At 62.4% G+C, this 56662-nt stretch carries 49 protein-coding genes and 1 tRNA gene (1 of these 50 cut by a window edge); 30 read left to right on the top strand and 20 right to left on the bottom strand.

What is annotated here, in order from left to right; all coding sequences use genetic code 11:
* The 6 genes in view from ABD847_RS12470 to rsxA are tightly spaced (at most 13 nt apart) and all read right to left on the bottom strand, a layout consistent with a single transcriptional unit that may run on beyond the window.
* Positions 1 to 150, bottom strand: partial view of an electron transport complex subunit E gene (locus ABD847_RS12470; RefSeq protein WP_345013484.1) — the beginning only. The gene continues 543 nt to the left of window position 1, outside the view; 150 of the gene's 693 nt are visible here — the first part of the coding sequence; it begins with the start codon at positions 148 to 150; its stop codon lies off the left edge, out of view.
* A gap of 2 nt (positions 151 to 152) precedes the next feature.
* A complete protein-coding gene (gene rsxG / locus ABD847_RS12465; RefSeq protein ID WP_345013482.1) occupies positions 153 to 773 on the bottom strand; it encodes an electron transport complex subunit RsxG in 621 nt (206 codons plus the stop codon).
* Positions 770 to 1750: an RnfABCDGE type electron transport complex subunit D gene (locus tag ABD847_RS12460; RefSeq protein WP_345013480.1), complete on the bottom strand. Its 981-nt coding sequence runs from the start codon at positions 1748 to 1750 to the stop codon at positions 770 to 772. The genes rsxG and ABD847_RS12460 overlap by 4 nt, the downstream gene beginning before the upstream one ends.
* Positions 1747 to 3201, bottom strand: a complete 1455-nt coding sequence (rsxC, locus tag ABD847_RS12455) for an electron transport complex subunit RsxC (protein ID WP_345013478.1) — start codon at positions 3199 to 3201, stop codon at positions 1747 to 1749. Before rsxC ends, ABD847_RS12460 begins: the two co-directional genes overlap by 4 nt.
* Positions 3194 to 3730, bottom strand: a complete 537-nt coding sequence (locus ABD847_RS12450) for an RnfABCDGE type electron transport complex subunit B (RefSeq protein ID WP_345013476.1) — start codon at positions 3728 to 3730, stop codon at positions 3194 to 3196. Before ABD847_RS12450 ends, rsxC begins: the two co-directional genes overlap by 8 nt.
* 13 nt (positions 3731 to 3743) lie before the next feature.
* Positions 3744 to 4319 (bottom strand): electron transport complex subunit RsxA, encoded by a 576-nt coding sequence (rsxA, locus tag ABD847_RS12445; protein WP_345013474.1) that lies wholly within the window; start codon positions 4317 to 4319, stop codon positions 3744 to 3746.
* A 314-nt stretch (positions 4320 to 4633) separates the two neighbouring features.
* On the opposite strand from rsxA, the gene nifL reads away from it, so the two are divergent.
* Entirely contained in the window at positions 4634 to 6136 is a 1503-nt protein-coding gene (gene nifL, locus ABD847_RS12440) for a nitrogen fixation negative regulator NifL (protein WP_345013472.1), read from the top strand.
* Positions 6133 to 7716 carry a nif-specific transcriptional activator NifA gene (gene nifA, locus ABD847_RS12435; RefSeq protein ID WP_345013470.1) on the top strand — a complete coding sequence of 528 codons (1584 nt, stop codon included), beginning with the start codon at positions 6133 to 6135 and terminating at the stop codon, positions 7714 to 7716. The genes nifL and nifA overlap by 4 nt, the downstream gene beginning before the upstream one ends.
* Before the next feature lie 74 nt (positions 7717 to 7790).
* Here nifA and mscK read toward each other — a convergent pair whose 3' ends face one another.
* Both mscK and pykF read right to left on the bottom strand, forming a co-directional pair.
* Complete coding sequence (gene mscK / locus ABD847_RS12430) at positions 7791 to 11156, bottom strand: mechanosensitive channel MscK (RefSeq protein WP_345013468.1); 3366 nt, start codon at positions 11154 to 11156, stop codon at positions 7791 to 7793.
* A 173-nt stretch (positions 11157 to 11329) separates the two neighbouring features.
* The gene (gene pykF / locus ABD847_RS12425; protein ID WP_345013466.1) at positions 11330 to 12742 is read right to left on the bottom strand and encodes a pyruvate kinase PykF; all 1413 of its coding nucleotides are present in this window, start codon (positions 12740 to 12742) and stop codon (positions 11330 to 11332) included.
* Between the two features lie 479 nt (positions 12743 to 13221).
* Here pykF and nifB point away from each other — a divergent pair, with 479 nt between their 5' ends.
* The 3 genes from nifB to ABD847_RS12410 are packed head-to-tail and all read left to right on the top strand — an operon-like array spanning position 13222 to position 16273.
* Positions 13222 to 14643, top strand: coding sequence for a nitrogenase cofactor biosynthesis protein NifB (gene nifB, locus ABD847_RS12420; protein ID WP_345013464.1), 1422 nt, complete (start codon positions 13222 to 13224; stop codon positions 14641 to 14643).
* Positions 14643 to 15158, top strand: a complete 516-nt coding sequence (locus tag ABD847_RS12415; protein ID WP_345013462.1) for a nitrogen fixation protein NifQ — start codon at positions 14643 to 14645, stop codon at positions 15156 to 15158. Before nifB ends, ABD847_RS12415 begins: the two co-directional genes overlap by 1 nt.
* A 47-nt stretch (positions 15159 to 15205) precedes the next feature.
* The gene (locus tag ABD847_RS12410; protein ID WP_345013460.1) at positions 15206 to 16273 is read left to right on the top strand and encodes a GGDEF domain-containing protein; all 1068 of its coding nucleotides are present in this window, start codon (positions 15206 to 15208) and stop codon (positions 16271 to 16273) included.
* 14 nt (positions 16274 to 16287) lie between these two features.
* On the opposite strand, the gene ABD847_RS12405 is transcribed toward ABD847_RS12410, so the two are convergent.
* From ABD847_RS12405 to ABD847_RS12395, 3 genes are all read right to left on the bottom strand, one after another.
* The gene (locus ABD847_RS12405; RefSeq protein ID WP_345013458.1) at positions 16288 to 16767 is read right to left on the bottom strand and encodes a hypothetical protein; all 480 of its coding nucleotides are present in this window, start codon (positions 16765 to 16767) and stop codon (positions 16288 to 16290) included.
* A 442-nt stretch (positions 16768 to 17209) separates the two neighbouring features.
* Positions 17210 to 17286, bottom strand: a tRNA-Pro gene (locus tag ABD847_RS12400).
* Between the two features lie 241 nt (positions 17287 to 17527).
* Positions 17528 to 17680: a hypothetical protein gene (locus ABD847_RS12395; protein ID WP_345013456.1), complete on the bottom strand. Its 153-nt coding sequence runs from the start codon at positions 17678 to 17680 to the stop codon at positions 17528 to 17530.
* Between the two features lie 240 nt (positions 17681 to 17920).
* On the opposite strand from ABD847_RS12395, the gene ABD847_RS12390 reads away from it, so the two are divergent.
* A complete protein-coding gene (locus tag ABD847_RS12390; RefSeq protein WP_345013454.1) occupies positions 17921 to 18802 on the top strand; it encodes a 6-carboxytetrahydropterin synthase in 882 nt (293 codons plus the stop codon).
* A 105-nt stretch (positions 18803 to 18907) separates the two neighbouring features.
* Here the strand turns inward: ABD847_RS12390 and ABD847_RS12385 are convergent, their stop codons facing one another.
* Entirely contained in the window at positions 18908 to 20914 is a 2007-nt protein-coding gene (locus ABD847_RS12385) for a methyl-accepting chemotaxis protein (protein ID WP_345013452.1), read from the bottom strand.
* 223 nt (positions 20915 to 21137) lie between these two features.
* Between ABD847_RS12385 and ABD847_RS12380 the strand changes: the two genes are divergently transcribed.
* From ABD847_RS12380 to ABD847_RS12345, 8 genes are all read left to right on the top strand, one after another.
* Positions 21138 to 21497, top strand: coding sequence for an HIT domain-containing protein (locus ABD847_RS12380; RefSeq protein ID WP_345013451.1), 360 nt, complete (start codon positions 21138 to 21140; stop codon positions 21495 to 21497).
* Positions 21497 to 22051: a penicillin-binding protein activator LpoB gene (locus tag ABD847_RS12375; RefSeq protein WP_345013510.1), complete on the top strand. Its 555-nt coding sequence runs from the start codon at positions 21497 to 21499 to the stop codon at positions 22049 to 22051. Before ABD847_RS12380 ends, ABD847_RS12375 begins: the two co-directional genes overlap by 1 nt.
* A gap of 23 nt (positions 22052 to 22074) precedes the next feature.
* Complete coding sequence (locus ABD847_RS12370; protein WP_345013450.1) at positions 22075 to 22893, top strand: phosphotransferase; 819 nt, start codon at positions 22075 to 22077, stop codon at positions 22891 to 22893.
* A complete protein-coding gene (locus ABD847_RS12365) occupies positions 22893 to 23729 on the top strand; it encodes a DUF6279 family lipoprotein (protein WP_345013449.1) in 837 nt (278 codons plus the stop codon). Before ABD847_RS12370 ends, ABD847_RS12365 begins: the two co-directional genes overlap by 1 nt.
* A 99-nt stretch (positions 23730 to 23828) precedes the next feature.
* Positions 23829 to 24368, top strand: coding sequence for an alpha/beta hydrolase YcfP (gene ycfP / locus ABD847_RS12360; RefSeq protein WP_345013448.1), 540 nt, complete (start codon positions 23829 to 23831; stop codon positions 24366 to 24368).
* 66 nt (positions 24369 to 24434) lie between these two features.
* Entirely contained in the window at positions 24435 to 25751 is a 1317-nt protein-coding gene (locus ABD847_RS12355; protein ID WP_345013447.1) for an NAD(P)/FAD-dependent oxidoreductase, read from the top strand.
* A 233-nt stretch (positions 25752 to 25984) separates the two neighbouring features.
* Positions 25985 to 27568 (top strand): GNAT family N-acetyltransferase, encoded by a 1584-nt coding sequence (locus tag ABD847_RS12350; protein ID WP_345013445.1) that lies wholly within the window; start codon positions 25985 to 25987, stop codon positions 27566 to 27568.
* Positions 27569 to 27729: 161 nt separating this feature from the next.
* Positions 27730 to 29088 carry a (Fe-S)-binding protein gene (locus ABD847_RS12345; RefSeq protein ID WP_345013443.1) on the top strand — a complete coding sequence of 453 codons (1359 nt, stop codon included), beginning with the start codon at positions 27730 to 27732 and terminating at the stop codon, positions 29086 to 29088.
* Here ABD847_RS12345 and ABD847_RS12340 read toward each other — a convergent pair.
* Genes ABD847_RS12340 through ABD847_RS12330 form a run of 3 tightly spaced genes read right to left on the bottom strand, consistent with a single transcriptional unit; the run spans position 29085 to position 33589 of the window.
* Positions 29085 to 29564, bottom strand: coding sequence for a DUF2919 family protein (locus ABD847_RS12340; RefSeq protein WP_345013441.1), 480 nt, complete (start codon positions 29562 to 29564; stop codon positions 29085 to 29087). The two genes, ABD847_RS12345 and ABD847_RS12340, sit on opposite strands and share 4 nt — an antisense overlap.
* Complete coding sequence (gene mfd, locus ABD847_RS12335; protein ID WP_345013439.1) at positions 29561 to 33010, bottom strand: transcription-repair coupling factor; 3450 nt, start codon at positions 33008 to 33010, stop codon at positions 29561 to 29563. The genes ABD847_RS12340 and mfd overlap by 4 nt, the downstream gene beginning before the upstream one ends.
* A 12-nt stretch (positions 33011 to 33022) precedes the next feature.
* The gene (locus ABD847_RS12330) at positions 33023 to 33589 is read right to left on the bottom strand and encodes a PilZ domain-containing protein (protein WP_345013508.1); all 567 of its coding nucleotides are present in this window, start codon (positions 33587 to 33589) and stop codon (positions 33023 to 33025) included.
* Positions 33590 to 33666: 77 nt separating this feature from the next.
* On the opposite strand from ABD847_RS12330, the gene ABD847_RS12325 reads away from it, so the two are divergent.
* From ABD847_RS12325 to lolE, 3 genes are read left to right on the top strand one after another with little or no spacing between them, the layout of a single operon-like run.
* Positions 33667 to 34902, top strand: coding sequence for a lipoprotein-releasing ABC transporter permease subunit (locus tag ABD847_RS12325; RefSeq protein WP_345013437.1), 1236 nt, complete (start codon positions 33667 to 33669; stop codon positions 34900 to 34902).
* Positions 34895 to 35581, top strand: a complete 687-nt coding sequence (gene lolD / locus ABD847_RS12320) for a lipoprotein-releasing ABC transporter ATP-binding protein LolD (protein WP_345013435.1) — start codon at positions 34895 to 34897, stop codon at positions 35579 to 35581. The genes ABD847_RS12325 and lolD overlap by 8 nt, the downstream gene beginning before the upstream one ends.
* Positions 35581 to 36822 carry a lipoprotein-releasing ABC transporter permease subunit LolE gene (gene lolE / locus ABD847_RS12315; protein WP_345013433.1) on the top strand — a complete coding sequence of 414 codons (1242 nt, stop codon included), beginning with the start codon at positions 35581 to 35583 and terminating at the stop codon, positions 36820 to 36822. Before lolD ends, lolE begins: the two co-directional genes overlap by 1 nt.
* A gap of 78 nt (positions 36823 to 36900) precedes the next feature.
* Here the strand turns inward: lolE and ABD847_RS12310 are convergent, their stop codons facing one another.
* Entirely contained in the window at positions 36901 to 37422 is a 522-nt protein-coding gene (locus tag ABD847_RS12310) for a DUF2062 domain-containing protein (RefSeq protein WP_345013431.1), read from the bottom strand.
* Positions 37423 to 37435: 13 nt separating this feature from the next.
* Here ABD847_RS12310 and ABD847_RS12305 point away from each other — a divergent pair, with 13 nt between their 5' ends.
* From ABD847_RS12305 to fbp, 6 genes are all read left to right on the top strand, one after another.
* On the top strand, positions 37436 to 39685 hold the full coding sequence (locus ABD847_RS12305) for a DNA internalization-related competence protein ComEC/Rec2 (protein ID WP_345013429.1): 2250 nt from the start codon (positions 37436 to 37438) through the stop codon (positions 39683 to 39685).
* Positions 39686 to 39718: 33 nt separating this feature from the next.
* Positions 39719 to 41497, top strand: a complete 1779-nt coding sequence (gene msbA, locus ABD847_RS12300) for a lipid A ABC transporter ATP-binding protein/permease MsbA (protein WP_345013427.1) — start codon at positions 39719 to 39721, stop codon at positions 41495 to 41497.
* Entirely contained in the window at positions 41494 to 42471 is a 978-nt protein-coding gene (lpxK, locus tag ABD847_RS12295) for a tetraacyldisaccharide 4'-kinase (protein WP_345013425.1), read from the top strand. Before msbA ends, lpxK begins: the two co-directional genes overlap by 4 nt.
* Positions 42455 to 42643 (top strand): Trm112 family protein, encoded by a 189-nt coding sequence (locus tag ABD847_RS12290; RefSeq protein ID WP_345013423.1) that lies wholly within the window; start codon positions 42455 to 42457, stop codon positions 42641 to 42643. The genes lpxK and ABD847_RS12290 overlap by 17 nt, the downstream gene beginning before the upstream one ends.
* The gene (gene kdsB / locus ABD847_RS12285; protein WP_345013422.1) at positions 42640 to 43395 is read left to right on the top strand and encodes a 3-deoxy-manno-octulosonate cytidylyltransferase; all 756 of its coding nucleotides are present in this window, start codon (positions 42640 to 42642) and stop codon (positions 43393 to 43395) included. The genes ABD847_RS12290 and kdsB overlap by 4 nt, the downstream gene beginning before the upstream one ends.
* A gap of 163 nt (positions 43396 to 43558) precedes the next feature.
* Entirely contained in the window at positions 43559 to 44572 is a 1014-nt protein-coding gene (gene fbp / locus ABD847_RS12280; protein WP_345013506.1) for a class 1 fructose-bisphosphatase, read from the top strand.
* Positions 44573 to 44673: 101 nt separating this feature from the next.
* Here the strand turns inward: fbp and ABD847_RS12275 are convergent, their stop codons facing one another.
* On the bottom strand, positions 44674 to 45174 hold the full coding sequence (locus ABD847_RS12275; protein WP_345013420.1) for a YfbU family protein: 501 nt from the start codon (positions 45172 to 45174) through the stop codon (positions 44674 to 44676).
* A gap of 236 nt (positions 45175 to 45410) precedes the next feature.
* On the opposite strand from ABD847_RS12275, the gene ABD847_RS12270 reads away from it, so the two are divergent.
* From ABD847_RS12270 to ABD847_RS12255, 4 genes are read left to right on the top strand one after another with little or no spacing between them, the layout of a single operon-like run.
* Positions 45411 to 45944 (top strand): hypothetical protein, encoded by a 534-nt coding sequence (locus ABD847_RS12270; RefSeq protein WP_345013418.1) that lies wholly within the window; start codon positions 45411 to 45413, stop codon positions 45942 to 45944.
* A 20-nt stretch (positions 45945 to 45964) separates the two neighbouring features.
* Entirely contained in the window at positions 45965 to 46942 is a 978-nt protein-coding gene (locus ABD847_RS12265; protein ID WP_345013416.1) for a glycosyltransferase family 2 protein, read from the top strand.
* A complete protein-coding gene (locus tag ABD847_RS12260; protein ID WP_345013414.1) occupies positions 46939 to 47310 on the top strand; it encodes a GtrA family protein in 372 nt (123 codons plus the stop codon). Before ABD847_RS12265 ends, ABD847_RS12260 begins: the two co-directional genes overlap by 4 nt.
* A 60-nt stretch (positions 47311 to 47370) precedes the next feature.
* Complete coding sequence (locus ABD847_RS12255) at positions 47371 to 48528, top strand: hypothetical protein (RefSeq protein WP_425568463.1); 1158 nt, start codon at positions 47371 to 47373, stop codon at positions 48526 to 48528.
* A gap of 23 nt (positions 48529 to 48551) precedes the next feature.
* On the opposite strand, the gene ABD847_RS12250 is transcribed toward ABD847_RS12255, so the two are convergent.
* Both ABD847_RS12250 and xseA read right to left on the bottom strand, forming a co-directional pair.
* Positions 48552 to 49523, bottom strand: coding sequence for an ABC transporter substrate-binding protein (locus ABD847_RS12250; protein ID WP_345013409.1), 972 nt, complete (start codon positions 49521 to 49523; stop codon positions 48552 to 48554).
* A gap of 75 nt (positions 49524 to 49598) precedes the next feature.
* A complete protein-coding gene (xseA, locus tag ABD847_RS12245; protein ID WP_345013407.1) occupies positions 49599 to 50939 on the bottom strand; it encodes an exodeoxyribonuclease VII large subunit in 1341 nt (446 codons plus the stop codon).
* Positions 50940 to 51105: 166 nt separating this feature from the next.
* Between xseA and guaB the strand changes: the two genes are divergently transcribed.
* On the top strand, positions 51106 to 52569 hold the full coding sequence (guaB, locus tag ABD847_RS12240) for an IMP dehydrogenase (RefSeq protein WP_425568462.1): 1464 nt from the start codon (positions 51106 to 51108) through the stop codon (positions 52567 to 52569).
* A gap of 94 nt (positions 52570 to 52663) precedes the next feature.
* Positions 52664 to 54244, top strand: a complete 1581-nt coding sequence (guaA, locus tag ABD847_RS12235; protein ID WP_345013405.1) for a glutamine-hydrolyzing GMP synthase — start codon at positions 52664 to 52666, stop codon at positions 54242 to 54244.
* Between the two features lie 86 nt (positions 54245 to 54330).
* Here guaA and ABD847_RS12230 read toward each other — a convergent pair whose 3' ends face one another.
* A complete protein-coding gene (locus tag ABD847_RS12230) occupies positions 54331 to 55449 on the bottom strand; it encodes a Fic family protein (RefSeq protein WP_345013403.1) in 1119 nt (372 codons plus the stop codon).
* Positions 55450 to 55867: 418 nt separating this feature from the next.
* On the opposite strand from ABD847_RS12230, the gene ABD847_RS12225 reads away from it, so the two are divergent.
* On the top strand, positions 55868 to 56323 hold the full coding sequence (locus ABD847_RS12225; protein ID WP_345013401.1) for a hypothetical protein: 456 nt from the start codon (positions 55868 to 55870) through the stop codon (positions 56321 to 56323).
* Positions 56324 to 56662 lie beyond the last annotated feature (339 nt).

Genomic DNA, 56662 nt, shown 5'->3' with positions numbered 1-56662 from the left:
CATCAGCACCAGTGCCGTGATGAGGCCCATGCCCAGCCCGTTGGTGGCGCTGGTGGTCACCGCCATCAGGGGACACATGGCCAGCATCTGGGTGAAGATGACGTTGTTGCGCCACAGGCCGTCGCGCATCAGATTGAGATAGAAATTCATGGCTACTCCTTGCTGTCCAGCAATTCGGCACTGTGCTTGGCAAACAGCGCCAGGGTTTCATGCACGCCCTTGACCACGGCCCTGGGAGTGATGGTGGCGCCGGTGAAACCGTCGAATTGGCCGCCGTCCTTCTTCACATGCCAGCCTTGCTCATCCGGGTTACCCAGCGAAAGGCCGGCAAAACCCAGGATCCAGTCGCTCTTGTTGGTCTGGATCTTGTCCCCCAGCCCGGGGGTCTCGGTGTGGCTGAGCACCCGCACGCCGGTCAGCACGCCGTGGGCATCGATGCCCAGCAGCAGGCGTATGGTGCCGCCATAACCCTGGGTCTCGGCAAACAGTGCCAAGGCGGTCACCTGACCGGCCTTGCGGGCGCGGAAGCCGCTGAGCGTCTGGCCGTCCAGGGTCAGGTTGAAGGGCTCCTTGCTGGGGGCCGTGTCATACAGCTCGGCGGGGATCACCTGATCCAGCAGCTTCTGGGTGTCCTCCTGGGTGCGCAGACTGATCAGGGGGTCCGTCAGCCGGGCCCCCAGGGCCACCAGCACACACACCAGCAGGGCAAAGCCCCCCAGCAACAGGCCCATGAAGTGGGGTTTTTGCTTCCAATCCAGGGTGGTGGTGCTCATGCCTGCTCCTCCTTGCGAACCTTGTGGCCGTAGATGGTGGGACGGGTGAAGTGGTCAATCAGCGGCGTGGCCCCGTTCATGATGAGCACCGCAAAGGCCACCCCTTCGGGAAAGTTACCGAAGGTCCGGATGATGAACACCAGAAAACCCAGCCCGGCGCCGAACCACAGCTTGCCGCGGTTGCTGGTGGGGCTGGTGACGGGATCCGTGGCGATGAAGAAGGCCCCCAGCAGCAGGCCGCCGCCGGTGAGCTGGCTGATGGGATCCGGCAGCAGTACCGGGTTGATGAGCCACAGCAAGGTGGCAGGCACCAGGGCGCCCAGCAGGGTGGCCGCCGGCACATGCCAGCTGAATACCTGTTGCCAGATGAGCCAGAGGCCGCCCAACACCAGCAGCAAGGCAGAGGTTTCCCCCAGACTGCCCCGGGCGGTGCCCAGCCATTGTCCTACCTGATCCACGCTCAGGTGGCCGCTCTCCTTGAAGCCCCCCAGCAGGGTGGCGCCGGAGTGGCCATCCACCCCGGCGGTATACCAGTGGCCGTCGTAGAAGGCCGCCGGATCCACCCAGTGGGTCATCTGTACCGGAAAGGCGATGAGCAGCACCACCCGGGCCAGCATGGCGGGGTTGAAGGGGTTCTGCCCCAGGCCGCCATAGATCTGCTTGCCGAACAGGATGGCAATGGCGGTACCCAGGGCGCCCAGCCACAGGGGCAGGTGCGGCGGCAGGCTCATGGCCAGCAGTAGGGCGGTGAGCAGGGCGGCGCCGTCGTTGACGCGGCCTTCGGCTTGCGGGTTGAGCTTGCGGCACAGGCCTTCACACAGCACGGCGGTGAGCAGGCAGGTGATGAGCAGCAGCAGGGCGGGCACGCCAAACTGCAACACCCCCAGCAAGGCCGCCGGCAGCAGGGCGAGTATCACCTTGAACATCAGGGTGGGGATGCTGATCCCCTCGTGGGCATGGGGAGCACGTAGTGTCATGAGGCCTCCTGGGTTGAACGACGAGAAGTCCGACGGCCTTCGCCACGACCTTCGCCGCGGGCGGGTTTGGCGGCCTTGGCGGCGGCGCGCTCAGCGGCTTCTTGAGCCAGACGAGCTCGGCGGGCCTCGCCGGCGGCGCGGGTGGCCTCAGCCTTCTGCTTGGCCAGCCGCTCCCGGTTGAGCTGTTGCTTGCCCCAGTCGAAGTAGTCGGTCAGTGGGATGGCCGCCGGGCAAACATAGGCACAGGAGCCGCACAGCAGGCAGTCCGACAGGCCGCATTCGCTGGCCTTATCCAGCTTGTCGTTGCGGATGTCGGCCGCCAGTTGCAAGGGAGTCAGGTGCATGGGGCAGGCGGCCACACAGCGACCGCAGCGCACACAGGCGCTGGCGTGGCGGCGGGGCAGCTCGGACTCGGTGAGCAGCAAGATGCCGGAGGTGCCCTTGGTGACCGGGGCGTGCAGATCCTCCACCGCCCGGCCCATCATGGGGCCGCCAAACACCATGCGGGCCGGCGTGCTCTTGAGGCCGCCGCACTGGTTGATGATCTCGGACAAGGGCATGCCGATGGGTACCAGCACGTTGCCGGGCTGTTCGATGGCCTCGCCGGTCACCGTCAACACCCTGTGGGTGAGGGGGCGGCCGAAGCGCAGGGCGTTGAACACGGCGATGCAGGTGGCCACGTTGTTCACCAGTATGCCCATCTCGGCGGAGAGTTTGCCGCTGGGCACCTCCCGGCCGCACAGGGCCTGGATCAGCTGTTTCTCCGAACCCATGGGGTAGAGGGCCGGCAGGGCGACCACCTCCATGGCCGGCTCGTCGGCACACAGGGCATCCATGTGGCCCAGGGCCTCGGGCTTGTTCTCCTCGATGCCGATAAACACCGCGGTGGCGCCCGTGATGTGCATCAGGTAGCGGATGCCCCCCAGGATCTGCTCGCCCTGCTCCTGCATCAGACGATCGTCACAGGTCAGGTAGGGTTCACACTCGCTGCCGTTGATGATCAGGGTGTCGATGGGGTGCTTGAGGGCCAGACGCAGCTTGTCGGCGGTGGGGAACATGGCGCCCCCCATGCCGACGATGCCGGCGGCCTCGATGAGATCCATCATGGCCATGGGGTCCAGCAGGCTGGCATCCCGATGCAGCGGTGCCACCTGCGCTTGTTCTTCACTGACCTTCAGGTGGATGTGGCTGCCGTCGATGGCGGTGATGGTGCCGGCCAGCGGGGCATGGATGGGCACCGAGAAGCGCCCATTCCCCCGGGCCAGCAGCTGCTCGGCGTTGACCTCGTCACCCACCTTCACCACCGGCAGGGCCGGGGCGCCGGCATGCTGCTTGAGGGCCAGGATCAGCCGCCGTGGCCGCTCCAGGGTGCGAATATGCTGCTGAGCGGTCAGCTGCTTGTGACTGTCGGGATGTATGCCCCCCTGGGGCCGGATCTGGGCCTTAAGCATGGCGGACTCCTTGGGTGCCGGGCTTGGGTGCGGCAAGGGCGAACAGGGGATCGTCGTAGAGGCGGATGCCACTGTGGGGGCAGGCGGACAGGCACTGACCGCAGCCGGTGCAGGCGTCCGGGATCACCCCGTGCAGCTGGCGGGTGGCGCCGACGATGGCATCAAAGGGACACTGCTTGAAGCAGCGGCCGCAGCCGTCGCAGGCACTCTCGTCTATGGTGGCCAGCTGGGGCAGCTTCTGGCTGCTGGCATCCAGGCTCACCCCCAGCAGGGCGGCCAACTGCTTGGCCAGCGCCTGACCACCGGGTGGGCAGCAGGTGGGTGGGGCCTCGCCTCGGGCCATGGCCTCGGCGGCCTGGGCACAGCCCGGGTAGCCGCACTGACCGCACTGGCCGTTGGGCAGCAGGGCGCCTATCTGTTCGGCCAGGGGGTCTCCCTCCACCTTGAGGTACTGGGCGGCCAGTCCCAGGGCATAACCCACCACGGCGGCGAGCAGTGGCAGGGCCAGCAGGGCAATAAACGTCATCATGGTCTCCTCCTTGTCAGGCCAGACCGGCGAAGCCGGCAAAGGCCATGGCCAGGATGCCGGCGGTAATGAAGCTGATGGGGGCCCCTTCAAACAGCCCCGGCAGCTTGCTTTGGGCGATACGCTCCCGCAGCCCGGCGAACAGCACTATCACCAGGGTGAAACCCAGGGCCGAGCTGAGGCCGTAGATCAGGCTCTCCAGAAAGGTCAGCCGCTCCTGCACCGTCAAGAGGGTGACCCCCAGCACGGCGCAGTTGGTGGTGATGAGCGGCAGGAAGATCCCCAGGGTGCGGTGCAGGGCTGGGCTCTGCTTGGCGACGAACAGCTCGGTGAGCTGTACCAGGGAGGCGATGATCATGATGAAGGCCAGCAAGCGCAGGTACTCCAGCCCCAGAGGTTCGAGCAGCAGGTGTTCGGTGAGCCAGCCGACGCAGGCGGACATGGTCAGCACGAAGGTGGTGGCCATGCCCATCCCCAAGGCGGACTCCACCTTGTTGGAGACCCCCATGAAGGGGCACAGTCCCAGGAAGCGGGAGAGGACCACGTTATTGACCAGACTGTTGGCCAGGATCATCAGTAGCAGTTCTTTCATGGCAAAGCCCATTGGGTGGTTAGGTCCCCACGGGCGTTGCGAAAGCCGTGCCATGGTGCGTTGGCGTGCCGTCAAGCCCCACTTTGGTGCGTCTGGCCGCCCTTTTTGGGGGAGATCCGATGTCCGGGTCACTGGCTTTGTCAGAAATGTGCCTTGGGTTGTTCTAAAAGACACACAAAATGAAGGGCAAGTGTCTGACCGTTGGCTTTCGGCTTGGGAATTGCATTTAAGCGGGGCAGCGGAGTGTGTCAGGCCCGCTGGTCTGACAGAGCTCACAAATTGTCGTACAAACCACAGTCTTTCAGGAGCCCGTTATGGAGCTGCAGACCCCCCCCAGCCTGACCGTGTCCAAGCCGGATGCTGCCGTGGCGACCTTGCTGCAAACCCTGCCTGCCGAGCTGTTCTTGGAGGTGGTGGAACAATCCTCCATCGCCATCTCCATCACGGACCCCCACGCCAACATCCTGTATTGCAACCGTGCCCTGTGTGAGCTGACCGGCTACCGCCGCAGCGATCTCACCGGCCGCAATCACAACGTGCTGGCCAGCCAGCAGACCCCCAAGAGCCGCTACCAGGAGATGTGGTCCCAGCTCACCTCGGCCCGCCCCTGGACCGGGCGCCTCATCAATCAGCGCAAGGATGGCAGCGTCTACCTGGCGGAGGTGACCATCACCCCGGTGACTTCCGCCGACGGTGTCATCACCCATTACCTGGGTATGCACAAGGACATCAGTGTGCGCTACGGCCTGGAGCGGCGGGTGCATAACCAGATGGCCATGATAGAGGCGGTGCTCAACGCGGCGCCGTCGGCCATAGTGGTGCTCGACGAACAGCAGCAGGTGATCCTGGATAACCTGGTGTACAAGACATTGCGCACCGATCTTAAGGGCGTGGAACCCTTCGAGGCCCTTGGGCTCGCGGCCGAGCCGGATCATCAGAAGCCCCTGGTGCCCCTCGTCATTCGCGGCCAGACCCGTTGGTACAGCGTGCACAGCCAACTGCTGCATGAGCTGAACGAGGAGGCGGAGCTGTACTTTGTCGAGGGGCGCAAGCGGGCCTGCCGACTGCTCATCATCACGGATCAGACCGAGCGGCGGCAGCAGCAGGAGCAGGGCCGCCTGGCCATGCTGGGGGCTGAGCTGGCCGCCGCCAAGCAGGCGGCGGTGATCCGGGAGGCGCTGGATGCGGCCCTGGTGCAGCTGCAGGCGCCCTTGAACATGCTGCAGGCCGCCCGCCAGCTGGATCCGGTGGCCGACTGCGGCAGTCATACCGTGATGGCCGTTGCTCTGGAGGAGGGAGAGTCCGCCATGCGACGGCTGCAGGCCTGTCAACCGGTGCAGACGGAGGAGCCCCTGGTGCCCCTGAGTGCCCACACTCTGCTGCAGGATCTGCAGGATCTCTGCCTGCCGGGAGTGGGTGGCCATAAGGGGCGGTTGCAGTTTGTCATTCCCGCTGCCGGCGCTTGCCTGCTGGATGGCCAGCGGTTGCGGCTGCTGGCGGCGCTCTCCTTGCTGGTGGAGCGGGGACTGCAACGCACCGAGGCCCTGGCGGACGCCTGGGTGCGGGTGGGGGCCGAGCCGTCGGCCCAGGGCGTGGACTTTTATGTGGAAGACAATGCCCCCGGCATGCCCCAGGGGGCCCATCGTCTGCTGGCCGGCCAGCCCGGCGGTCAGGAAGGCGCCCTGCTGGCGCTCTCCTTGGTGCAGAGTGTCGCCAACGAGCACAGGGGCATGGTGGAGGTCACCAGTGTTAGCGATGGTGCCCACCGGATCACGCTTCATTTACCGTCTTCGCTCAGTGACAGGAGGTTAGCATGAGCAGCTTTTCATCCCGGGTTTCCGTGGTCGAGGGGGCGTTGGGGATGCAGGAGCAACTGGACGCCCTGCATCACATCAGTGTGGTTTTGAGTCGCTCCCTGGATCTGGAGCAGACCCTGAGCGCCATGTTGCAGACCCTGCACGACAAGGTGCACATGCAATATGGCCTGGTGAGCCTGTTTGATCACCATCGCAGCGCCCTGTTCATCCAGGCGATGCACGGCGTGGACGCCGAGGTGATCAAGGACGTCAAGGGGGTGCGCTACCGGGTGGGCGAGGGCATCCTGGGCTCCGTCATGCACCAGGGCCAGTCGTTGGTGATCCCCAGGGTGGCGGACGATCCGCGCTTTTTGGATCGCCTGAACCTGTACGACTACGGCCTGCCGTTTATCTGCGTGCCCATCCCGGGGGTGGAGGGGCAGCCCCTGGGGGTGCTGGCGGCCCAGCCCATGGCCATGTCCGAGCAGGGGCTGCCTGTCTACACCCGCTTCATGGAGATGGTGGCCAACCTCATCGGCCAGTCGGTGCGTCTGGTGGGCCAGGCCCACAAGGAGCAGGAGGCCCTGCGCAGCGAGCGGGACAGCCTGCGCCGCAAGGTGCGCAACCAGTACGGCTTCGACAACATGGTGGGCAAGACCAATGCCATGCGTCAGATCTTCGAGTCCATCCGGCAGGTGTCCAAATGGGACACTACCGTGCTGGTACGCGGGGAGAGCGGTACCGGCAAGGAGCTGATCGCCAACGCCATCCACTATAACTCGCCCCGGGCCAACGGCCCCTTCGTCAAGCTCAACTGTGCCGCCCTGCCGGACTCCTTGCTGGAGAGCGAGCTGTTCGGCCACGAGAAGGGCGCCTTCACCGGGGCGGTGAAGCAGCGCAAGGGCCGCTTCGAGATGGCCGACGGCGGCACCCTGTTCCTGGATGAAATCGGCGAGATCAGCGCCTCGTTCCAGGCCAAGCTGCTGCGTATCCTGCAAGAGGGGGAGATGGAGCGGGTGGGCGGGACCGACACCCTGTCGGTGGATGTGCGCATCGTCGCCGCCACCAACCGCAACCTGGAGGAGGAGGTGCGCCAGGGGCGCTTTCGCGAGGATCTCTACTATCGCCTCAACGTCATGCCCATCAAGCTGCCGCCCTTGCGCGAACGCCTGGAGGACATTCCGGATCTGGCCCGCTTCCTGGTGGAGAAGCTCTCCGCCCGGCAGGGTCGGGAGCTGAAGATCAGCGAAGGGGCGCTGCGCATGCTGCTGGGCCACGACTGGCCGGGCAACGTGCGGGAGCTGGAGAACTGCCTGGAGCGGGCCTCGGTGATCTGCGAGAACGGCCTCATCGACCGCGACGTCATCTTGTTCAACAATCCCGAGCAGCGCGGTGGCCTGGCTCCCAGCCGGCCGGCCCCCAGCTACGCCCCTAACGAGCCGCTCGGCGGCGAGGAGGAGATGGACGAGCGCCAGCGGCTCATCGCCGCCCTGGAAAAATGCGGTTGGGTGCAGGCCAAGGCGGCCCGCCTGCTGGGCATGACGCCGCGGCAGATCGCCTACCGCATCCAGACCATGAACATCAATATGCGCCGCATGTGAGGCGCTCTGTTCTGCCATAAAAAACGGAAGGCCTGGCCTTCCGTTTTGTTATTTGTCACCGGTCACGCGCAGTCCTAGGGCTGCTGACCCGAGGCTGGCGCAGCCGGGGGTAGGGGCTGCGGCTGCCCCTCCACGGCACCACCGGCGGCGGCACCCAGTAGGGTGGGGGAGACGTTCAGCTCTTCGCCGGTGGGCAGGTTCTTGATGAATACGTCCACCTGGTTGAAGGAGATCTCAATGCCGTGCTCCTTGAACAGCTTGTCGATGCGCCGGTTGAGCTCGTCGATGGTAGGGTTGCGATCCCCTAACTCCTGCACATAGAAGCGCAGCTCATGATCCAGGGTGCTGGCCCCAAAGTTGAGGAAGTAAATGATGGGCTCGGGATCCTTCATCACCCGCTCGCTCTCCTGGGCCGCCCGCAGCAACAGCTGGCGCGTCAGATCCAGATCCGAGCCGTAGGCCACACCGACCCGCACTATCACCCGGGTGACGGTATCGGACAGGGACCAGTTGATCAGCCGTTCGGTGACGAACGCCTTGTTGGGGATGATGATCTCCTTGCGGTCAAAGTCGGTAACCGTGGTGGCACGGATACGGATCTTGCTGACGGTGCCGGAGAACTCGCCGAGGGTGATGGTGTCGCCGATCCGCACCGGACGCTCGAACAGTATGATGATGCCGGAGACGAAGTTGGCGAAGATCTCCTGCAAGCCGAAGCCTAAGCCCACCGACAGGGCTGCCACCAGCCATTGCAACTTGCTCCAGTCCATGCCGAGGGCCGACAGACTGCCTAATACACCGATGGCGGTGATGACATAAGAGAGCACCGTTTTCACCGTGTAGGCGGTGCCCTGGGCCAGCTGCAACTTGGCGAGCACCAGCACCTCCAGCAGGCCCGGCAGGTTGCGGGTCATGATGATGGCCACCCCTGCCAGGGTGAGGGCCTTGAGCAGGTCCAGCAGGCTAACCGGCTGCAGCACGGTACTGCCATCCAGGGTCACGCTCTGGTGCCATAGCGGCACCTTGTCCAGGTAGGTGAGGATGGCCACCAGATCGGACCAGAACAGGTAGAGGGCCATGCCGAACAGCACGAACAGGGTGAGGTTCAGCAAGCGGATGGACTGCTGGCTGATGAGCTCCAGCGACATGGGCGGCTCCTCCACCGCCTCGCCGCCATCGGCGTCCTCCTGTTGCTGCTTTTGCTGCTGGCGCCGGCTCAGGGCCCGGCGATAGGCCAGGCGACGAGCCGCCAGGGCCAGGCTGCGCAGCCCGGTCTGATAGACGATGGCCCACAGGGCCAGCAGATAGAAGCTGTTGATCAGGCGGGCGATGAGCTCCAGCGCCGTGTAGTAGTAGCCTGTCACCGTCAGGCCGATCAGGCACAGGGGCACCAGGGCAAACAGCAGACTCCAGCCCACCAGCAGCAGGTTTTGGCCGGTGGCGTTGCGGGTCTTGCCAATGGGCAGCAGCTGGTAGCTGATGATGAACAGCATGATGAGGGTGATGCTGCGGCCCAGCACATCCGTGGCCAGGGTGGAGGGATCCAGCCGGCCTATGCTGGCGATGACGATGAGCGGCAGCAGGGTACGCCACAAGCGGCGCAGGATCTGATGGCGGTTGGCCACCTTGCCGGGATTGCCACCAAAGTGACTGATGGCCACCCCATCGGGTCGGGTGATGCGCAACAGCAGACCGAAGGCCAGGTAGGCCACCGCCATCTGCAGCGCCAGGCGCAGGATGAGCTTGGGTTCGGCCAGCCCGCAATGGGCGGTGAGCAGACCCAGTACCAGGATCAGCAGACCGCCGGGCAGGATGCGCAGCAGGGTCAGCAGCAGGGCCAGGGGGGTGTGCAGGTGGCTGTCCCGCAGCAGGTGCCCCACCTCCTTGTTGAGCTTGCCCAACTTGGTGGTCAGGCGGTTGCGGTGCCATTGCAGCAGGCCGGCCACCAGCAGCAGGGGCAGGCTGAGCAGCCAAAAGGGCAGCCCCTGCTTCCACCAGGTGCTGGGGCTGATCTTGCTCATCAGATCCGTCAGTTGCGCCAAGATGGCGCCAGGCCAACTCTTGACCCAGTTCCAGTCCAACGGCTTGTTGCTGGTGACCCAGAAGATCTGCTGCTGCAGGGTGAACTTGAGTGACTCGTTGATTTGAGTGAGTTGATGTTGGTTTTGCTGCAGGTTGATGGCCAGGCTCAGCTCGTTGCCCAACTGACGGTTAAGCTGTTCCAACATGCTGGTGCGCGCCTCTAGCAACTGAGCCACCACCAAGCGCAAGGTGGGGGCTAGTTCGGGGTCGCTCTGGGCCAACTGTTCATCCAGGTAGCTGTCGGTTTCATACAGGCGGTCTCGTTGCTGGTTGACGTCAAATTGCACCAGGCGCAGATCGGCTATCTGTTCCTCCAGGTTACTGCTGATGTTGGGGTCAATCAGCATCTGCCGCTGCTGGTAGATGATGCGGGAGAGCAGCAGACTGCCTTGCAGTATGGCGATCTGCTCGTTGATGGTCTGCTCGGTCTGGGAGACCCGCTCCAGCCAGCCCTTGACCTTGATATTCTCTTCGGTGAGCCGCTGTATCTCCTCGGTGGAGGCGATGAGCTGGCGGCTGATCTGCAGGTTGAGCTTGCGCTCCTTGCGATACAGGGGATCCTCGGCCACCTTGCTGGCCAGATCCGGCTCCAGCTGATCCAGTGCCTGGGTGCCCAGCGCCAGCCGCTTGTTGTTGATCTGCTGCTGCATCACCTGGGCCTGCACCCCGGCGCGGGCCAGCTGCAGGTTCAGCAGCTCCACCTGCTTGTTCACCAGCTCCAGCATGGCGGTGCGGTTATCTAGCTCCTGCTCACGAAATTTTTGCTGCAGCTCCAGCAGGGCCAGTTCCGTATTGGCGCGTTGGCGGGCCGGGCTGTTGCTCTCCTTGCCCTCACTGGGCCCTCCCACCTGATTTCGCAGCTGCTGATTTCGCTGGTTGATGCGACTGAGTTCCGCCGTGGTACGCTCCGGCAGCCCCTGCAGGGTCACCAGCAGGGCATTGGCGTCATTGAGCTGTTGCTGGGTGGTTTGCATCTGTTGATGCAACTTGTCCAGCTCGCCTTCGAGGTCCGTCAGGTTCATGGCGGCATACTGGTGGGCCAGGCTGTCGGCAGCCGGTTCAGGACCCAGTCGCTTGATCTGGCGCTCCAGCTCTCTGAGCTTGCTGGGCTGGCTGCTCAGGGTGGTTTGCTGTTGCTTGAGCTTGTCTTGCTCCTTGGCGATGGCGTCCAGGTTGGCCAGCACGGCCTTGAGGTCGTCCTGTTCCTTCTGCTGGCTGACGGTGAGGTTGTCCTGCTTGGCCAGGGCGTCCAGCGAGGCTTGTACGCTGCTGGCAGAGGGCAGGCCGGCGGCAGCCAGCAGCCCGGGCAGCAGCAGACACAGACAAAGCAGGGTGCGCAGAAAGCGAGATGGCATCATGGTGGTGTGTATAGTCGGTTGATCAGGGGGGCGTGGCAGCAGTGTATCACGAGCCGGCAGGCAGAGGAGGGGGCTGTTAGCCGCGCTTGGGTCGGAATTTTCGTGGTGGCTTCGGTTTGGCAGAAATAAAAAAACGGCGCCTGATGGCGCCGTTTTTGGAGTCCGAGCCGCGCTTACAGCACGTGTACGGAAGAGGTGTTGGTGGTACCGCTGGGAACCAGGGCGCCGGACACCATCACCACGGTATCACCCTTCTGGGCCAGACCGGATTGCAGGGCCAGTTCCTTACCGCTGCGGTAGAAATCGTCGGTGGAGGCGATTTCTTCAACCAGCATGGGTACCACACCCTTGGACAGCAGCAGTTGCTGGGCAGTCTTGGGGTTGGTGGTCAGGGCCAGGATGAAGGCCTTGGGGAAGTACTTGCGCACGGCCTTGGCGGACTTACCACCCTGGGTGGCAACCACTACCAGCGGAGCAGACAGCTTCTCGGCAGTTTCAACGGCACCCTTGCACACGGCTTCGGTGATGCGCAGCTTGACGCTGTCGTTGGCGGCAGACAGGTTACTGGGCATGACGCCGTCGGTACGGTCACAGATGGTGGCCATGATGGTGACGGCTTCCAGCGGGTACTTACCCTTGGCGGATTCGCCAGACAGCATGACGGCATCGGTACCGTCCAGGATGGCGTTGGCCACGTCACCGGCTTCGGCGCGGGTCGGACGCGGGTTCTTGATCATGGAGTCCAGCATCTGGGTGGCGGTGATAACCACCTTGCGGGCCTTGTTACACTTCTGGATCATCATCTTCTGAGCGAAGATAACTTCTTGTACCGGGATTTCTACACCCAGGTCGCCACGGGCAACCATGATACCGTCAGACACTTCCAGGATTTCGTCGAAGTTGTCCAGGCCTTCCTGGTTTTCGATCTTGGAGATGATTTGGATGTTTTGACCGCCATGGGCGTTCAGGTGCTCACGCATGGTCAGCACGTCTTCCTTCTTACGGATGAAGGAAGCGGCGATGAAGTCAACGCCTTGCTCGCAACCGAACACCAGATCCTTCTTGTCCTTTTCGGACAGGGCCGGCAGTTGGGTCTTGACGTTGGGCAGGTTAACACCCTTGTTCTCACCCAGGGCGCCGTTGTTCAGAACCTTACAGACCACTTCACGCTCGGTCACTTCGATGACTTCCAGACCGATCAGGCCGTCGTCCACCAGCACAGTGTTGCCGATCTTCAGGTCAGCGGCGAAGCCGGGGTAGGTCACAGCCACGCGATCCTTGTTACCTACTACGGTTTGGTCGGTAGTGAAGGTGAAGGTTTGACCGGCTACCAGATCGACGTCGTTACCGCCTTCGAGCTTGATGGTACGGATTTCCGGGCCCTTGGTATCCAGCAGGATGGCGCACTTCTTACCGGTTTCGGCACAGACTTCACGGACGTTCTTGATCCGGGTGCCGTGCTCTTCGTAGTCACCGTGAGAGAAGTTCAGACGCATGACGTTCATGCCAGCGTCCAGCAGCTTAGCCAGCATTTCCTTGGATTCGGTTTTCGGACCGATGGTACAAACGATTTTGGTCTTTTTCATGGACAAAGGTCTCCAAATGAGAAACAAGATTTATGCGAAACTGTAAGCTGGGGCGCATTATACAGAGATTGTTTGAAATTGATCACCGTCGAAACCAGTTTCACGGTTTTATTTTTAAGATTCTTTGAAACATTCCATTACGGGGCATTTACTTTACGTTACCGGTACAAACCCATAACGCCACTGCAACTTTTTACCCGTCTCGCTTCCCTTTTTCTGTATGTCTCTGCCGATGCTTCAGCTATTTTTGTCTCCCATTGCTGTCGAGCGGGCTTTCGCTTGGCGGTGGGGGCGTCTCCCTGGCCGGCCATGTGTGGGGTTTGTCACATTGTTGAGGGGCTTGTCTGACACTTGCGGCCAGCCGGCGGGAGCACTCAAGGCTAATTTCATGAAAATAAAGGAGTAAATCATCTGGCTCTCACTGGTTTGACTCTTGCACCTGCCCAGTCATCGACCCTAAGGGATTAAGGCGGAGTCACATGAAGGCATCGACTGGTATCAATCAAGGCGGCTGCAGCGGCAGCGGCAGCAAGGGGGGCTGCGGATCATCGGCTCGCCCCACTCAGTTCACCCGGGCGCAGGCCGACAAGGTGGCACAGCATCCCTGCTATTCCCCTGGAGCCCATCATAAATATGCCCGCATGCACCTGGCGGTGGCGCCGGCCTGTAACGTGCAATGCAACTATTGCAACCGCAAGTTTGACTGTGCCAACGAGTCCCGCCCCGGTGTGGTGTCCGAGCTGATCTCCCCCCAGGAGGCCATTCGTAAGGCCAAGGCGGTGGCGGCCGCCATCCCGCAGTTATCGGTCATCGGCATCGCCGGCCCTGGCGATCCCTTGGCCAATCTGGGTCGCACCTTCAATACCCTGGAGGGGCTGCGCAGCCAGTTGCCGGATGTGAAGCTGTGTGTCTCCACCAATGGCCTCATGCTGCCCCAGTCGGTGGATCAGTTGGTGGAGCTGGGTGTGGATCATGTCACCGTGACCTTGAATGCCATTGATGCCCGGGTGTCGGAGCAGATCTACGCCTGGGTGGATTATGACGGCGAGCGCTACTACGGCAAAGAAGGGGCCCAGCTGCTCATCGACCAGCAGCTGGAAGGCATCAGCAAGCTCATTGAGCGGGGCGTATTGGTAAAGATCAACTCGGTCTTGATCCCCGGCATCAACGATGTGCACCTGCTGGAAGTCAGCGAGGCGGTGCGGCAGGCCGGTGCCTTCTTGCACAACATAATGCCGCTGATTGCCAAGCCGGAACATGGCACGCACTTTGGCCTGAACGGCCAGCGGGAGCCGCTGGATTACGAACTGACCCAGATCCGTGAGCTGTGTGGTGCCCATATGCCGCAGATGGCCCACTGCCAGCAGTGCCGCGCCGATGCGGTGGGCATGTTGGGTGAGGATCGCAGCCAGGAGTTCAATCTGAACCAGCTGCCGGAGCGCAGCGAGCCGTATCAGACCACCATGCAGCGGCGCACCTTGTTGCAGGCGGCCATCGCCAGTCAGGGGGCCTCTGAGGAAGAAGGCGCCAAGCTGGTGGCCGTCGCCAGCGAGGGGGGCAACCTGGTGGATCTGCACTTTGGTCATGCCAAGCGTTTCCACATCTACAGTGTCAGCTCCGAAGGCGTAGTCCGGGTGGGTGAGCGACTGACGCCCGTGTACTGCCAGGGGCCCGATGAGTGTGACGAAGGCGAAGATCGCTTCGCCCAACTGCTGGGGTTGCTGGAGGACATGGATGCCGTGTTCTGCGCTCGCCTGGGGCTGGAGCCCTGGGAGAAGCTGGAGCAAGCCGGTATTCAGCCGGTGGTGGAGTATGCCTGGCAGCCGGTGCATGAGGCGCTGGCGCAATGGTGGCAACAGCTGCCCAAGCTGGCACAACCTCGGCGCCGCGGGGTGGCCTGATGGACCCGGCCAGGGAGGTGTCGCACTGGCTCCATCATCTGCTGCAGGCCTTCGTGGCGGGGCGGGCGGCCTTGCCGCTGTATATGGGGCTGGATGCCGCCCTGTTTAACCGCCTGTTGGCCAGCGATCCCGCACTGGCCAGCTGGCAGCCGGCGGGGCCTGCCCTCGCCGCCATGCAGCTGCGGGCCGAGTTGCTGGCCATGCGCCAACATGAATGGCAGCAGATCCGGGATCTGCTGCTGGGCCATGCTGCGCCGGGGGCTGCGCCCCTGGCGGAGATCCTGGCCGCCGGGGCCTTGGGTTTTCATCACCTGTGGGAGGATCTGGGGCTGGCATGCAGGCCGGATCTCAAGCGCTTGATGCAAGATTGCTTTCCCAGTCTGGAGCGGCTCAACGTCCAGCAGATGCGCTGGAAGAAGTTCTTCTATCGTCAACTGTGCCAGGCCGGAGGCGAGTATGTTTGCCGCGCCCCCAGCTGTGACGAGTGCCCTGAGCGCGCCGCCTGTTTTGAATAGGGCTCAGCGACTACCATTAGGGTGAACCCTTAGCCCTGGCTGGCTCTATGTCCCACATTCCGCCACCCCTGCCTGATGTCTCCTTGCCGGACCCTGCTGCCGAGGATGAATTGCTGTTTCTGCGGCAGCGATTGCACACCCTAGAGCTGGCCATGGGCATCTTGGAAGAGGGATTTTGGGATTGGGATCTGGCCAGTGGCCGCGTCTGGCGCAGTCCGGGTTTTTACCGCATGTTGGGTTATGCCGCCGAGGCGGTTCCGGATACGCCGGAGGGCTTTTTAAGGCTCATTCACCCCGAGGATAGGGAGCGGGTGGCACGCCTGTTTTCCGAGTTTTTGCAGCGTGGTCAGGGAACCTGCGTGGCGGAGTTTCGCTGCAAACTGGCCGATGGACGCTATCTGTGGGTGGAGGATGAGGCCTTTTGGGTCACCCAGGGGGAGCGTGTTAGCCCCTTGCGGGTCATTGGTAGCCTCAAGGATGTCCACAAGCGCAAGCTGGCCGAGCTGGCGCTAAGGCATAAATCATTCCAGTTGGAGAACCTCAACCTGCAGCTGGAGAACCTGGTGCGTCGGCGAACGCGGGAATTGGAGCGGGCTAATGCCCTGTTACGAACCCAGTTGGCCGAGATCACCCGGTTGTCGACCCATGACAGCCTGACTGAGCTATACAACCGCCGCAAATTCGAGGCGGTGTTGGCCGACGAGCTGGAAAAATCCGGTCAGGGGCTCAAGCCCTTGTGTCTGCTCATCTTCGATATCGATTATTTCAAGCGGATCAATGACCAGTATGGCCATCCGGTGGGGGATCAGGTGCTGGTGGGGCTCGCCCGTTGGGTGACGGCGCGGATGCGGCAAACCGACACCTTCGCCCGCTGGGGGGGCGAGGAGTTTATCCTGCTGCTGCCCCGCACGCGGCGCGAAGAAGCCTGGGGCCTGGCGGAGCGCCTGCGGGAGGGGTTGGCCGCCGAGGCGTTCACCCAGGCGGTTCGCTTGACGGTCAGCATGGGGGTAGCCCAGTTACGGCCGGGGGAGACGGGCGAGAGCTTGATTAGCCGCGCGGATCAGTATCTGTACCAAGCCAAGCTCAGCCGTAATTGCAGTGTCAGTCACCCTTGATGAGCTGGCGTGGATCACGCCGTGACCGTCAGGGCACCACTGATGATGGCGGCACCCTTGCAAAAAGGTAGCAGCCACTCATCCAAATCAAGGGGAAGCCCCTGTTTGTGGCCCTGCCGTTGCGCCTCGAGCAAGAAGACCTCGTAGGCCTCGCAATACTGCTGCCAGATATCCTGGCGAAAATAGTGGGTGTAAAGGGCAACAGCGCAGAGCCCGGCGGCTCGCGTGGCGGCTAACTGGTTGTTGAACTCTTCGCGCTCATTGATGAAGGTCCACTGCACGCCGTCGGGATGATCCCGGGTAGCGAAGAAGGCATCGTCGGCGATCTGCACGGCGGCTAGTGGCTTGGCATCATCGCCGGCGCCGGTACGGCGCAGCTGCTGGGCTAACTCGGCAAAACGTTGGCCAAACAGGGCATTGACCAGTCTGGCATCCTCGGCGCTGGCGCCGTATTTCTCGTAGAGGCTGGCAAGGGCGGGTTTAAACGAAAACATGATCTGTCCCTGAATGCGGATTATGAAATCGGTACCAGAGCTAGTCTAAGGATCCGGTCGGGTAGAGGAAACGATCTCTCTCACAAATATCAAGGGGAGCGGCGGAGGATGAGTCCGAAGCGAAACGAAGCCGTTTCGATTTTCAGACGAAAGTGTCAGTTATGACATCTTGGGTTTTATCCAGCAGACGAGATACCACATATCCCGTAGAATTGATCTGGCTAACGGCGGGTTTTTGCCCAATTTAAGATAGATCTTGTTCTGTCGAATGCTGTGCGTTAGCCAGGGTGGCCATTGGCCACCCTTACTTTTTTATGGGGCGGACGGCGGTCGGGCCTGAATGGTCGATAAGCGATCACAGATGACCCGAGCCATGCCGGTTTCGTCCGGTGCAGAAAACAAAAAAGCCTAGCGAAATCGCTAGGCTTTTCTGAGGGTTATTTGGTCGGCGCGAGAGGATTTGAACCTCCGACCCCTGACACCCCATGACAGTGCGCTACCAGGCTGCGCTACGCGCCGAGAGTTGTTTTCGAGGCCCTTTGTGCCTCTCAACGGGGGCAGAGTTTAGGGATCTGCCCCCAAGGTGTCAACCACTTAACGGCGACATTTGCTCGTTCGCTGAATTAGTGTGCAATCAGCGGTTAAACTGCCATCGCCGGCCCCATTACTCGCTGAGGCTAGCCCCTGGATGGTACAGAATTTGTGCCGCTTGCCCCTATGATGCGACCGGCGGCTACCGCCATTGTCTTGATACGGCGACTCACCGCCATTGATACAAGGGGTTCTGTTTGGTCACTTCATCACCTAGCGGCAACACCTGCCTCAGCGACACCCGATTTGCGTGGGGGCTGGTACCGTCGGTCTTGGCAGCGCGGGATTGGTTGGCCAGCTTAGTGGCCGTGGATCTGGTCATCACCATTCCGGAAGTTGAGGTTTGTCTTGGGCATCCCGCTGCTTGCTGTCGTCACCGGGGCTGCTTCTTGCCGATGCGACCGTCCTTTATGGGAAGATCGGCAGGGAAGATGGTATCTTCGTTGCCGAGCAGGGCATTCTTGATGAGCAGCAGATTCATCAGTTGCCGTTCCTCTTGTTCGGTAGCGGTGCAGGGTATCTAAACCTCTCTGCCTATGACGTAAAGGGTTCAGAAAGAAACATGAAACTATTTGTCCGGGACTTGACCGTGATAGACGCCTCCTACCTGTGCCCGCAACGGGGTCTGGTGGGGGAGAGCTGGCTGGTGGATATCGAGCTAGGCGGCGCGCTCAACGAGATGAGCATGCTGCTGGATTTTTCGCGGGTGAAGAAACAGGTGAAGGCGGTGATCGATGGGGAAGTCGACCATCGTTTGTTGGTGCCTACCGGCCACCCGGCTTGCCAGATCAGCCAAGGCGACGCAGATCGGATCTGGCTGGACTTTGCCAGTGAGCGGGGCAGCCTGCATCTGCATTGTCCGGCACAAGCCTTCTGTCTGTTGCCTGCCCGCCGAGTGGATGAGCAGAGCGTGGGCGCCTATCTGCTGGACCTGCTGACCAAGGTGCTGCCCGGCAACATTGAGGGTCTGGTGCTGACCCTGCGCCCGGAGCAACATGTCAGCCCCTATTACCACTACAGCCACGGCCTGAAGAAACACGATGGCAACTGTCAGCGGATTGCCCATGGCCACAGATCCATGATCGAGATCTGGGTGGATGGCTGCCGGGATGCGGCGCTGGAAGCCCGATGGGCGCAGCGCTGGCAGGACATCTATCTGGGCAGTCAGGAAGATAGGGTGCCGATAGAGACTCTGAACCTGAGCCCTATCGCTTGCCAGCAGATCGGCGGCGAGCACCTCGGCTTTGCCTATGACGCCCCCCAGGGGCACTTCGAGCTGGCCATCCCGGCGGCACATTGCGAGCTGGTGGATACCGATACCACGGTGGAGCTACTGGCCGATTACATTGCCCGTACCCTGCGACCTCAACTATCTGGCAAGGCCTTGCGGGTGGTGGCCTACGAAGGGGTGGGTAAAGGTGCCTACGTGGACTATCCGGCCTAAGTCTCGCAGGACTGCGAGCCGTCTGACTGGCGCCACAGCAAGCCACAGTGGCAAAAATAAAAAAGGGCAGCCATCGGCTGCCCTTTGTGTCTGCGACTTTGTGACTCAGAAGCGGAAACGCTGTACCAGGGATTGTTGCCGCTCTGCCAGCTCATCCAGGGCGGAACTGGTATGAGCCACTTCCTGGATCCCCTCGTAGTTGGAGTCGGAGATCTCCGAGATGCGATTGAGGTTGGCGGCGATCTCCGCGCTGGTGGCCTGCTGCTGCTCGGCGGCCGAGGCGATCTGGCTGGACATGTCACTGATCATGGTGATGATGCCCTGTATCTCCTCCATGGCGCTGTTGGCATGGGAGCTTTGCTGGACGCTGGCTTCCATCTCGTTGCTGCAGTCGTTCATCACCTTGACCGCCTTTTGCACCGCTTGCTGCAGGTTTTCGATCATGGCGTGGATCTCGGCGGTGGAGTCCGCCGTGCGGCGGGCCAGGGTGCGCACCTCATCGGCCACCACGGCAAAGCCGCGCCCATGTTCACCGGCCCGAGCGGCTTCAATGGCCGCGTTCAATGCCAACAGGTTGGTCTGCTCGGCGATGCCGCGGATCACATCCAGAATGTTGCCTATGTTGCCACTCATCTTGTTCACCTGACCGATGACGGTGCCGGTTTCTTCCAGCTTGTTGGCCAGTTGATGGGTGGTGGAGATGTTAGTGGCCATGATGTTGCGGCCAGCATCGGAGGCTTTTTCTACCGCCAGCACCTGTTCCAAGGTCTGGTGGGCGGCGGCGGCAACTTCCCGTACCGAGGCTTCCATCTGGGTCATGGCGGCTGCCACACTGGCGGTCTCATGGCGCTGGATTTCCAGCTCGCTGCGGGAGCGTTCAGTGGTGGTGCGGTTGTCATGGGCCGTCTGGTTCAGCTGATTGGCGGCTTGGGAGAGCTGACGCAAGACATCGCGCATCTGTTCCACCAGCAGGTTCACCTGGCGGCTCAACACCCCGAATTCGTTGTTGCTCCGGTAGTTGATCACCCGGGTCATGTCACCGTCGGTGACGGCCTTGAGAACCGAGCTCAGCTCACTTAACGGTCGGCGGATGGTGCGTGCCAGACCGAAGGCCACCACCACGGCAAAGGCGATGGCCAGAGCGACCCCCGCGATAAGTTGAATCCGCCCTGTGGTCAGGGTGCTTTTGGCTTCCTTGATGCTGTTATGCATGACGGCCTGGGCCATCTGCTGCACCTGGGCCAGTTGATCCTGCACCGTCACAACCTGGGCGCTGGCTTCACGGGCCTTCTGCTCCAGGCTGACCTGCAGCTGCACCAGCTGGAGATAACGGTTGAGCAGCCCCTTCTCGCCAGAGACATCTTGAATAAAGCTGATGAAATAGGGGCCCAGATTGTTCTCCAAATCTGGCAGCTCCACCTTCAGATCGTTGATGGCCTTCTGATACTCGGCCAACCCTTTGCGATTGCGCTCCAGCGCCGCCAGAATGAGGGCGGGGTTATCCTGATTGAGGGCATCCAGTGTGGAGACCTCCATGGCGGCCTGTTTGGCTTGCAGCGTGCGGAACAGGGTCAGCACATAGTCATCTTCAATGTCCGCGATCTCTTCTTGTTGCAGCTGTCTGAATTGGGGCACGTTGACCTGAAACTGACTCTTGGCCTTGTTGGTCTCCTTGAGCAACTGGAGCAGGTTGGCGCGATCGGCGGCCAGGGTCTGGGTATCTTTCAAATAACCCATACCGGCATTTTCCAGTGCCGGCACGAACTGTTGCAAGGAGGGCAGTTTTTCCGACTCCTGCTTGAAGCTGTCCATGGCCTGGGTGAAAGCTGCCCGGGATTCATGCAGCTCTTTGGTTAGTGCCTCCAACGCTGTGGGGCGTTTCTCGGCCAGCACATCGGTGAGGTGCTTGTTGGTACTCAGTAGGCTGACCTCCAGCTTGCTGGCCAGCAACACCATGGGGGTTGCCCGGCTGGTGACCGAGGCCAAGGCACTGTTGAGTTGGTTCTGACTGGCAAAATTGAATAAGGAGCCTGCAATCAGGACGCCGATCAAGACGGCAAATCCCAGATAAACCCGATGCAGGATGGAAAGATCGGCAATTTTTAGTTTCATTGTTAACCCGCCAAGTTTGACTTAACGCCACGCAGCACAGAGAGTATCGTGCTGAGACCCCGATGGGGAGCGGGAAGATCAAATTGTGAAGTAAAAGGGCTGCGGTTTTTAATAAAGCTGGAGCTGCATCACAAATGGTTCTATCGGACTTGAAGCCCAGCTCGCGAGGGCAGAGGCTCCATGGGAAGCCTTTGAATATGGTGAGATATCAAGAGGTTGTCATATGAGTAGTGAAACCATTTTCAGCAAAATTATTCGTCAGGAAATTCCGGCTCCCTTGTTATACCAGGATGAGCTGGTCAGTGCCTTCCGGGATATTCAACCTCAAGCGCCCCAGCATATTCTCATCGTACCGAATAAGATTATCCCGACCGTGAATGATGTCTGTGCAGAAGATGAACAGGCGTTGGGGCGAATGTTTATCGCCGCACATAAAATAGCCAAAGAGTTGGGCATTGATGAGTCCGGATATCGCCTGATCGTTAATTGCAACCGGGATGCGGGACAAGAGGTGTTTCACCTGCATATGCATCTGTTGGGCGGCGCGCCGCTGGGCCCGCTGTTAGCCGAGGCCCTGGTGTGATGGGGCTGAGTTGGGGGCGTAGCCTGCTCAGCGGCCTGTTGGCGCTCGGGCTGGCCGCCTGTGTTACGCCATATGGCGCGGGGCCGGCCCAAGTCGGCACGGCCCAAGGGCAAGGCAAAGGGGGGGGCACATCTGACGGTGCCGTCTCAGGACACACAGACGTCCGCCTCACCCGTGCCGCCCAGAGCCTGATGGCAGGCTTGCTCAAGGATGCCGATGTCCGGCAGCAGACCGCCGCGGGCCCCGTGAGCCTATACCTGCATCCTGTGACCCTGAAGCAGGGCGATGCCCAAGCACTCAATGCCCAGTTGGTCCGCAGCCTGACCCAGAGTGGTCGCTTTACGCTGGTGGCTGGCTCGTCCTCCCTAGGGGGCGAGCTGGAGTATCATCAGGCCGGTGGCGCCACGCCAGCCGCCTTGGTACGTCTAGGCAAGCGGACGGGGGCACGCTGGATGCTGTATGGTGGTCTGGATGCTCAGGGCCGGCTGGCCATGCAGCTGATGGATTTAAAAAGTGGCGAATGGCTCTGGTCTGGCTATCGCAGTCCTCGTTGATGCCGTTGTAGGAGAGACTGATCGTGTTACCCAATCGCTTTGCCGGGGCAGACTGCCGTCTGCTGAGTCAAACCCCCTTGGCGCGCTGTTATCAGATGCGCCATCAGGGCGAGCGGTTTTTTGTCCGTCAGGCCATTGGTTCCCATCAGTTTTTGGGCATCGATCATTACAAGGTGCAGCGACTGCAGCACTTGGCGGCCGATGCCGGACTGGCGCCAGCCCTTCATTATGTCAATCCCCACAGCGGTTTGTTTATCAGTCACTGGCTAGGCGACGACAACTGGACTCAGCGTAACTTGTCGCCCCTATCACTGGCTCAGGGATTGGGTGGCCTGCTGGCGCGTGTGCACGCCTTGCCCACCGCCGGCTTGCCGGAGGCCGCGCTGCGTCTGGATATCGGTCTTCGGCTTCAGCACTATCTTTCACGCGTGTGCCGTCGCGATCCCCGTATCACCCCCTGTTATGAACAGGCCCGCCATCGACTGTCCTTATTGCCCGAGGTTCCCCTGGTGGTGTGTCACCATGATGTGCATCCGGGCAATCTGTTGGGCGAGTTGCCCTGGTTGGTGGATTGGGAGTATGCGGCCCTGGGGGATCCGGCCTTCGAGCTGGCGTTGTGCTGGGTGACAAATGATTTCGACCCGGCTGCCGGGGCTCAGCTGCTGGGCGCCTATGTGGCGGCCGGCGGCCAGGTCGAGGCGGAGCGGCTGACGAATTTGTTGCCGGTGGCGCGATTGCTGATTTTGCTGTGGAGTCAGCTATTGTGGGAAAAATTTGGTGATGACACCTTCTCTGGGCTGGTGAGCCAGCAAAGCCAACGACTGTTTACCCCGGAGGTCTGATGATGCGTCGCTGCCTGCTGTTGTGTGGGCTTTGCCTGCTGCTGGGCGGCTGCTCGGTGCGGCTCATGTACCACTGGCTGGACTGGGCCATCGCCTGGAAGCTGGATGACTATTTTCAGCTCAACAGTCGGCAATCGCGGATCGTGGATCATGAGGTGGACCGTTTCTTGAGTTGGCATCGCCAGGTGGAGTTGCCGGTTTATGCCAAGCAGCTGCGTCAGTTGGCGGATGAGCTCAAGGAGCCGCTCTCCGAGGCGCGTACCGACTACTATTTCGGCCTGTTCGAAGGGGATCTCACCCGGCTGGCTGACGGCGTGGAACCCTATGCCAACCGCATTGCCGCCAGCCTGCAGGATGAGCAAGTCTACCGTTACCTGGGGGATCAACGTACCAAGCAGGTGACACGGCGCAGCGACTGGGAGAAGGATGGAGGCAAGAAGCTGCAGCAGGACTTCTCCCGCAAGTTGCAAAAGAACCTGCGGCGCTGGATTGATGACATAGGCCCGGCCCAGCAACCCATCATTGCCCAGTGGGCCGCCTGGCAGAAGGAGCTCTATCCCACCTGGTTGGACTATCAGGATGTCTGGCTGGCTTCTCTGGAAGAGATGTTGAGCAAGCGGGGCACCCCTGAGTTCAGTGGTTACCTGCGCCGTCTGCTGGTGAAGGGCAAGTTTCTCGGCAATGGCCGCTTCGAGGGCTATGTGGACAGCCAACGTCAGCGTACCGTGCGCTCCTTGAGCCAGCTCTCCGCCAGTCTGGACGAGGGGCAGCGGCAATACCTGCGCAAGACCCTTTACTCCTTGGCGAACGATTTCTCCGCCCTGGCCAGTCGATGAGGCAAGTTTGATCCGCCGCAAGCTTAGCCCGCTGCGGCCCTTGGTCGGGATAGGCTAACCTGATATGGTCGTTACAATACGGCGCGATGAGGGAGTCACATGATTATCTATTTGCACGGATTCGATGCTACCAGCCCGGGTAACCACGAAAAGGTCATGCAGTTGCAATTCATTGATCCGGATGTCCGTTTTGTTCACTACAGCACCATACATCCGCGACATGATATGAGCCACCTGCTCAAGGAAGTGCACAAGCAACTGGCCATGAGCGACGATCCCAAGCCACTGATCTGCGGGGTGGGCCTGGGGGGCTACTGGAGTGAGCGGATCGGCTTCTTGTGCGGCATCAAGCAGGCGGTGTTCAACCCCAATCTCCATCCGGAGCTCAACATGGTGGGCAAGATAGAAAGACCGGAAGAATATGACGACATCGCCACCAAATGTGTAACCGAATTTCGTAAAAAAAATGCCGGCAAATGCATATGTATCCTTTCTGTTAACGATGAAGTGGTGGATAATGGCGCCACTGAACAGGAGCTGAAGGATTATTACAACATAATCTGGGATTCGACCGAGACTCACAAGTTCAAGAATATCTCGGCGCATCTGCAGGCCATCAAGGCCTTCAAGCTCGCCTGAACCGATCATTTCCACATTGGTAGGGGCTATTTGGCCCCTTCGTTTTTTGATGAAAGGTAAGCTGTTATGACCAAGATTGTCGTTGTCGGCGGGGGCGCCGGCGGCCTGGAACTGGCGACCAAACTGGGCCGCAAGCTGGGCAAGAAGGGCAAGGCCCAGATCACCTTAGTGGATCGCAACCGCACCCACCTGTGGAAGCCCCTGTTGCACGAGGTGGCAGCCGGTTCACTGGATGCGGGCATCGATGCCCTGAGCTACCAGTCCCATGCCCGCAATCATGGTTTTGAATTCCAGCTGGGCAGCCTCACCGGCATCAAGCGGGAAGATAAGCGCATCGTTCTGGCCCCCATCTACGGCGAGAAGGGCGAGCTGGTGCTGGACGAGCGTGAACTGGAGTATGACTACCTGGTCATCGCCCTGGGCTCAGTGTCCAACGACTTCGGCACTCCCGGCGTGCGGGACAACTGTATCTTCCTGGACAGCCCGGATCAGGCCTTCCGCTTCCACGGCCTGCTGATGAACCAGTTCCTGCAGTTTGCCAGCGATTGCAAGCCGGGGGATCTGACCTGCCAGCCGCAGCAGAAGGTGAAGATCGCCATCGTCGGCGCCGGTGCCACCGGGGTGGAGCTGTCCGCCGAGCTGTACAATGCGGTGGAAGAGCTGGCGGCCTATGGCTACAAGCACCTGACCCGTGACAGCCTCAAGGTGACGGTGGTGGAAGCCGGCCCGCGCATCCTGCCGGCCCTGCCGGAGCGCATCTCTGCCGCCGCCCACCACGAGCTGAGCCAGCTGGGGGTGGATGTGCGCACCGCCACCTTCGTCAGTGAAGCCACGCCCGAGGGGCTCAAGACCAAGGATGGCGAGCTGATCGAAGCCAACCTCATGGTCTGGGCCGCCGGCATCAAGGCACCGGACTTCATGAAAGAGATCGGCGGGCTGGAAACCAACCGCATCAACCAGCTGGTGGTGAAGACCACGCTGCAAACCACCCGGGACGATCATATCTTCGCCATCGGCGACGTGGCGGCCTGTCCCATGGGCGAGGAAGGCAAGTTCGTGCCGCCCCGTGCCCAGTCTGCTCACCAGATGGCCGATCGCGCCCTGGCCAACATACTGGCCATGATGCAGGGCCGTGAGCTCAAGTCCTACAGCTATGTGGATTACGGTTCCCTGGTCTCCATGAGCCGCTTCAGCACAGTGGGCAGCCTGATGGGCAACCTGATGCGGGGCTCCATGATGGTGGAAGGCCGCCTGGCGCGCTTCGTCTACGTCTCCTTGTACCGCATGCACCAGATTGCGCTGCACGGTTACATCAAGACCGGGCTGATGATGCTGGTGGGGCAGATCAACCGCATCCTGCGCCCGCGCCTCAAGCTGCACTGATTTACTACCGCACTCGCGCTGAGCACCTAGATTGAGGGGCCGTCTTTGACGGCCCCTTTTGCATGCCTGCGGTCTGCCGATGTTGTCAATCGAGCCGTTAGTCTTGGGAGCTATCAACTAGACTTGTTAGCGGTGGCTTATTTGTTTCTGAAATAAATCAGCTAGTTCACTGCTCGGGTTTCCTCTCTGTTACTGCCACCTCAACCCGAGTCCGGTGGCAACAGGAGTGCTCGATGACGGGACAAAATGAAAGTGGGGTCGTGGAAAACCCCCATAAGCTGCGCTTGCGCCAGCTGCGGCCTCAGGATTTTGACGATGTGCGCACCATCTGGCAGGAGGTGTACAAGGGGTTGGGGGGCCTGTTTCGCCTGACCCGGGACAAGTACCGCCAGCAGATCGCCCGCTTCCCCGAAGGCCAGCTGTGCATCGAGGACAAGGGGCGGGTGGTGGCGGTGGCCCTGGCCATGATCGTCGATTACCAGAGCTTCGGGGATGAGCATACCTATGCCGAGATCACCGACAACTGCACCCTCTCCACCCATGATCCCAACGGTGATGTGCTCTATGGCGTGGATGTGTTTATCCACCCGGATTACCGCGGCATGCGGCTGGGGCGTCGGCTGTACGATGCCCGCAAGGAGCTGTGCCGCAAGTTCAACCTCAAAGCCATCATCGCTGGTGGTCGGATCCCCAACTACCACCAATATGCCGACAGTCTGACTCCCGAGGAGTACCTGGAAAAAGTCGGCAACAAGGAGCTCTACGATCCCGTGCTGAGTTTCCAGCTGTCCAATGACTTCAAGGTCAGCAAGATCATGACCGGCTATCTGCCGGAGGATAACGACTCGGCGGGCTATGCCACCCTGCTCAAGTGGGTCAACTATGACTTCCAGGCCCGGGAGCGGCCGCTGGTGGGCGGCGTCAAGACCAACGTGCGGGTTGGCGCCGTACAGTGGCAGATGCGCCGGGTGGAGTCCCTCGACGATCTGTTGCAGCAGGTGGAGTACTTCATCGATGCCCTGGCGGACTACCAGGCCGACTTCGCCCTGCTGCCGGAGTTTTTCAACGTGCCCCTGATGGGGCAATTTCCGCTGGATACCCCCACCGCCGAAGCCATGCGGTTGCTGGCCAGCGAATTTACCCCGCCGGTGTGCGAGGCCATCGCCCGCATGGCGGTGCATTACAACATCAACATCATCGCCGGCAGCCTGCCCCTGATGGAGGAGGGGGAGATGTACAATGTGGCCTACCTGTTCCGCCGCGACGGTACCTGGGAGACCCAGTACAAGCTGCACATCACCCCCACGGAGCACAGGTTGTGGAACATGCGCGGTGGCCACCGGTTGCAGGTGTTCAATACCGATGCCGGCAAGATAGGCATCCTCATCTGTTACGACTGCGAGTTTCCCGAGCTGGGCAGGCTGCTGATGGATCAGGGGCTGCAGATCCTGTTCATCCCGTTCTGGACCGAGACCAAGAATGGCTACCTGCGGGTGCGTTACTGCGCCCAGGCCCGGGCCATCGAGAACGAGTGCTATGTGGTGATGAGCGGCAGCGTGGGCAACCTGCCTCGTCTCGATAACGTTAACATCCAGTACGCCCAGTCGGCGGTGCTAACCCCGTCGGACTTCAGCTTTCCCCATGATGCCACCCTGGCGGAGACCACCCCCAATACCGAGATGCTGCTCATCACGGATCTGGAGTTGGACAAGCTCAAGCGGCTGCGTCACCAGGGTGGCGTGCGCAACTACAAGGACAGACGCCACGATCTTTATCGGGTGGAGTGGATAGAAAACGACCAGGCGGAGGAGTCCTAGCCGACTAATCGGCCTTGTCGGCATTGCGACACTGTCCCACACAAGGGCCCGACAGCGGGCCCTTTTTGCCGTCTTTTCCCACGCCATGCCCATCAAAACCGCGCTTGTCTGCTGGCACCCTTCTTGATGTGACCTGAGCCAGGACAGCAGTAGGACACAAGATGAAGACAGTATTGAACTGGTCGGCCTATCACGAGCAGGGGCAGGGGGACGCCTATGCCGACATCCCGGCCCAGGGGGGCGATTTTGCCCGGGCGGTGGCGGTCTGCATCCGCAGCGGGGTTTGCGAGCAGGTGACCGCCAAGGGAGTCATGTGCCCCAGCTACCGGCTGATGCCGGCACCGGATCGCTCACCGGGCGGACGCATTCGTCTGCTCAAGCAGGCATTGAACCGGCCGCAGGAGCAGGATTGGCTCACCGATCCCGCCCTGGCGCAAGCCTTGGACTCCTGCATCGGCTGCAAGGGCTGCAAGCGCGAATGCGAGGCCTATGTGGACATGGCCACCATCAAGGCCGAGTATCAGGCCCAACTAGTGGCCCGTCATGGCAGCAGCCTGCGGGCCTGGCTGCTGGCCGCGGGGCCCTTGTGGCTGCTGCGCTTTCCCTGGCTGGCGCGGCTGCTGGCCTGGCGCAACCGCTCGCCACGCCTGCGGGCCTGGGGCGAGCGGTTGCTGGGGTTGGCGCGGGAGGCGGAGCTGCCGCTGCCGCTAACGCCCGGCTTTACCGAGGGCGAGGGCTGGTACGAGCCGCTGATTGCGGCACCCCTTCGTGGCGAGCTGGTACTCTGGGTGGACCCCTTGACCGGCCTGTTTCGCCCCGCCGAGGCCCAGGCGGCATTGTCCCTGTTGCGGCGCCTGGGCTACCGGGTCTACCTGCTGCCGCCGCAGGATGCGCGCCGTCGCCCTTATGAAAGCGGCCGGGCGGACTTCTCCATCGGCCGCATCCCGGCGGCCCAGCGGCATGCCCGCCATCTGCTGGCGGCCCTGGCCCAGCATCTGGCGGCGGGTCGCCCCCTGGTGGGGCTGGAACCTTCCAGTCTGTTGATGCTGCGGGAGGAGTACCGCCAGCTGTTTGAGCCAGCACAGCTGCCCGACGGGCTGGAGAATGCGGCGCAGCAGGCGCTGATGCTTGAAGAGTTTCTGGCCCGGGAGCTGATGGCCCACGGCCTGGAGCTGGCGTTCAAGCCCAGAACCGGCCGCCTGCTGGTGCATGCCCATTGTCATCAGAAGGCGGTGGGGGGCCTAAAGCCGCTGCGCCGGCTGCTCAAGCTCATTCCGCAGCTGGATCTGCAGTTTATCGAGGCGGCCTGCTGCGGCATGGCGGGCACCTATGGCATGGAGGCCGAGCACATCGCCGAGTCCCGGCAGATGGCGGCCCAGGCGCTGCTGCCGGCGCTGGCCGCCGCGCCTGAGTCGGATTTGATCAGCGGTGGCTTTGGCTGTGGCTGGCAGATCCGAATGCTCACCGGTCGGCCTAGCCTGGGGCTGGCCCAGGTGCTGCTGGGCCAGCTGGCGGACTAGTGCCGGATGGGGTTGGCCTCGGCGGCGGTCACCACAAACAGCCCCTTGAGCCGGCGGCTCTTGAACAGATAGCCGAGGCTCGTCAGCTGGGCCAGCAGCAGCAGGGCTACCGGCCAGCTGAAGGCGCCGTCACTCAGGTAGAGACCGTACAGCAGGTTAGCCAGCTCACCCAGGGCACTGATGAGACACAAGGGCCGTCCGCGCCGCCACAGGGCGTGGGCCAGGGGATGGGGGGCGCGCTGCCGGTAGGCCGAGGCCAGCCAGACCAGCAGGGCCGGGGTGCCCCAGCCCAATGCCCAGTAGAGCTGCACCGGATCCGGGTAGACCAGGCCGAGCAGCTCGGCGCTTTGTGACCGGCTGGCCAGGGCCAGCAACAGCAGCCAGTAGCCCCGGCACCACAACAGCAGGCAGAGCAGCCAGGGGCCGGGCAGCGGATGATCCCCCATGGGGGTCAGGGGCGAGTGCCACTGCCTCACGCCGCACCCAACTGGCCGAGCAGCTGTTCCAGCAGGCCAAAGCGGGCCTTGGCGTCCACCGCCGGCATGCCGATGCGCAACTTGGTGGGACCATCCATCTTGAAGATGCGCGGCTGGCTCTGCAGCAGGCTGACCACCTTCATGGGATCCACCTTGGTGTGCTCGGTGAATTCCACCAGGGCACCGCCGGCACTCACCTCGATGCGCTTGATGCCCAGGGGCGCCGCCCGCAACCGTTGGGCCGCCAGGGCCAGCAGGTGTTTGGCGGGCTCGGGCAACAGGCCGAAGCGGTCGATGAGCTCCACCTTGAGGTCATCCAGGGCGGCGGGGCTGTCGGCGCTGGCGATGCGCTTGTACAGCGACAGGCGCATGTTCACATCCGGGATATAGTCATCCGGCAGCAGGGTCGGCACCCGCAGATCGATGTCGGTGTGGCCGCTGAGCAGCTGATCCAGCGAGGGCTCCCGGCCTTCTTTGAGGGCGGCCACCGCCTCTTCGAGCATCTCCATGTAGAGGGTGAAACCGATGGACTCAATCTGCCCGCTCTGATCGTCCCCCAGCAGTTCGCCGGCGCCACGGATCTCCAGATCGTGGGTGGCCAGCACGAAGCCGGCACCCAGATCCTCCAGGGATTCGATGGCCTCCAGCCGCTTGACCGCATCCGGGGTCATGGCCTTGGGATGGGGGGTGAGCAGGTAGGCGTAGGCCTGGTGGTGGGAGCGACCGACCCGGCCACGCAGCTGGTGCAGCTGGGCCAGCCCCAGACGGTCGGCGCGCTCCATGATGATGGTGTTGGCGCTGGGCACGTCGATGCCGGTCTCTATGATGGTGGTGCACACCAGCAGGTTGTGGCGCTGGTGGTAGAAGTCGCTCATCACCTTCTCCAGCTCCCGCTCCCGCATCTGGCCGTGGGCCACGCTGATGCGTGCCTCGGGCAACAGCTCGGCCAGCTGTTCGGCGGTCTTGTCGATGGTCTCCACATCGTTGTGCAGGAAGTAGACCTGGCCACCGCGTTTGAGCTCCCGCAGCACCGCCTCACGGATCAGCGCCTTGTCGTACTCCCGCACGAAGGTCTTGATGGCCAGCCGGCGGGCCGGTGGCGTGGCGATGATGGAGAGATCCCGCATGCCGCTCATGGCCATGTTCAGGGTGCGGGGGATGGGGGTGGCGGTGAGGGTCAGGATATCCACGTCCGCCCGCAGGGCCTTGAGCTTCTCTTTTTGTCGCACGCCGAATCTGTGCTCCTCATCGACGATGAGCAGCCCCAGATCCTTGAAGCGAATGTCGTCGGACAACAGCTTGTGGGTGCCGATGATGATGTCCAGCTTGCCGTCCCCCAGGGCGTCCAGGGCCAGCTTCTGCTCCTTGGCGCTCTTGAAGCGGCTGAGCACCTCGATGCGCACCGGCCAGTTGGCGAAGCGGTCACGGAAGTTGTCGTAGTGCTGCTGGGCCAGCAAGGTGGTGGGCACCAGCACCGCCACCTGCTTGCCGCCGTGTACCGCCACGAAGGCGGCGCGCATGGCCACCTCCGTCTTGCCGAAGCCCACGTCACCACACACCAGGCGATCCATGGCCTTGGCCTGACACATGTCCCCCAGCACCGCATTGATGGCGTTGAGCTGATCCGGGGTCTCCTCGAAGGGGAAGGTGGCGGCGAAGCTGGCATAGGCCTGCTTGTCGTGGCGGAAGGCCAGGCCGGGCCGCGCGGCGCGGCGGGCGTAGACATCCAGCAGCTCGGCGGCAACATCCCGCACCTTGTCGGCGGCCTTCTTGCGCGCCTTGTTCCAGGCGTCGGTGCCCAGCTTGTGCAGAGGCGGGTGCTCGCCGCCGCTATAGCGGCTGATGAGGTGCAGGGAGGTCACCGGCACATAGAGCTTGTCCTGATTGGCGTACTCCAGGGTCAGGTACTCGGTGGCCAGGCCGCCGGCATCTATGGTCTGCAGCCCCAGGTAGCGGCCGACGCCGTGCTCCAGGTGCACCACCGGCTGGCCTATGCTCAGCTCCGCCAGGTTGCGGATGATGGCATCGCCGCTGGCGCCGCCCTTTTGCCGGTCACGGCGGCGGCGCTGGATCACCTTCTGCCCCAGCAGCTCGGCCTCGGCGATGAGGGCCAGGCCGGCGTCGCTCAGCACGAAGCCCTGCTGCAGCGGGCAGACCAGCACCCCCAGCGTCTCCTTGGCCTGGGCAAAATCACTCAGGCTGGTGAACTCGGGCAGGGGGTGACCCAGGGGGGCCAGCAGATCCCGCAGGCTCTCCCGGCGACCTTCTGACTCGGCGCAGAGCAGCACCCGGCCGGGGTACTCCGCCAGGAAGGCCTTGAGGCGGGCGAGGGGATCGGCGGCCTGGGCATCCACGGTGAGATCCGGCAGGGCCGCCACCGGCAGGTTGATGCGGCCGGCCTTGGTCTCGGCCGCTTCCGCCTGCAAATGGATCTGGGTGTAGGGCTTGATGGCGCCGAACAGCTGATCCACCGGCAGGTAGAGGGCCTCGGGGGGCAACAGGGGGCGGGCGGGATCCACCCGGCGGTTGGCAAAGCGCTGCTGCACGTCGTCCCAGAACTGCTGGCTGGCCGCCGGCAGATCCCCCTGGGTCAGCAGCAGGCTGTCCTCCGGCAGGTAGTCCAGCAGGGTGGCGGTCTGCTCGAAGAACAGCGGCAGATAGTATTCGATGCCGGCGGGCCAGTGGCCCTTGCTCACCTGCTGGTAGATGCACTCGGGGGCGCGGCTGATGTCGAAGCGCTCCCGGTAGCGCTGGCGGAAGCCCTCTATGGCCTCTTGATCCGTGGGAAACTCGTGGGCCGGCAGCAGGCGCACCTCGGCAACCGGGCTGCTGGAGCGCTGGCTGTCCGGATCGAAGGTGCGGAGGGTGTCCACCTCGTCATCGAAGAAGTCGATGCGGTAGGGCTCGCGCGACCCCATGGGGAAGAGATCCAGCAAGGAGCCCCGGGCGGCGAACTCGCCGTGCTCCAGCACCTGCTCCACCGCCAGGTAGCCGGCCTGCTCCAGCCGGCGGCGCAGGCCGTGCAGGTCCAGCTTGTCGCCGGGTTTGACCAGTAAGCTGAAGCGGTCGATGAAGCTGGCCGGCGCGCAGCGCAGCATCAGGGTGGCGATGGGCAGGATCAGGGCGCCTCTGGCCATGCGCGGCAGGCGATAGAGGGTCTCCAGGCGCTGGGAGATGATGTCCTGGTGGGGGGAGAAGCTGTCGTAAGGCAGGGTCTCCCAGTCCGGGAACAGCAGCACCGGCAGGTCGGCATCGCGCAGCAGGAACTGCAGCTCCTGCTCCAGGCGCAGGGCGGCCGGGGTATCGGCCACCAAAATGAGTACCGGATGCGGATGGGCTCGCACCAGCTCGGCGGCGGCCAGGGCCAGGCTGCTGCCTGGCAGGTTTCCCAGGGTCTGGCGTTCCCCGGCCCGGCTGGGCGGGGTCAGGTGAAACAATTGGCTCATGGCTATCGGGATCTAGAGTGAGTTGGCCCTTTGCTGGGCACGCAGTTTAAGCTGTTTGGATTGCACATGCAGGCTGGCGCGAATGAGCAGCTCCCTATCCTCGTCACGGATGCGGGCATATTCCAGCTGGAGGCGGTGCTGTTCGCCCTCGGGGCTGACCTGGGTCACCCGGCCGTAACAGAAGATGGCGGCCGCTTCCTCCTGCAAGAAGATCTTGAGCTGCACCAGCTGGTGAGGAACCAGGGGCAGTGCGGTGCACAGGGTCAGGCCGCCGGCACCGAAGCGTTCGGTATGATGCCGCTGGTGAGGCTCATCCTGCATGCTCAGCACGAAGCCCAGCAGTACGTTAATCTTCTGGGATTGCTGGTTGATGATGTCCACCAGGGGCTGCAGCTCGTCACTGAGGTTACGCAGGGCGCGATGACTGCCTACCTCAAGGTGGGCGATGCTGTTGCTCAGGCGAAAGGGCTCGGGCAATTCGGCCTCAAGTTGCTCCAGATCCGGCAAGGGGCTGCCCAGGGGCAGTGGGATCAGGTTCACGGCCAGCCGGTGCTGAATGCTAAAATACTCTTCGCTCAAGGCTATCCCCTTGTTGGCGCAACATCTTTGCATTTATTATCCGCTATCCCTCTTTAATAGCAACGCTTGGGTTTGGCGTGACATTTTCCATCTTCCAGCCGCTGAGCCTGGCCATCGGCCTGCGCTATGCCGGCGCCCGCGGCGAGGATCGCTTCGCCTCTTTTGTCTCCCTGTTCTCCACCTTCGGCATCGCCATCGGGGTGGCGGCACTGATCGTGGTCAGCTCTGTGATGAATGGTTTCGAGGGGCAGTTGAAGGGCCGCATCTTGGGGGTCATTCCCCATGCCGTGTTGAGTGACGCCGATGGCCGCCTGAGCCACTGGCAAACTCTGGCCGAGGCGCTGCCCAAACAGCCCCACGAGCTGGCCCGGGCCCCGCTCATCCGGGGTGAGGTGATGGCCCAGAGCCCGGGGGAGCTGACGGCACTCTCCTTGATGGGCATAGACCCCTTGCACTTCCCGGCCTCGGATCGGCTGGCCCAGCAGTTGGGGCCTGAGCTGCTGGCCAAGCTGACACCCGGATCCTTCAACATCATAGTCGGCAGCGGCATCGCCCGGCGCCTGACCCTGCTGCCGGGAGATCAGGTGCGTCTGCTCTCCGGCGAGGGCAGCCGCTTCACCCCCCTGGGGCGGGTGCCCAGCCAGCGCTTGTTCACCCTGGTGGGCAGCTTCGAGGTGCGGGCCGATGTGGACGAACAGGTGGCGCTCGTCAACCTGGAGGATGCCCGCCGCCTGCTGCGCTACGGTCCAGATCAGGTCAGTGGCCTGCGGTTGTGGCTGGATGACGCCTTTGCCGTGTCGCAAATCCACCCTGATCAGCTGCCGGACGGCCTGGTGCTGCACGACTGGCGGGAGGAGCGGGGCGAGCTGTTTCGCGCCGTGGCCATGGAGAAGCACCTCATGTCCCTGATGCTGGTGCTCATCATCATGGTGGCGGCCTTCAACATCCTCTCGGCCCTGGTGATGGTGGTGTTGGACAAGCAGGGCGAGGTGGCCATCTTGCGCACCATGGGGCTGGAAACCGGCGCCGTGCTGCGGATCTTCATGGTCCAGGGCGCCTGGAGCGGCATCATGGGCGGCCTGTTCGGCACCCTGTTGGGCTGTACTCTGGCCGCCTACCTCAACCAGGCCCTGGCGCTGCTGGGGCTCAATCTGTATATGGCCGCCGGCGGCCAGGGGCTGCCGGTGGTGATGCTGCCGGGTCAGATCGCCCTCATCAGCCTGGGGGGCCTGCTCATCAGCTTCCTGGCCACCCTGTATCCGGCCTACCGGGCCGCCGCCATTCGACCTGCCGAGGCATTGCGTTATGAATAAGACCCCCCTGCTCAGTTGTCAGCAGTTGTCCAAACACTATCGGGAAGGGGAGCTGGATACCCAGGTCCTGCATCAGGTCAGTCTGCAGGTGGCCGAGGGCGAGATGCTGGCGGTGGTGGGCAGCTCGGGCTCCGGCAAGAGTACCCTGCTGCACCTGCTGGGCGCCCTGGACACCCCCAGCAGCGGCCAGGTGTTCTTCCAGCAGGCCGATATCCACAGTCTCAAACCCAAACAGCAGGCTCGCTTTCGCAACCGGGAGCTGGGCTTTGTGTACCAATTCCACCATCTGCTCGGCGAGTTCAGTGCCCTGGAGAACGCCGCCATGCCCCTGCTGATCGCCGGCTGCTCGGTGGCGGAGGCCAAAGCACGGGCCACCGCCATGCTGCAACGAGTGGGGCTGGGGCATCGCCTGAGCCACAAGCCGTCTGAGCTCTCCGGTGGTGAGCGGCAGCGGGTGGCCATCGCCCGGGCGCTGGTGAACGAGCCCAAGCTGGTGTTGGCGGATGAGCCCACCGGCAACCTTGATCACAAGAGCGCCGAGAGCATCTATGGCCTCATGTGCGAGCTCAACCGCGAGCTGGGCACCGCCTTTGTGGTGGTGACCCATGACCGGGAGCTGGCGGCGCGCCTGCATAGGCGCATCACCCTGGTCAGTGGCCAGGTGGCGGAGGTGGTCTGATGTTCAAGCCTCTGGCCCTGTTTCTGGGGCTGCGTTACAGCCGGGCCCGGGCCCGCAGCGGCTTTGTCTCCTTCATCTCGGTGGCCTCGGTGCTAGGCATCGCCCTGGGGGTGATGGCCCTCATCATGGGCCTGTCGGCCATGAACGGCTTCGAGCAGGAGCTGCGCTCCCGGGTGCTGGCGGTGATCCCCCATGGCGAGGTGGAGGCGGTCGGCGAGCCGATCGCCGACTGGCATCAGGCCCAATGGCAGCTGCAAAAAGGCGAGGGGGTGCTGGCGGTGGCGCCGCTGATCCGGGTCAACGGCATGCTGGAGAAGGGCAATCAGATGAAGGCGGTGCAACTGCGTGCCGTGCTGCCGGAGGCGGAAACCGCCATCTCCGATGCCGATCACTACATGACGGGAGACGGGCTTGAGGCCCTCAAACCCGGCGAGAACGGCCTCATCCTGGGGCAGCAACTGGCCAAACGGCTGGGGCTCCAGCTGGGGGATGCGGTGACCCTGTTGCTGCCCAACAGCGATCCGAATCTGGCCATGAAGGCGCCGCTGCAGCGCCGGTTCACCCTGATTGGCCTGCTGGAGCTGGGGGGGCAGCTGGATGGCATGCTGGGCTTCATGCACCTGGCGGATGCCCAGGCGGCCCTGGGCTGGGGCGACAAGGTGCAGGGCTTCAGCCTCAAGGTCCGGGAGCTGATGCAGGCCCAGACCATCACCTTCTCTGCCGCCAACCGCTTGCCTTATCGCCTGTATGTGCGCAGCTGGATGAACTCCCAGGGCTATCTGTATCAGGACATCCAGATGGTGCGCACCGTCATGTATGTGGTGATGCTGATGGTGGTGGCGGTGGCCTGCTTCAACATCGTCTCCACCCTGGTGCTGGCGGTGAACGAGAAGCGTGGCGACATCGCCATCTTGAAGACCATGGGGGCGGGCAACTGGCAGATCCGGCTGACCTTCATGGTGCAGGGGCTGATGAATGGCCTGGCCGGTGCCATCGCCGGCGCCGTGACGGGCAGTCTGCTCTCCTTGTACTTGAGCGATCTCATCGCCCTGCTGGAGCGGCTGATTGGTCACCGCTTCTTGAACCCGGACATCTACTTCATCGACTTTCTGCCCTCCCAGCTGCACCTGACGGATGTGCTGCTGGTGAGCGCCGTGGCGGTGCTGATGAGCCTGCTGGCCACCCTGTATCCGGCCTGGCGGGCCAGTGGTCTGGCGCCGGCCCGGGAGCTGGGACGCTAGGCGCTGGCCTGACGCAGGATAGAAACAACAACGGCTCCCCAGGGAGCCGTTGTTGTTTTGCTGGTTCCCGCGAGGGATTTAGCGTGAGCCGTCTTTTTTCAGCCGCTGGGCCCAGCGGCGCTGCACCGAGATGCGCCACAGCAGCTGGATGCTCAGATACCCCACCAGGCTGCAGATCACCGCCAGCATGCCGCAACCAAGCAAGAAGGGCTTGCCGATGGTCTCCATCACGGTGACCAGCCAGTCCCAGCTCAGGTTCAGTTCAAATTGCACAGGTGGCATGCCCAGCACCCGGGCACCAAAATAATAGGCGAAGTAGAACATGGGCGGCATGGTCACCGGGTTGGTGAGCCATACCAGGGCCACCGACAGGGGCAGGTTGACCCGCAATATGATGGCGGCGCCAGCGGCCAGCACCATCTGGAACGGAACGGGGATCCATGCCATGAACAGGCCCACGGCAAAGGCACCGGACGCCGAGCGTCGATTCAGATGCCAAAGATTGCCATCCCCCAACCATTTGCTGAACATCCGCAGGTTTTTTTGCTCTTTTATCTTGGCCGGATCCGGCATCCAACGTTTTAGAAACTTCTTGGGCATCGCATCTACTTCTGTGTCTAAGGCGGGAACCCGGGGCACTGTGTTGCCCCTGTTTGCCTTGGGTGCCGTCTCTTGCTGGTGGTGGCCCCAGTTGCCGTCACCCGTCTGGGCACTGATTGCATGGCTGCTGGGACTAGTATGCCTGGCTAAAGGTGACAGACTGATGGCAGCCACCCTGTCAGGCGTGGGCTGGATGGTGCTGTTTTTTAACCTGCAACTGGCCTGGCTGGGCCAGCTCTACCAAGGCGAAACGCAACATACCATATCCGGCACCGTGCTTGAAAGCCGGGTCGAGGGCCAGACCGGCCAGCTGATTGTGGCCCTCTCCCAGCTGGATGCCAAGCCCCTTTGGCCGGTGCCACGGATACGACTGGGGCTCTATCCACCCCCGGCGGCCTTTACCCCGGGCGACAGCCTGAGCGCCCGGGTGCGGCTCGTGCCTATCCAGGGGCTGGGCAATCCGGTGGGCTTTGATGCCTTGCGCCAGGCACTGGGGCAGGGCATCACGGCGCGGGGGAGTCTCAAGCAGCTGCTCAGCCACGCGCCGGCGCCGCCGGATCTGCGCCAGCGTCTGCTGTCCCGGGCAAGGGCGGCGCTGGGGGAGGCGCCGACCGCCGGTCTGGTGCTGGCCCTGGTGTTTGGCGAGCGGGATGGGGTGGAGCCGGGCCAATGGCAGCAGCTGCGGCAGGTGGGGCTCATTCATCTGATGGCCATTTCGGGACTGCACATCGGCCTGGCCTGCGGATTGGGCTATCTGCTGGCCCGCCTGCCCCTGTGGCTGGGGGCGGGCTACTCGCCACGGCTGCCCTGGCTGGGCGGCGGCCTGCTGGCTCTGGGCTATGCCTACTTGGCCGACTTTGCTTTGCCGACCCAACGGGCCTTGCTGATGCTCTGCCTGTGGATCGGCGGTCACCTGCTCCGGCGCCGCTGGGGCCGCTGGCAGCTGTGGTGGCTGACCCTGGTGGGGCTCTTGTGTCTGGATGGCTGGGCGTTGTTTAGCACCGGCTTCTGGCTGTCCATCGGCGCCGTGGGGCTGATTTTTGTGCTGCTGTTTGTCTGGCCCAAGGCCGGGTTGTTTCGGCTGCAGCTAGGCCTGGGTGTTGGTTTGCTGCCGCTGCAGTGGAGCTATTTCGGCGGCCTCTCCTGGCTGGCGTTGCCGGTCAACCTGCTGGCGGTGCCGCTGTTTTGTCTCTGCCTCATCCCGCTGGCGCTGCTCAGTACCTTGTTGTTGCCGCTGTTCCCGGAGCTGGCTGGCCTGGGCTTGCAGAGCGTCGCCTGGTTGCTGTGGGCCTTGATGCAGCTGATCGACGGGCTCACCGAACGGCTCAATGGCTGGCTCTGGCTTAGCCAGTTCCAAGGCATCGCCGCCTGTTTGCTTCTGGCCGCCTGGCTGGTCTGGCGTTGGCCGGCGGGACGGCCGCTGGCGCTGTGCGGCCTGTTGGCGGTGTGCCTGCTTTGGGCCCAACCCAGGCCCCCCTGGCAGCTGACCCTGGTGGATGTGGGGCAGGGACTGTCGGTGCTGGTTCGCCAGGGGGACGAAGGGCTGCTCTATGACGCCGGCGATGCCTTCCCCGGCGGCTTCAACCTGGCGGAGGCCGCGGTCTTGCCCATGCTGCGCTGGCAGGGGATACGACGCCTGCACGCCCTGGTGGTGAGCCATGCCGACCGGGATCACAGCGCCAACTGGCAGCGGATTTTGGCGGCCCTGCCGGTGCAGCAGCTGATCTCCTCCCATCGCTGGACGGCCGATACCCAAGTCTGTCAACGGGGCCAGCGCTGGCGCTGGGGGAGCCTGACGCTGGAGGTGCTGGCCCCCTGGCAGGCGAGGGACGGTCAGCACAACGAGGACAGTTGCGTGGTGCGTATCAGCGACGGCCGGCAGGCCGTGCTGCTCACCGGGGATCTTACCGCCGGCGTGGAGCGGCGCCTGGTGGCGGCCGGCCAGCCCAGGGCCGACATCCTGGTGTCGCCGCACCATGGTAGCCGCTACTCTTCCATCCCCGATTGGATAGCGGCGGTAGACCCCGCCTTGGTGCTGCACAGCGCCGGGCAAGGCAATCGCTGGGGCTTCCCCCATGCCGAGGTGCGGGCCCGCTATGGCGGGCGGGCGCAGTGGGTGACGGGGGAGGCGGGGGCCCTCAGCCTGGCCTTCTGGCCCGAGGGGTGGCAGCTGGCCGCCTACCGGGCGACGGCGCCCTGGTATCAGCGACGGCCATTGGGTAGCCAATGGCTGCCCCTTGGTTGCGTGGCCCCTTGCCGGTAGAATGGCGGCTTTACTCCGCCAGCACTGAGATCTATGGACCATTCCAATTCCCTGCCCCGTAGCGAGCAGGACGACGCCGCCATCCTCAAACGCCTGCTGGGCTATGTGAAGGAGCGCAAGGCGGGCCTGGTATTGGCCATCCTGGGGATGGCCGGTTATGCCGCCGTGGATACCACCTTCGTTTACTCCATCCAGCCGCTGATCGACGAGGGTCTCTCCGGCAAGAATCCGGATGTGCTCAAGTGGATGCCGTTTTTCGTCATCGGCATCGTCTTCTTGCGGGGGGTGTGCAACTTTCTGTCCAACTACTTCATGGCCTGGGTGGGCAACCACGTGGTGATGAAGCTGCAACGCCAGGTGTTCAGCCACCTGATGCAGATGCCCATGCGCTTCTTCGATCAGCACAATACCGGCAACCTGCTCTCCAAGGTCACCTATGACGCCGGCCAGGTGTCATCCGCCGCCAGCAGCACGCTAGTCTCCCTGGTCCGCGAAGGGGCCACCGTCATCGGTCTGCTGGGGCTCATGTTCTACCACTCCTGGCAGCTGTCCTTGATCTTCTTCCTGGTGGGGCCCCTGGTGGGGGTGCTGATTGCCATCATCAGCCGCCGTTTCCGCCGCCTGAGCCGGCACATCCAGCAGGCCATGGGCAACATCACCACCGCCACCGAGCAGATGTTGCGTGGCCACAAGGAGGTGCTGATGTTCGGCGGTCAGCAGGTGGAGGCCCAGCGTTTCGAAGGGGTCAGCAATCGGGTACGCCAGCAGAACATGAAGCTGGTGGTGGCCGATGCCATCGGCTCTCCCGTGGTGCAGCTCATCGCCTCATTGGCCCTGGCGGTGCTGCTGTTTGTCGCTACCCTGGACGGGGTCAAGGAGACCCTGAGCGCCGGTACCTTCACCCTCATGGTCACCTCCATGATGATGCTGCTCAAGCCCCTGAAGAACCTCACCCAGATCAATGCCCAGTTCCAGCGCGGCATCGCCGCCTGCCAGAGCCTGTTCGGCTTGCTGGACATGGAAGGGGAGAAGGACACCGGCAGCCTGAGTCTGGAGCGGGCTCGCGGCGACATTCAGTTCCGTGGGGTGACCTTCACCTATCCCACCAAGGAGACTCCGGCGCTGCGGGATCTCAACCTGCATATCGCCCCCGGCAAGACGGTGGCCCTGGTGGGGCGCTCCGGCTCCGGCAAGAGCACCATCGCCAGCCTGCTGACCCGTTTCTACGATCTGCAGCAGGGCCAGATCCTGCTGGACGGTGAGCCCATCGAGGCCTATCGGCTGGCGGATCTGCGGCGCCAGTTCGCCCTGGTCTCGCAACAGGTGCACCTGTTCAACGATACGGTGGCCAACAACATCGCCTATGCGGCGCAAGATCAGTTCAGCCGCGAACAGATCGAGGCGGCGGCCCGGCTGGCCAATGCCCACGAGTTTATCGACAAGATGCCGGCGGGTTACGACACCCTGATCGGCGAGAACGGCGCCAACCTCTCCGGCGGGCAGCGCCAGCGCATCGCCATCGCCCGGGCTCTGCTGCGGGATGCCCCCATATTGCTGCTGGACGAGGCCACCTCGGCCCTGGATACCGAGTCCGAGCGGGCCATTCAGGAGGCGCTGGATCGCCTGTGTCAGAGCCGAACCACCCTGGTGATCGCCCACCGCCTCTCCACCATAGAGCAGGCCGACGAGATAGTGGTGATCGATGAGGGGGTCATAGTCGAGCGGGGCGATCACGCCAGCCTGCTGGCCCTGGGCGGTGCCTATGCGGCCCTGCGTCGCACCCAGGGCGGCGAGGCCGAGGCCGGGCAATGACACCCGGCTTCTGGTTTCGTCCCAGCCCCTGGCGCTACCTGTTGTGGCCGCTGTCCGTGCTGTTCGGTGCGGTCAGCCGGCTGCGGCGGGCCCTGTATCGCGCCGGTCTGCTGTCGGCCTATCGTTCGCCCCTGCCGGTGATCGTGGTGGGGAACCTCAGCGTCGGTGGCAACGGCAAGACCCCCGTGGTGATCTGGCTGGTGGAACGGTTGCAGGCGGCGGGTTACCGGCCCGGGGTGGTGAGTCGCGGCTACGGCGGCCAGGCGGCGCGCTATCCGCTGCTGCTGACACCCACCACCAGTACCGCCGAGGCGGGGGATGAGCCTGTGCTCATCGCCCGGCGCACCGGCTGCCCGGTGGCCGTCGCCCCCAAGCGGGCCGAGGCCGTGCGCTGCCTGGAGCAGCAGGGGGTGGATGTGATCCTCTGCGACGACGGCCTGCAGCACTACGCCCTGGCGCGGGATCTGGAGCTGGTGGTCATGGATGGCGAGCGTCGCCTGGGCAATGGCGCCCTGCTGCCCATGGGGCCGCTGCGGGAGGGGGCGGAGCGCCTGGCCTCGGTGACGGCGGTGATCTGCAACGGTGGCACGCCGCAGCCCGGCGAGCTGGCCATGACGCTGGTGCCGGCATTGCCCCGGCGCGTGCTGGATGACAGCACCGGACTGGAGGCCCGGGAGGTGGATGCCCTGGCGGGCATAGGTCATCCGCCGCGCTTCTTTGCCACCTTGCGCCAGCTGGGTTACCGGCTGGTGCAGGCGGTGCCCTTTGCCGATCATCAGGCCTTCGATGCCCAGGCACTGCATCAACAATTTAGCCAGCGGCCCCTGCTGATGACCGAAAAGGATGCGGTCAAGTGCCGGGCCTTTGCCCTGGCCGACTGGTGGTATTTGCCGGTGGCGGCTCAGCTGCCTGACGCCCTGGCCCAACGTATTCTCACTTTTATGAAGGAGCGCTCTCATGGCACTGGATCCTAAGTTGCTCGATATCGTCGCCTGCCCGGTCTGCAAGGGCAAACTGACCTATGACAAGGCCAAGGCCGAGCTGGTCTGCCGGGTGGATCGCCTGGCCTATCCCATCGAGGAGGACATTCCGGTGCTGCTGGAAAACCGCGCCCGTCAACTGACCAGCGACGAGTTGCCGGCATGAGCTTCGTGGTGGTGATACCGGCGCGTTACGACTCCACCCGGCTGCCCGGCAAGCCCCTGGCGGACATTCACGGCAAGCCCATGATCCAGTGGGTGGCCCAGCAGGCGCTGCAGGCCGGCGCCAGCCAGGTGATCGTTGCCACCGATGACGAGCGGGTGGCCCAGGCGGTGCAGCTGCCCGGTGTGGAGGTGTGTCTCACCGGCCGCCAGCACAACTCCGGCACGGAACGGTTGGCGGAGGTGTGCCAGCGCTACGGCTTTGCCGAGGACACCATAGTGGTGAACGTGCAGGGGGATGAGCCCCTGATCCCGCCGCAGATCATCAGCCAGGTGGCCAATAACCTGGCCCACAGCCAGGCACCCATGGCCACCCTGGCGGTGCCCATCGAGTCAGAGGCGGAGATCTTCAACCCCAATGCGGTCAAGGTGGTGATGGACGCCCAGGGCTACGCCCTCTACTTCAGCCGGGCGCCCATTCCCTGGGACAGAGACGGCTTTGCCCAGCAGCCCCGGCAGTGGCGTCAGGTTTATGCCCGGCATCTGGGGATCTACGCCTATCGCGCCGGCTTCATCGCCCGCTACCTGGCCTGGGAGGTCAGCCCGCTGGAGCAGATCGAATCGTTGGAACAGCTGCGCGTGCTCTGGCATGGCGAGCGTATCCATGTGGCCCTGGCCGAGGCGGTGCCGCCGGCCGGGGTGGATACCCCGGAGGATCTGGCCCGGGTCTGCGCCCTGGTGGCCGCCCGAGGTTGAAAAGGCGCCGCTCCCTGTGAGCGGCGTCGCGTTTTTCTGCTTACCCTCATCTGCTGAATCGATTCTTCTATGGTGGCTGCCCGAATGACGCTATGGTTCAGAAAGCGTTTTCAGTGGAGGTGTTGCCATGCAGGAAGTCAAACAGGTTGTTGTGCAGGAAGCCATGCCGATCGGGACCACGGTCGGCGAGTTTATCATCCGTCAGCAGGCGGACTTTCCCCATGCCACCGGCGAGCTGAGCTCCTTGCTCTCCTCCATCGAACTGGCGGCCAAGATAGTCAATCGCGAGATCAACAGGGCGGGACTGAGCCATCACATCCTGGGCTCCATGGGCCAGACCAATGTGCAGGGGGAGGAGCAGCAGAAGCTGGACTGGTATGCCAATGAGCAGTTCAAGCTGGCGCTGGCGGCCCGCGGCGAGGTGTGCGGCCTGGCTTCCGAGGAGGAGGAGGAGTTTGTCGCCTTCGACCCCTTGCAGGGGCGGCACTCCAAGTATGTGGTGTTGATCGATCCCCTGGATGGCTCCTCCAACATAGACGTCAACGTCTCAGTGGGGACCCTCTTCTCCATCTACCGGCGCCTGACACCGGTGAATACGCCGGTGCAGCAGCAAGACTTTCTGCAAACCGGGCGGGCCCAGGTGGCGGCGGGTTACATCATCTACGGCTCCTCCACCATGCTGGTGTACAGCACGGGGCGCGGGGTGAACGGCTTTACCCTGGACCCGTCCATCGGCAGCTTCTGCCTGTCCCATCCCCAGATGCAGATCCCGCCCCAGGGGCGCATCTACTCCATCAACGAGGGTAACTACCTGAAGTTTCCCGCCGGGGTGAAGCAGTACCTGAAGTTCTGCCAGGCCATCGATGCCCATGAGGGGCGGCCCTACACGGCCCGCTACATCGGCTCTCTGGTGGCGGACGTGCATCGCAACCTGCTCAAGGGCGGCATCTATCTGTATCCGTCCGGCAGCAATGCGCCCCAGGGCAAGTTGCGGCTGCTGTACGAGTGCAATCCGCTGGCCCTGCTCATCGAGCAGGCGGGGGGCCTGGCCACCGATGGGGTGACACCGATTTTGGATCTGCAGCCCCAGGCGCTGCACCAACGCACCCCCTTCTATGCCGGCTCCCGGGAGATGGTGTTGCAGCTACAGCAGCTGCTGGCACAGTACGGTCATTGACTGCTGGATACGCTGGCGGGCCAGGAGGTCACTGCGGCTGGTTTGAATCCCGCCCCAGTTGCGGGGCGGGGGATCGGCTTGCTCAGCCGTGTGGCGAGGGATCAGGCATTGAGGATCTTGCGGATTTCCTGGATGGAGAGCTTGTAATGGCGCGGGCACTCCTGCCAGGCGGCCAGCATACGCTGATACTTGTCCCGCATGGCCAGTTCGGCATCCAGGGCCTTGCCTGACTTGCCCAGGGCGGCAAACTTGCCCTCCTCATCCAGCACAAAGCAAACATAATCCGCCAGCTCCTTTTCATGGCCGCGAGAGTAGCCGATGTATTCCAGCCGGTTGGCGGCGATTTCTTGCGCCTCGGTGGCAGGCAGATTTTCGTATGAAACCTTTAGCGCGTGGTACATCTCCAGGGTGCTGTGCACCTCCCGGCAGGTCTCCTCGGTGAGGTGGCCGAAGGATTTCTCCAACTCCAGCAGCTCCAGGCAGTAACCCCGCTCTATGATGGTCTGGCAACGGCGATAGTGGGCGGCCCGTTCCGGATGCATGCCGATGAGGATCTCGTACTGGTTGCTGAGGATAAGGCGCTGAGCATGATTCATGTTCATGGGACTGTCCTGTTAGGTAAGGAAAAAAGCGGCGGCGCAGGGCCAATAAAACATGTCTCCATTGTGCGGGTTATTGTCCACATGGCAATGGCTTTTGCTTGGCCTTGTCATCGTGGCTAGGCCAGGGTCACATCGTGGAAAAATATCCCCAACAAGCTTACGGGGCCTGTTGTTTTCGCCCCGGCTGCATTAGCATGGCAACACTTTTTTGGGAGTGTGGCATTAGCATGTCGCGGATGATGAAAGTGGCCATGTTGGCCTTGCTCTTGGCGCTGTCCGGCTACTACCTGGCGGTGCTCTATCTGGCGGCTCATCCCAAGGTGAGCCTGGCCTACCGTTATTACTACCTGGAGCTCAAGACCCGCTTCTGGTCCCGTTATCAGACTCTGGCCTATGTGCCGGGGGCGCCGATGGATCTGGTGGTGGAGCGGGTTCCCTTCCTGACCCGTGAGGGCTGGCATATTCCAGATGAAACTGGCAAGGGGTCGCTCTTGAGTGAGCCCGGCGGCCTCTATTTTATCTTGCACAAGGTGGATGGTCCGCTGCGCTTGTCCGGTACCCTGACGGTGCCGGTGGCGGGTTGCACCTTGACCGTGGGGCAGGGCCGCTGGCAAGAAACCGTCAAGTTTGCCGAGGCCGGCAGCCAGTCCTTTGCCGTGCTGATACCCAGCGATGGCTTGGTGGCAGATCCTGACCAGCCGAACCTGGTGACCCTGAGCCCCTGCGAGCCCCTGTATTTCCAATCATTGATCATGACCAACCTTGACTAGGCCCTGCCTTGGAGTCCTGCATGTCTGAATTTGCCATGCCCTTTACCCTGACCTTGCTGGTTCCCGTTTTCAACGAGGAAGAAAGCGTCGAGACCTTCGTTAGCCAAATTGATGCGGCCTTGCCTGGTCTCAAGGAACGACTGGAGATCCTGTTCGTCAATGACGGCAGCCGGGATCGCACCCGCGAGGTCATAGAGACGCTGATCGCCCGTGATCCCCGCATCACACTGCTCAACCTGGCGCGCAACTTTGGCAAGGAGGCGGCCATGACCGCCGGTCTGGCCCATGCCCGGGGCGATGCGGTGATCCCGATGGACGTGGATCTGCAGGACCCGCCGGCGCTGATCGAGGAGTTTGTCCGCCAGTGGCAGGCCGGCTTCGATACGGTATACGGGGTGCGGGTGGATCGCTCCGCCGATACGGCGATGAAGCGGCTGACCGCCGGCGGCTTCTACCGCTTCTTCAATGCCGTCTCCACCACCACCAAGATCCCGGAAAATGCCGGTGATTACCGCCTGATGGACAAGCGGGTGGTGGCGGCCATCAACCAGCTGCCCGAGCGCAATCGCTTCATGAAGGGGCTGTTTGCCTGGGCCGGTTTCAAGTCCGTGGGGGTACCCTACGAGCGCCCGGCCCGCCAGGCCGGGGAGAGCAAGTTCAACTACTGGAAGCTGTGGAATCTGGCACTGGATGGGCTGTTTAGCTTCTCCAGCTGGCCGCTGCGGGTGTGGAGTTACATAGGTGCCGGTGTGGCCATGTTGAGTTTCCTCTACATGCTGATCGTCATCATCAAGGTGCTGGTGACCGGGGTGGACATTCCGGGTTACGCCTCCTTGATGACGGTGGTGCTGTTCTTTGGCGGCATGCAGTTGCTCTCCATCGGTATCCTGGGGGAGTACATAGGCCGCATGTTCCTGGAGGTGAAACAGCGCCCCGTGTACATCCTCGAAGGGGTCTACGGTCAGTATGCTCGTGAGTCAAAGCAGGAGACGGCATGATCTCCCGGGAGGAATTCTGGCGACTGTGCCGTTTCGGCCTGGTGGGCGGTGGCGCCACCCTGATCGACCTGGGCAGCTCGGCCTTGCAGCTCTGGCTGTGGCCTGGGCTGGCTGAAAACCTGGTGAGCACCGCGGCCTTCTTCGTCGCCTTCTGGTTCTCATTTTTTGGTCATCGCTACATCACCTTCCAGAAGCAGGGGGCGGCGAGCAAATTTTTGCTGGTGGCACTCTTCTCCCTGGCGGTGCGCAACCTCTTGCTGCTGGGGTTGCTGTGGGCCGGACTCAGTGGCCTGGTTCCGATCGTGATCGCTACCCTGGCGGTGACCCTGCTGACCTACCTGCTGTCCCGGATCTGGGTTTTTGTTTGACCGATTGTTGTTTAACAAGGAGACGTCGTGACTCGTAGCGACACCGTATCCATTCGCCACATGCCCCTGCACATAGGTCGGCGGGATTGGTTGCTGATGCTGCTGGCTTTCGTCCTTAGCCGGGTGCTCTTCTATGCCATCGGCTATTTTGGTGCCATGCACTACAACGTGGAGACCGACTTGGTCGATCCTATCCAACAGGGGCTGTTGGATTCAGTCGAGGTGGAGATACCCCAGATCTTCTGCCAGTTCGACTGTAGCTGGTTTCTGGGGATTGGCGATGTGGGCTATGACCCCTATCCCTTTGGTATGACCACGGGGCATGGCTCCAACTGGGCGTTTTTCCCATTGTTTCCCATGCTGGGCCACGCCCTCGGGGCACTGCTGGGGATCGGCACTCTCAAGGCCTTCTACCTGATTGCCAACCTCAGCTTCATGACCGCGCTGCCGCTGTTCTTCCTCTGCCTGCGCCAGTTGGGGCTGAGCCTGGAGCTGTCACGGTTCGGTGTGCTGTTGCTGGCCTTCTCGCCCTATTCTGTCTATTTCATCGCCCCCTATACCGAGGCCCCCTTCCTGGCCATGATGCTGGCGCTGTTCCTGTTTGGCTATCGTCATCAGTGGCTGGGGGTGGCCATCGCCGGCATCTTGATGGCGGCCACCCGTAACCTGGGGGTCATGGTGGTGTTTCCCGTGCTGGTGTTGGCGGTGCAGGAATATGGCTGGCGTGAGCTGCTGCGGTTTGGCGATCGCGGGCTGCGGGTGCTGCTGACCCTCTGGTGCATTCCGCTGGCGCTGTTTAGCTTCATGCTCTACATGCACTTTCATGTGGGGGATGCCTTCGCCTTCAAGCATATCCAGCTGGCCTGGGGACGCATCCTCGACAACCCGTTCGAGTATTGGTGGGACGGCTTCGAGACTGGCGGTCGCAAGTATTATCTGTCGGTGGTGATCCTGCTGGGCTGGTTGCTCAATGGCTATCTGTTTTGGCAGAAGCGCTATGGCGAGGCGCTGTTCATGCTTATTTGCATCTTTGTGCCCCTGATGACTAGCACCAATGCCATTCCGCGCTATCTGTTTGCCCTCTATCCCACCATGCTGGCGCTGGTGCTGCTGGTGCGCAACAAGCCCTTGCTGCGGCCCTTGATGCTGGCCTGCTCGGCCATGCTGGCCGGCTACTTCGTGGTGGCCTGGGTCAATGCCAAGTTCTTCGTCACCTGAACCGATTTACCCCAGCGGCGGCCTCATGGCCGCCAATTAATGTGGCTATTTTCTCGGAGGCGGGGAGTCAGCTGCCAGCGCTTTAGCTGGCTGCGGCTGAACCAGTAGCTGGCCCGTTCACCGATGCGAATGGGCAGGGCCGATGGCGCTGTGCCGGTCAAGATCTGTTGTGCCAACTGGCCGGCCAGTAGCCCTTGCTCATATCCCTGGATCACCAGACCGCCCACGGCTCCCTGCGGGCCGACACTGAACTCCCAGAAGGCAAACAGGGGCACAGGGCTGTGTTGCGCACTCCATTGCAGCACGGTCTCGGCGTCCACAGGCTGACCGCTTTCATCCTTGAGGGTATGGTAGAGCCCGACAAACAGGGCCCGGAACCCCTTGTCTTTGGCGGCCAACACTTGTTGTTTCCACTGCTGATAGTCGTTGGTCTGGACCAGATCCACCCGTAATCGGCCCAGAGTGACCTGCCGCTTGCTGCCGAAGTTGTCTCTCAGTGCCGTGCTGGCCACCGAGCTGGCATCAAACAGCACCTTTACCCGCCTGACTTCACCCAGCATCTGGGTCATTTCCACTAGGTTGCGCTTCATCAGCGGCCGCTCCAATACCCCGGTGATCAGGGGCTGACCATAGATGTCGCCATGCCTGGGATTGTCATTCATGCCCAAAAACACCACAGGGGTGCCGTGGTTGGCGATGCGTAGTGCCAGCAGGTCGATGGCGATGTCATCCCCCAGGATCACCAGATCCGGCTTGCGCTGCAGATAGGACTGCCAGGCCAGATCCCCTTGGGCGGCAAACTGGCTGGGAGGCAGGCGCTTGGTATCGAGGTAGACATGGGTGAGCTGCTGGTTGGGCAAGGAAACGGCCAAGCCACGGCTGTAATCGTGGATCCAGGGATGGCCAGGATGATAGCTGTGGATCACCAACACCTGAGCGGCTAGGCAGTAAGCACTCGATAGCCATAACAACAGCAGGCCGAGCCAGCGGGTCATCTGCATCTCCTTATGCGGATCACGAGCTGCCATCCTACCCCGATTTACTCAAAGTATCTGAGAAATAACGCAGAATTAAGCCAGACGCTTTAACACCTTGAGCCGTAATCGGCCCTGATGCAGCCGGGTTTCCACCTCGTCCCCTTCCTGTACCTGCTGGCTGCTGTGTAGCAACTGCCCCTGGCTATCGTAGGTGAGGGCATAGCCCCGGGCCAGGATGGCCAGGGGGCTCAGGTCCTGCAGGCGGGCGGCGGCCAGCGCCAGTTGCTGCCGTCCCTGCCGGGTCTGGCGCTGGATGCCCAGGCGCAGGCCATGTTCCAGCTGCGCCAGGGATTGGCGCTGCTGGGCCAAGCGATGGGCCGGGCTGCCCGCCAACAGGCGCTGACGCAACAGCTGCAGTCGTTGCTCGGCGGGGCGGGCCAGGCGCTGGCCGGCCTGTTGCAAGCGCAGCAGCAGCCGATCCCAACCCTGTTGCCGCTGCTGTAATTGGCGCTGGGGATCCTGTAGCTGCAGGCGGCGCGCCAGCTGTTGCAGTGGCAACTGCTGCAGCGCCAGGCGATGACGCAGGCTGCGCTCCAGGCGCTGGGCCAGCCGGGCCAGCCGCTCCTGACGATGGCCCAGATCCGGGCTCACCAGTTCGGCGGCGGCCGAGGGGGTGGGGGCCCGCAGATCGGCGGCAAAATCGCTGAGGGTCACATCCGTCTCATGGCCCACGGCGCTGACGATGGGGATGGGGCTGTGGGCGATGGCGCGCACCAGGCGCTCGTCGTTGAAACTCCAGAGATCTTCCAGGGCGCCGCCGCCACGGCCGATGAGCAGCACATCACATTCGTTTCGAGTCCAGGCCAGCTCCAGGGCCTGCAACAAACGCGGTGCGGCCTCGGCACCCTGCACCGGGCTGGGATAGATCACCACCGGCAGATCCGGCGCACGACGGGCCAGCACCTGCAGCATGTCGCGAATGGCGGCACCGGTGGGGGAGGTGATGATGCCGATTTGGCGAGGGTGGGATGGCAGCGGGCGCTTGCGCTCCACATCGAACAGCCCCTCGGCCTGCAGGCGCTGCTTGAGCTGCTCCAGCTGCAACTGCAGTTGGCCCTCGCCGAACAGCCGCATGCTCTCCACCACCAGCTGATAGTCGCCCCTGGGCTCGTACAGGGAGAGGCGAGCCTGCACCAACACCTGCTGACCCTCCTGTGGGCGGAAGGCGACCCGGCGGTTGTTGCCGCGAAACATGGCGCAGCGTACCTGGGCGCCGGGATCCTTGAGGCTGAAGTACCAATGACCGGAGCCGTGCAGCACCAGATTGGACAACTCGCCGGTCAACCAGACCAGGCCGATTTCATCTTCCAGCAACAGGCGGACGGTACGGTTGAGGCGGCTGACGGTGAACGGCTGGCTGGGTGTGGTCAACATGGGGCGGCTCATTTGTGACGGAGGCAACATTATGGAGAGGTCGAGGGGTCAAACAAACGTTTTGCTGAAAAAAACACAAAGTGCTTTACCTGCAGGGGGGAACTGCCTAGAATCTCGCTGCAATATTTTACCCACCTCCCACAACCGCTTTAGGTGAGATATTGCCATGTTACGGATTGCTAAAGAAGCCCTGACCTTCGACGATGTGTTGTTGGTTCCGGCACACTCCCTCGTTCTTCCCCATACCGCCGATCTGCGTACTCGCCTGACGCACGATATTCATTTGAATATCCCCATGGTCTCTGCCGCGATGGACACCGTCACCGGTGCTCGTCTGGCCATTGCCCTGGCCCAGGAAGGCGGACTCGGTTTCATCCACAAGAATATGTCCATCGAAGAACAGGCTGACAAGGTTCGCCGGGTCAAGAAGTTCGAGAGTGGCATAGTGGCAGACCCGGTCACGGTTCATCCCGAGATGACCATCGCCGACATCAAGGAACTGACCTACCGCAACGGCTTCGGTGGTTTCCCCGTGGTCACCGACAAGGGTGAACTCGAAGGCATCATCACAGGCCGCGACGTGCGTTTTGTCACCGACCTGTCCATGAAGGTCCACGAGGTGATGACCCCCAAGTCCCGCCTGGTCACCGTCCGGGAGAATGCCTCCCGCGAAGAGGTGCAGGCCCTGATGCAGAAACACCGCATCGAGAAGGTGCTGATCACCGACGACCAGTTCCACCTGACGGGCATGATCACCGTCAAGGACTTCCAGAAGGCCGAGCGCAAGCCCAACGCCTGTAAGGACGCCATGGGCCGCCTGCGGGTCGGTGCCGCCGTCGGTGCCGGTGCCGGTAACGAGGAGCGGGTCAAGGCGCTGGTGGAAGCCGGCGTGGACGTGCTGCTCATCGACTCCTCCCACGGTCACTCCCAAGGCGTACTGGATCGCATCAAGGCGACCCGTGAGGCCTTCCCGCAGCTGCAGATCGTGGGCGGCAACGTGGCCACCGCCGCCGGTGCCCTGGCACTGGCCGAGGCCGGTGTCAACGCCGTCAAGGTGGGGATCGGTCCTGGCTCCATCTGTACCACCCGTATCGTCACCGGTTGCGGCGTGCCGCAGATCACCGCCGTGGCCGATGCCGTGTCCGCCCTGGCCGGCAGCAATATCACCGTCATCGCCGACGGCGGTATCCGCTTCTCCGGTGACATCGCCAAGTCCCTGGTGGCCGGCGCCAACTGCGTCATGGTGGGTTCCATGTTCGCCGGTACCGAAGAGTCCCCCGGCGAGATCGAGCTGTTCCAAGGCCGTTCCTTCAAGTCCTACCGCGGCATGGGCTCCCTGGGTGCCATGTCCAAGGGCTCCTCCGACCGCTACTTCCAGTCCGACAACGCCGCCGACAAGCTGGTGCCGGAAGGGATCGAAGGCCGGGTACCCTACAAGGGCCTGCTCAAGGAGATCATCCACCAGCAGATGGGCGGCCTGCGCTCCGCCATGGGCCTGACCGGCTGTGCCACCATTGACGACCTGCGCACCAAGGCCGAGTTCGTCAAGATCACCGGTGCCGGGATCAAGGAATCCCACGTCCACGATGTGACCATCACCAAGGAAGCGCCCAACTACCGCATGGGCTAACCAGGCAGGCGGGGCAAAGGCCCCGTCTTGCTTTATTCCTTTCGTGTTTATCACCGGCACACGGCGTGCCGGTCAGTTAATTATCAGGGCCATCATGAGCAAAAACATTCACGACCAACGCATCCTGATCCTGGACTTCGGTTCCCAGGTGACCCAGCTCATCGCCCGCCGGGTGCGGGAGATCGGGGTCTACTGCGAGCTGTGGGCCTGGGACGTCACCGAAGAGCAGATCCGCGAGTTCAACCCTAACGGCATCATTCTCTCCGGCGGCCCCGAGTCCGTCACCGAAGCCGGCAGCCCGCGGGCGCCGCAATACGTCTTCGAGGCCGGCGTGCCGGTACTGGGCATCTGCTACGGCATGCAGACCATGGCCGAGCAGCTGGGTGGCAAGGTGGAAGGCGCCACCACCCACCGCGAGTTTGGCTATGCCCAGATCGAGGTGAAGGCCCAGACCGCGCTGTTCAATCACATCGAAGATGCGGTGAGCCCCGAGGGCGCCGCCCTGCTGGATGTGTGGATGAGCCACGGCGACAAGGTCGCGCAGATCCCCGCCGGTTTCGTCACCACCGCCACCACCCCCAGCTGCCCTCATGCCGCCATGAGCGATGAAGCCCGTCGCTTCTACGGCGTGCAGTTCCACCCGGAAGTGACCCACACCCGCCAGGGTGCCCGCATGCTGGAGAACTTCGTTAAACAGATCTGCGGCTGTGAGTCCCTGTGGACCCCCAGCACCATCATCGAGGATGCGGTGGCCCGCATTCGCGAGCAGGTGGGTGATGACGAGGTGATCCTGGGGCTGTCCGGCGGTGTGGACTCCTCCGTGGTGGCCATGCTGCTGCACCGCGCCATCGGCAAGCAACTGACCTGCGTGTTTGTCGACAACGGCCTGCTGCGACTGAACGAAGGCCAGCAGGTGATGGAGATGTTCGGTGACCACTTCGGTCTCAACATCGTCAAGGTGGATGCCGAGGAGCGCTTCCTGAGCGCCCTGGCCGGCGTCGCCGATCCGGAAGCCAAGCGCAAGATCATCGGTCGGGTGTTCGTCGAGGTGTTCGACGACGAGGCCAAGAAGCTGACCAACGTCAAGTGGCTGGCCCAGGGTACCATCTACCCGGACGTCATCGAGTCTGCCGCTTCCAAGACCGGCAAGGCCCACGTGATCAAGTCCCACCACAACGTCGGCGGCCTGCCCGAAGACATGAAGATGGGGCTGGTGGAGCCGCTGCGCGAGCTGTTCAAGGACGAGGTGCGCAAGGTTGGCCTGGAACTGGGCCTGCCCTACGACATGCTCTACCGTCATCCGTTCCCGGGCCCGGGCCTGGGCGTGCGGGTGCTGGGCGAGGTGAAGAAGGAGTACTGCGACCTGCTGCGCCGTGCCGATGCCATCTTCATCGAAGAGCTGCGCAAGGCCGACCTCTACCACAAGGTGAGTCAGGCGTTCGTGGTGTTTCTGCCGGTGCGCTCCGTGGGCGTGATGGGCGATGGCCGCAAGTACGACTGGGTCGTCTCTCTGCGTGCCGTGGAAACCATCGACTTCATGACCGCCCACTGGGCCCATCTGCCCTACGAGCTGCTGGGCCATGTCTCCAACCGGATCATCAACGAGATCAACGGCATCAGCCGCGTGGTCTACGATGTCTCCGGCAAGCCGCCCGCCACCATCGAGTGGGAATAATCCCGCGCGGATCGCACTGAGTGAGACAAAAAGCCCATGGAAACATGGGCTTTTTTATCTGATCTCTGCACACACTCTCTCGCCGCTCACCCCATCTTGATCTGATAGCGGGTACTCCTGCCGCCTCCTGGCAATTTTTCAAGACAGCCTTTCTCCAACAAGTCGGCCAGATGGCGTGTGGCGGTGGCTTTACTGACCTTGGCTACCTTCTGATATTGGCTGGCGCTGATGCCCTGCAAAAAACCGTTCTCGCCGCCGTCTAACAGCCGGTTCAGTACCTTAATTTGTTCGGCACTCAGCGGCTCGCTGCCGTGCAGTTGCCAGAACCGGCTCTTGGCCAGAGTACGGATGATCGCTTGCTGGGCCTGTTCCAGCGTGGCATTCAATGTATCCAGAAACCAGACCAGCCAGGCGGTGATATCCAGGCCGCCTTTCTGGGTCTGCTCCAGAACGCGATAGTACTCGGCGCGTTGTTCCAGGATCGCCACCGACATGGCATACAGGCGGATACTCTGGCTATCGGCCTGGGAGAGTGCCAGATCGGTGAGGGCGCGGGTGATGCGACCATTGCCATCATCAAACGGGTGCAAGGTGACAAACCACAGGTGGCAGATGGCGGCACGCAGCAGTGGATCCTGGCTGGGGTCATTTAGGCTGGCGTTGAACCAGTCGATAAAGGCGGCCAGTGCCGATTCGAGTCCCTGGCGTGGCGGCGCCTCGAAATGCACGGTCGGGCGATCCAGTCGTCCGGAGACCACCTGCATCGGCTCTTCACCGCGCAGCTGACCCACCCGCACTCGCTGCACTGTCCAGTCAGCGGCGGGAAACAACCACTGATGCCACTGCAGCAGGCGTTCCAGCGTCAGCGGCTGATGTCGATTGTCGATGGCATCAAGCATCATGGCGGCCAGACCTTCGGAGCGATCCGAGATGGGGTAGGGTTGTTCTTCGGATACGCCAAGCCGGCGGGCCAGTGACGAACGCACCGATTGGGCATTGAGCCGTTCATCTTCAATGGCCGAGGAGGCGAGGATATTGGCCAGCAGGATATCGAGCGCCTGGTCTTGCGTAGAGCCGTGAGCGCAATGGGTGCCAAGCAGCAGGCCGAGATTGCGTTGCGCCGCCCGTAGCCGTGGCTGTAGTGGTTCATCTTGCCAGCAAAAGTGCGGCCAGCCTTGCTGTTGCCAGATCCAGTTAGCGGTCATCTGCTTGCCTAGTCCTTTTCGGTTACACGATCACGCCAGATGAGCCGAATAGAACATATATTCGGCTCACGCAATGAGCCGATAATAGCGGTGATTCGGCTCACGACACAACCGGTATAGCGAAACGAGTCGGCAGGAGGAGTGCGCTATTCGGTCGAGGTTGCGGTGGGCACTGATAACTCACGGATTTTTAGCGGCTAAAATTCTATCCTTTGCCTCCATTCCATGATGAAGCTTGATCTGTTTTCGTGATGAATCACTGAGTTCGCATTAACTCATTGATGAGTCGATTGTTTTACATGAATGAGTCAATGGTATGGTTCCAATAGTGGACTCTTCTCAGTAAAGTTGAAAAGACAGTTTTTACCCCAGTACGTCAGCGTCTAGAGATCCTGCGGCGATTCATGAGGAATAAGTGGTGGCAATTTTTGACATTGAAAAAGACGACTTGCTCCGCTTATCCGATCTTCAACTAGAAGAGTTGATTGCCCGCCTCGCCGAGGCCGAAGTGGCTGCGCATGGTCATAGCCCTGCGTATGTAAACTGGTCCGGTTCAATCAATGCGCCTGATGGAGGCATTGATATTCATGTGCAAGTCCCGGTTGAACAGTTGAAAACAGGTTTTCTGGAGAGGTCCAATACGATCCTTCAGGCTAAAAAACATTCGATGTCGAAGGCCTCTATCAGCAAAGAAATGCTCACCGATGGGCAATTGTCGCCGACGATATCTGAGCAAGCTGCCAGGGGCGGAAGCTATATCATCGTCAGCTTGGAGGATAATTGTTCTCCTCTTATGAAGGAGGATCGCCTCCAAGCTATGCAGGATGCAGTAGCCGGTGATCCTAATGGCGGCAATCTTCACCTAGACTTCTAAGACCGCGCAAAACTGGCGCAATGGCTGCGACAACACCCGTCGATCATGCTCTGGGCAAAACGAAAGCTGGGTCAGGGATACTCTGGTTGGCAGCCATACGGTGCCTGGAGTAATCCACCTGAGGGGACAACTGACACATTGATTTCAGCCCCTGGCGTCACTGTTACTCTGCCATCAGAAAAAGGGTTAACGCTCAGTATTAGTGATGCTATCGATCCAATGCGAGAGCTGATTCGGTCCACAAAGAAGGCGGTTCGCATCACGGGGTGAATCGCCACCGGTTTTCTAGACACCTCACAGTTAGATAAACTAACGCAAAGAGAGGTGTTTCAATGAGCG

The sequence above is a fragment of the Pseudaeromonas paramecii genome, from assembly GCF_039540575.1.
In the GTDB taxonomy this organism is placed as follows: Bacteria; Pseudomonadota; Gammaproteobacteria; order Enterobacterales; family Aeromonadaceae; genus Pseudaeromonas; species Pseudaeromonas paramecii.
Note: the sequence above shows the minus strand (reverse complement) of the source record. Positions and strands in the feature narration are given on the sequence as shown.

What these genes read in the sequence shown, in the direction of transcription:
- rsxG (WP_345013482.1), bottom strand. Translation starts at nt 773, where the DNA reads ATGAGCACCACCACCCTGGATTGGAAGCAAAAACCCCACTTCATGGGC.
- ABD847_RS12460 (WP_345013480.1), bottom strand. Translation starts at nt 1,750, where the DNA reads ATGACACTACGTGCTCCCCATGCCCACGAGGGGATCAGCATCCCCACC.
- rsxC (WP_345013478.1), bottom strand. Translation starts at nt 3,201, where the DNA reads ATGCTTAAGGCCCAGATCCGGCCCCAGGGGGGCATACATCCCGACAGT.
- ABD847_RS12450 (WP_345013476.1), bottom strand. Translation starts at nt 3,730, where the DNA reads ATGATGACGTTTATTGCCCTGCTGGCCCTGCCACTGCTCGCCGCCGTG.
- rsxA (WP_345013474.1), bottom strand. Translation starts at nt 4,319, where the DNA reads ATGAAAGAACTGCTACTGATGATCCTGGCCAACAGTCTGGTCAATAAC.
- nifL (WP_345013472.1), top strand. Translation starts at nt 4,634, where the DNA reads ATGGAGCTGCAGACCCCCCCCAGCCTGACCGTGTCCAAGCCGGATGCT.
- nifA (WP_345013470.1), top strand. Translation starts at nt 6,133, where the DNA reads ATGAGCAGCTTTTCATCCCGGGTTTCCGTGGTCGAGGGGGCGTTGGGG.
- mscK (WP_345013468.1), bottom strand. Translation starts at nt 11,156, where the DNA reads ATGATGCCATCTCGCTTTCTGCGCACCCTGCTTTGTCTGTGTCTGCTG.
- pykF (WP_345013466.1), bottom strand. Translation starts at nt 12,742, where the DNA reads ATGAAAAAGACCAAAATCGTTTGTACCATCGGTCCGAAAACCGAATCC.
- nifB (WP_345013464.1), top strand. Translation starts at nt 13,222, where the DNA reads ATGAAGGCATCGACTGGTATCAATCAAGGCGGCTGCAGCGGCAGCGGC.
- ABD847_RS12415 (WP_345013462.1), top strand. Translation starts at nt 14,643, where the DNA reads ATGGACCCGGCCAGGGAGGTGTCGCACTGGCTCCATCATCTGCTGCAG.
- ABD847_RS12410 (WP_345013460.1), top strand. Translation starts at nt 15,206, where the DNA reads ATGTCCCACATTCCGCCACCCCTGCCTGATGTCTCCTTGCCGGACCCT.
- ABD847_RS12405 (WP_345013458.1), bottom strand. Translation starts at nt 16,767, where the DNA reads ATGTTTTCGTTTAAACCCGCCCTTGCCAGCCTCTACGAGAAATACGGC.
- ABD847_RS12395 (WP_345013456.1), bottom strand. Translation starts at nt 17,680, where the DNA reads ATGACCAGATCCACGGCCACTAAGCTGGCCAACCAATCCCGCGCTGCC.
- ABD847_RS12390 (WP_345013454.1), top strand. Translation starts at nt 17,921, where the DNA reads ATGAAACTATTTGTCCGGGACTTGACCGTGATAGACGCCTCCTACCTG.
- ABD847_RS12385 (WP_345013452.1), bottom strand. Translation starts at nt 20,914, where the DNA reads ATGAAACTAAAAATTGCCGATCTTTCCATCCTGCATCGGGTTTATCTG.
- ABD847_RS12380 (WP_345013451.1), top strand. Translation starts at nt 21,138, where the DNA reads ATGAGTAGTGAAACCATTTTCAGCAAAATTATTCGTCAGGAAATTCCG.
- ABD847_RS12375 (WP_345013510.1), top strand. Translation starts at nt 21,497, where the DNA reads ATGGGGCTGAGTTGGGGGCGTAGCCTGCTCAGCGGCCTGTTGGCGCTC.
- ABD847_RS12365 (WP_345013449.1), top strand. Translation starts at nt 22,893, where the DNA reads ATGATGCGTCGCTGCCTGCTGTTGTGTGGGCTTTGCCTGCTGCTGGGC.
- ycfP (WP_345013448.1), top strand. Translation starts at nt 23,829, where the DNA reads ATGATTATCTATTTGCACGGATTCGATGCTACCAGCCCGGGTAACCAC.
- ABD847_RS12355 (WP_345013447.1), top strand. Translation starts at nt 24,435, where the DNA reads ATGACCAAGATTGTCGTTGTCGGCGGGGGCGCCGGCGGCCTGGAACTG.
- ABD847_RS12350 (WP_345013445.1), top strand. Translation starts at nt 25,985, where the DNA reads ATGACGGGACAAAATGAAAGTGGGGTCGTGGAAAACCCCCATAAGCTG.
- ABD847_RS12345 (WP_345013443.1), top strand. Translation starts at nt 27,730, where the DNA reads ATGAAGACAGTATTGAACTGGTCGGCCTATCACGAGCAGGGGCAGGGG.
- mfd (WP_345013439.1), bottom strand. Translation starts at nt 33,010, where the DNA reads ATGAGCCAATTGTTTCACCTGACCCCGCCCAGCCGGGCCGGGGAACGC.
- lolD (WP_345013435.1), top strand. Translation starts at nt 34,895, where the DNA reads ATGAATAAGACCCCCCTGCTCAGTTGTCAGCAGTTGTCCAAACACTAT.
- lolE (WP_345013433.1), top strand. Translation starts at nt 35,581, where the DNA reads ATGTTCAAGCCTCTGGCCCTGTTTCTGGGGCTGCGTTACAGCCGGGCC.
- ABD847_RS12310 (WP_345013431.1), bottom strand. Translation starts at nt 37,422, where the DNA reads ATGCCCAAGAAGTTTCTAAAACGTTGGATGCCGGATCCGGCCAAGATA.
- msbA (WP_345013427.1), top strand. Translation starts at nt 39,719, where the DNA reads ATGGACCATTCCAATTCCCTGCCCCGTAGCGAGCAGGACGACGCCGCC.
- lpxK (WP_345013425.1), top strand. Translation starts at nt 41,494, where the DNA reads ATGACACCCGGCTTCTGGTTTCGTCCCAGCCCCTGGCGCTACCTGTTG.
- ABD847_RS12290 (WP_345013423.1), top strand. Translation starts at nt 42,455, where the DNA reads ATGGCACTGGATCCTAAGTTGCTCGATATCGTCGCCTGCCCGGTCTGC.
- kdsB (WP_345013422.1), top strand. Translation starts at nt 42,640, where the DNA reads ATGAGCTTCGTGGTGGTGATACCGGCGCGTTACGACTCCACCCGGCTG.
- fbp (WP_345013506.1), top strand. Translation starts at nt 43,559, where the DNA reads ATGCCGATCGGGACCACGGTCGGCGAGTTTATCATCCGTCAGCAGGCG.
- ABD847_RS12275 (WP_345013420.1), bottom strand. Translation starts at nt 45,174, where the DNA reads ATGAACATGAATCATGCTCAGCGCCTTATCCTCAGCAACCAGTACGAG.
- ABD847_RS12270 (WP_345013418.1), top strand. Translation starts at nt 45,411, where the DNA reads ATGATGAAAGTGGCCATGTTGGCCTTGCTCTTGGCGCTGTCCGGCTAC.
- ABD847_RS12265 (WP_345013416.1), top strand. Translation starts at nt 45,965, where the DNA reads ATGTCTGAATTTGCCATGCCCTTTACCCTGACCTTGCTGGTTCCCGTT.
- ABD847_RS12260 (WP_345013414.1), top strand. Translation starts at nt 46,939, where the DNA reads ATGATCTCCCGGGAGGAATTCTGGCGACTGTGCCGTTTCGGCCTGGTG.
- ABD847_RS12255 (WP_425568463.1), top strand. Translation starts at nt 47,371, where the DNA reads ATGCCCCTGCACATAGGTCGGCGGGATTGGTTGCTGATGCTGCTGGCT.
- ABD847_RS12250 (WP_345013409.1), bottom strand. Translation starts at nt 49,523, where the DNA reads ATGACCCGCTGGCTCGGCCTGCTGTTGTTATGGCTATCGAGTGCTTAC.
- xseA (WP_345013407.1), bottom strand. Translation starts at nt 50,939, where the DNA reads ATGTTGACCACACCCAGCCAGCCGTTCACCGTCAGCCGCCTCAACCGT.
- guaB (WP_425568462.1), top strand. Translation starts at nt 51,106, where the DNA reads ATGTTACGGATTGCTAAAGAAGCCCTGACCTTCGACGATGTGTTGTTG.
- guaA (WP_345013405.1), top strand. Translation starts at nt 52,664, where the DNA reads ATGAGCAAAAACATTCACGACCAACGCATCCTGATCCTGGACTTCGGT.
- ABD847_RS12230 (WP_345013403.1), bottom strand. Translation starts at nt 55,449, where the DNA reads ATGACCGCTAACTGGATCTGGCAACAGCAAGGCTGGCCGCACTTTTGC.